Source organism: Spirillospora sp. NPDC048911, assembly GCF_043198015.1.
In the GTDB taxonomy this organism is placed as follows: Bacteria; Actinomycetota; Actinomycetes; order Streptosporangiales; family Streptosporangiaceae; genus Spirillospora.
This window is the reverse complement of record NZ_JBICUD010000004.1, coordinates 775677-832143: the sequence shown is the minus strand read 5'-3', so window position 1 is coordinate 832143 and position 56467 is coordinate 775677. Positions and strand designations below refer to the sequence as shown.

Below are 56467 nucleotides of genomic sequence, written 5' to 3'. Positions count from 1 at the left end.
TTCATTCCGTCGAAGTCCGGCTCGTCGGACAGGACGGGGATCACCCGCAGCCACGGATAGGTGGACTGCAGCAAGTGCAGATCGGCCATGTCGTACAGGTCGCGCTCGGTGCGCGCGCCGACCAGCAGCCGGATGTTGCGGTGCCGCTCGGACATGATGACCTGCTCGGCCAGCGCCTTGAGGGGGGCCAGGCCGGTGCCCCCGGCGATGAGCAGCAGGTCCCGGCCGGACTCGGGGTCGAGCGTCATGGTGCCCAGCGCCGGGCCGAGCAGGATGCCGTCGCCGATCTTGGTGTGGCGGACGAGGGCGCCGCTGACCCAGCCGCCGGGCAGGGCGCGGACGTGCAGGCGCACCATGCCGTCCGAGCGCGGGGCGTTGGCGATCGAATAGGGCCGCCAGACGCGCGGCCACCGCGCGGTCTGCACCGTGAGGTACTGGCCGGCGGTGAACGAGAACGGCTGGCCGGGCCGGACCGTCAGCACGGCCAGGTCGTGGGAGCGCCGGTCATGGTCGTGCACCTCGGCCACCCACCAGGGCGGCGCCTGCGAGGCGTCCTCGCTGGCGGCGGCCAGCATCGTCTCGGCCGCCTCCTGGTAGGCGGCCCGCCACGAGGCCTCCACCTCCGGGGTCCACTCGTCGCTGAACTTGCGCAGCGTCGCGATCAGCGCGGCGCCCACGGCCGGGTAGTGCTCGCGGAGCACCCCGAACTTGCGGTGGTCGCGGCCGAGTTGCGAGAGATAGCCCGCGAGCGTGCCGGGACTGTCCAGGCTCCATACGATCTTGGTGAGCGCGTGGAAGAGCCGGTCGCGCTGCACGTCCATTGCCGGCGGGAACATCGCGCGCAGGCGCGGATTCTCCGCGAATAGCCGCCCGTAGAAATAGGCGGCCGCCTGGTCACCGGACGTCCCGAGTTGAGCGAAATTCTCTTTGACCACACGGGGTTCAAATGACATTTGCCAAGCTCGCCCCCCTGGCTTTGTCTCCGGGCCGTCGCGGTTCCCCGGCGTTTCCAACGCCCGCGAGCAGCCTGGCTTGGAGTGATTCTCCCACCTGAAGTCGCTGGTACTCAACCGATTCAGGCGAAGGCACCCGCTTGGGTGCAAAGAGTAGTCGAGGCGTGATTCTCCGTAATCACCATTGCCTGATCGGGAACAAGCATACTGATCGGTACTCAACAGGCCGGGTTTCGAAGAGTTGATCGTTGTGACGAATAGCCCGTGTGAAACCTGGAATTGGCGCGACACGAATGTGTCCGGCGGTCGACAAAGAAGGTGCACGAAGTGCGGTGGAGAAACCTCCTACCGGGTAGGAGGTTTCCAAATTCGGTACGGGGAGGCGGCGCTCGGGCCGGGGTTCCGGACCGTCCGCCGGAGCCGCCACGAAAGATCGTCCGGGCCTGGGTCCGCGTCCGGCTGCCCGCATCGGCCTGCGTGAATCGGGGGCTTGCGGCAAGCTGGGCCGGGACCGGCCGGGCATCGGACGGTCCGAAAAGCCGTGGCCCAGGCCCGCCGAGGAGGGGAACCCAGGAATGCGAGAGAACGCCGCGCCGCTCATCGGCATCACGACCTACCTCGAACCGGCCCGCTGGGGCGTGTGGGTGCGGGAGGCGGCGCTGCTGCCCGCGTCCTACCTGCGCGCGGTCGAGCGGGCGGGAGGCGTTCCCGTCCTCGTGCCGCCGATGGCGGGTCTGCGCGGCCTGGACGCCCTGGTCGGCGGGCTCGACGGCATCATCCTCGCGGGGGGCGGGGACCTGGACCCGGACCTGTACGGCGCGGAGCGGCACGAGGCGACCGGGCCGCCGCAGCCGCGGCGGGACCGGTTCGAGCTGGCGCTCCTCCGCGCGGCGGTCGACGCCGACCTCCCGTTCCTGGCCATCTGCCGCGGCATGCAGATCCTCAACGTGGCCCGCGGCGGCGCGCTCATCCAGCATCTGCCAGAGGCCGTCGACCACCAGGGGCACGCGCCCGGGCCGGGCGTGGTGGGCAGTCACGCGGTGCGGATCAGCGCGGCCGGCGCGATCGGGAAGATCCTCGGGGACGCGGTGGAGGTGCCGACCTACCACCACCAGGCCGTCAGCCGGCTGGGCAAGGGCCTGGTCGCGGTCGGCTGGGCCGACGACCAGGTCGTCGAGGCGGTCGAGCTGCAGGGGCACCGCTTCGGGCTCGGCGTGCAGTGGCATCCCGAGGAGGGCGACGACCTCCGCCTGTTCGAGGCCCTGGTCGCCGAGGCGGCCGCGTGCCGATCGTCCGGCCGCTGATCGTTGTCCCTCCCGGTGGGTAGGTTCATGCCTATTCGCTCACCGGAGGTCGCCGCATGCCCCTGCACCCGCAGACCGCCAGATTCCTTGAGGACGTCCGCGCCCTGACGGCGCTCGCGGGGCCCGAGCCCACGATCGAGGACATGCGGCGCGAGGTGGGCGCGGCCGTCTTCGCGGCCCGGCGCGATCTGCCGCAGGTGATCGACACGGCCGTTCCGGCGGCGGGCGGGCCCGTGCCCGTGCGCCTCTACCGCCCGGTGCCGCCCGGCGGCCCGCCCCTGCCCGCGGTGATCTACTTCCACGGCGGCGGCTGGGTGATCGGCGATCTGGAGTGCGTCGACGCCGCCTGCCGCGAGCTGGCCGCCCGCGCCCGCTGCGCGGTGATCAGCGTGGACTACCGGCTCGCCCCCGAGCACCCGTTCCCGGCGGCGGTCGAGGACGCGTGGGCGGTGACGGCGGCCGTCGTGCGCGATCCCGGGCCGTACGGCGTCGACGCGCGGGCGGTCGCGGTGGCCGGCGACAGCGCGGGCGGCAACCTGGCCGCCGTGGTCGCCCTGCTCGCCCGTGAACGCGCCCTGCCCCTGGCCCATCAGCTGCTCGTCTATCCCGTCACCGACACCGCCATGGACACCCCCAGCCATGCCGAGTTCGCGACGGGGTACGGCCTCGACGGCCCCGCCCTGGCCCGGTTCATGGAGCTCTACCGTGGCGTGGCCGACCCCGCCGATCCGAGGCTGGCCCCGCTGCGCGCGCCCGACCTCGCCGGGGTCGCCCCCGCCACGGTCATCACCGCCGAATACGACATCCTCCGCGACGAGGGAGAGGCCTACGCGCACCGGATGCGAGCGGCGGGAGTGCCGGTCGAGCTCCGCCGCTTCGACGGGGTCGTGCACGCGTTCTTCCTGCTGCCCGAGATCTTCGACGCCGGGGTCGAGGCGATGGAGTTCGCTGTGCGACGATTGCGCGCGGCGTTCGACGACGCGATCTCCGGGGAGATGGGTGCGGCATGAGTGACGAGCTGGCAGGGGACGACCTGGCACGGTACGCGGCGTACGAGCGGCTGAAGATCGACTGGGCCGCGCCGCGGGTGCTGCGCGTCACCATCAGCGGGCCGGGCAAGCTCAACGCCGTCGACACCGTCGGGCACCGCGAGCTCGCCGAGATCTGGCGCGACGCCGACGCCGACGACCGCGTGCGCGCGGTGGTGGTGCGCGGCGAGGGCACCGCGTTCTGCGCGGGCGGCGACCTGGCCATGATCGAGGAGATGATGACCGACCACGCGGTCCGCACCCGGATCCTGCGCGAGGCCCGCGACATCGTCATGAACATCGTCAACTGCGGCAAGCCGGTCGTCAGCGCGATCCAGGGTCCGGCCGTCGGCGCGGGGCTGGCCGTCGCCCTGCTGGCCGACATCTCGGTCGCCGGGCGCACGGCCAAGCTGCTCGACGGCCACACCCGCATCGGCGTCGCCGCCGGCGACCACGCCGCGATCATCTGGCCGCTGCTGTGCGGCATGGCCAAGGCCAAGTACTACCTGCTGCTGAACGACGTGCTCACCGGCGCGGAGGCCGAGCGCATCGGGCTCGTCAGCCTGAGCGTCGACGACGACGAGGTGCACGAGCGGGCGCTGGAGATCGCCGGACGGCTCGCCGACGGCGCGGCCGAGGCGGTGCGGTTCACCAAGCACGCCCTCAACAACTGGCTGCGCATGGCCGGGCCCACCTTCGACGCCTCGCTGGCGATGGAGTTCCTCGGGTTCACCGGCTCAGACGTTCGCGAGGGCGTCGCCGCCGTCCGCGAGAAGCGTCCCGCCCGGTTCGGCTGACACCAGCCGAACGTCAGTAGGACTTGGGCAGGCCGAGTTCGTGCTGGGCGATGTGGGCGAGCACGAGCTCCTCGGCGACCGGGATGTTCTTGGCGATGCGCGCGTCGCGGAACATGCGTGCCACCGGGTACTCCAGCGAGTAGGCCATGCCGCCGTGCGTCTGGAACGCCCGGTCGGCCGCCTGCCACGCCGCGTCGGCGGCGGTGAGCTTGGCGATGTTGGCCTCCGAGCCGCACGGCCGCCCCCGGTCCCAGAGCCACGCCGCCTTGTAGGTCATGAGGCGGGCCAGCTCGACCTGCGCCTTGATCCGGGCGAGCGGGAAGGCGACGGCCTGGTTGGCGCCGATGGGCGTGCCGAACGGGGCGCGGTCACGCGCGTAGTCGCAGGCCACCTTCAGGACGAGCTCGCCGAAGCCCACACCGCTGGCCGCCGCCAGGATGCGCTCGGGATTGAGGATGTCCCACAGCACCGCGAAACCCTCGTCCACCTGCCCGAGGACGCGCTCGGCGGGGACGCGCACGTCGTCCAGGAACACCATGCTGGACGCGACGGTGTTGGTGCCGAGCTTGGGGATCGGCTGGTAGCTGAGCGTGCCCTGGGCGAGCGCGTCCTTGACGCCGACGAGCAGCACCGTGAACCCGGCCGTGCGGGGCTTGGCCTCGGCCGCCGGGATCGTCCGGGCGACCAGCACCAGGAAGTCGGCGCGCTCCACCCCGGAGATCCAGATCTTCTGGCCGCCGACGAGGAAATGGTCACCGTCGCGGCGGGCCTGCGTGGTGATGTTGATGGCGTTGCTGCCCGCGTCGGGCTCGGTGATGGCGAAGCACGTCTCGATCTCACCGGACACGATCTTCGGCAGGAACTCGCGCCGCTGCTCCTCGGTGCCGTGCCGCATGATGGTCAGCCCGCCGAAGGCCGGGGTCAGCAGGTACATGAACGAGGCCGCGCCGCCCGCGCCGCCGGCCGCCAGGCTCTCCAGCGCGACCGACAGCTCCAGCAGCCCCTGACCGGCGCCGCCGTACTCCTCCGGAATCGCGAGGCTGTGCCAGCCGCCCTGGACGAGCTCCGCCCAGACCTCCTCCGGCCAGCGCTTCTCCGCGTCGCAGCGGTCCCAGTAGGCCTGGTCGTACTTCGCGGCGATCGCCCGCACGCCCTCCTGGACCGCGATCGCGCTCTCGGGCAGGTTGAAGTCCACTCGCGCCTCCTCCGGATGCCGTTCAGCCACACCGTAGCCCACGAGGTAAGCGCTCACTGACATCACACCCCCGCCTCACCCCTTGACGGTCAGGAGCGGGCGGAGTTCGGCGACCGGCTCGGCGACGCCGCCGGCCGCCAGGCCCGCGACGACCGGGCCGATGTCCTTGTAGGCCCAGGGCGCCTCCTGCTTGAGGTCGCGGCGCCACGCGGCCATCACGTCGGACCGCCGCGCCACCACGGGGTCGCGGTGGTCCAGCGGGGTGACCACGCGGAACTCCCGCAGGAACGCGTCCAGATCCGCGCCGGAGGCCCGCGCCGTCGCCCCGCGCGGGACGCGCCGTCCGGCGCCGTGGCAGGCACTGGCAAGCGTCCGCGGGTCGCCGAGGCCGCGGAGCACGAAGCTCGCCGCCCCCATCGAACCCGGAACGATCACCGGCTCGCCCCACATCGCGTACGGGCCGCCCGCGGTCTCGGCGAAACCTCCCGCGGGGGTCGCGCCCTTGCGGTGCACGACGCGGTCACCGTCCCGCCAGAAGAGGTTGTGCGGCGCGTCGTACAGCAGGCGCGAGGACAGGTCGCCGCACTCGGCCGCCAGGCCCGCCCGCATGGTGAGGGCGAGAAAGAACCGGTTGCCCACCGCGAAGTTCGCCGCGTTGCCGAAGGCGTCCAGATAGGGGCGGCGGGCAGGCTCGGACTCTTCGTCGAGAAGGAACGGAAGGATCCCGTTCCTCGGCCGGGGCAGCCCTGCCGGCCAGCCTGCGCGGAGCCGGTCGAGGGCGGTGGCGTTGGCCTGGTGGCCCAGCGACAGCGAGCCGCTGTGCGCCATCAGGACGACCGTCCCGGGGGACAGGCCCCAGGCGTGCGCGGCGGCGGCGTCGTGTACGGCCGATACGTACTGCAATTCCACGAAATGATTGCCTCCGCCGATGCCGCCGATGATGCTGTCGTGGCTCGTCCCGCCCGCACTGCCCACCCAGTCGGCGAACGCCTCGGCGGTCGCCGCCGGGTAGGCGGGCGCGTGCATCCGGTCGAGGGAGTCGTCGGCGTCGTCCGGCTGCAGACCGGGCCACCGCGCGTCGCCCGCGAGGAGCAGGCCGGGCAGGCCGTCGCGGAGGAGGGCCTCGCGCTGGGCGGGAGTGAGCGCGATGCGGCGGCCGCCCTCGAAGAACAGATGCCGGAGGCGGCGTTCGAGCGCGTCCAGCCGGGGGCGGACCCGCTCGGCCCGCAGCGAGGTGACCTCCAGCCGCATGCCGCAGTTGATGTCGTTGCCGACGGCCTGGGGGATGAGCGCGTGCTCGGTCTCCAGGACGGTGCCGATCGGGATCCCGGCGCCCTTGTGGAAGTCGGGCGTCAGCGCGACGCGGGTGATGCGCGCTTCGGGCGCCAGGCGGGCGAGCGTGTCGGCGGTCTCGAGGAGCGAGAGCACCTCGTCGACGGCGGCGGGTTCGAGGGGCACGTCGGGACCGGCGCAGATCTCGACGGGGATGTCCCAGGGGTTGGGGAGATGGAGCCAGGCGTCGTCGACGCGGACGAGCCGGTGGTCTTGGCGAGCGGGCATGACGATGAAGATCCTTCGGGCTGCTGGCGGGCGCGGCGAAGCGCGCGGGAAAAGGGGAAGCGGGCGGGTGGCTCCCCGCCGGGTCCTCGGGTTCAGCAGCCGCGAGGTGAGAGACGAACGTAGCGCGCGCCGGACGCGGCGCGCCACCGATTATCGATCTTCAGGGACGTCCAGATTCTTCAGGGACGTCCAGATAGCGCGTGACCATGCGGGCGATCAGATCGGCCACCCGGTCGGGCGGCTCGGTGGGCAGCACGATGTGGCTCATCGTCAGCCGGACCGCCGCCTCGGCGATCTCGGCGAACGCGTCGCGGTCGAGCTCGGGCCACTCGGCCAGCGCGTGCGCGACGATGCGGGTCCGCGCGGTGAACAGCACGGGCTCGGCCTGGGTGGTGAGGAGGGGGAGCAGCTCGTCGCCGCCGGCGCCGGTCAGCACCACCTTCTTGATCGGGTCGTCGGCGGACAGCTCCAGCGTGAACCGAACCGCGGCGGCGACGGCGGAGTAGAGGTCGTCGCTGTGCTCGGTCAGGATGCGGTCGATGCCGTCCACGTACCGGTCGTTGTCGCGCATGACCACGGCCTGGGCCATGCCCCACTTGTCACCGAACTCGTTGTAGACGGTCTGCCTGCTGACGCCCACGGCGGCGGCGACGTCCTGCATCCGCACGCCCCGGTAGCCGCGCTGGACGAGGAGCTCGGCGGCGGCGTCCAGGAGCGAGTCGCGGAGGGAGGACGGGGCTCCGGTCATCTGGGGCTCTCCCTTCCGGTCGGATCGCCGGTGACCATTATCGTCGGCACATGGTCAATGAGGACTATCTGACACTCAATCGTGCCCTCTGGGACGAGCGTGTACCGATCCATGTCGCCAGTGACTTCTATGACGTGGCGGGGTTCCGTGCCGGGGCGTCCAGCCTGCGGGACTTCGAGCCCGCCGAGATGGGGGACGTGACAGGGCGCAGGCTGGTCCATCTGCAGTGCCACTTCGGGCTCGACACGCTCTCGTGGGCGCGCCGGGGAGCCGTGGTGACGGGGCTGGACTTCTCCCTGCCGGCGGTCGAGGCCGGGCGGGAGCTGGCCGCCGAGGCCGGCCTGCCCGCGAGGTTCGTGGCCGCCGACGTCTACGAGGCGACCGAAGCGCTGGGGGAGAAGTACGACATCGTCTACACCGGGCTCGGCTCGCTGCTCTGGCTGCCTGACATCGAGCGCTGGGCGCGGACCGTGGCCGATCTCCTGGAGCCGGGCGGCTTCCTCTACCTGGTCGAGTTCCACCCGTTCGCGAACACGCTGGACGACGAGGACGGCCGCACCGTCACCTACGACTACTTCGACCGCTCACCCCGGGTCTGGGACGAGCCCGGTACCTACACCGACCCGGAGGCGGACACCGCCAACACCACGTCGGTGGAGTTCGAGCACGGGATCGGCGATGTCGTCAGCGCGCTCGCGTCGGCGGGGCTGCGGGTCGATTTCCTGCACGAGTTCGACTTCACGCTCTTCCAGCGCCACCGGTCGCTGGAGCGGGACGGCTCGGTCTATCGCCTCCCCGCCGGTCTGCCGCGGGTGCCTCTGATGTACTCCTTGAAGGCGGACAAGCCCGGCGCGTCCTGATTCGGGAGGGTCATGAACGGCATCCTGGTGGCCAACCGCGGTGAGATCGCCGTCCGGGTGATGCGCGCGGCGGCCGAGCTGGGCATCAGGACGGTCGCGGTCCATACCCGCGACGACGCCGCGGCCCTGCACACGCGGCGCGCCGGCGAGGTGCGCGAGCTGCCGGGCGAGGGCGCCGCCGGTTACCTGGACGCGGACGCGATCCTCGCCGCGGCCGAGGACAGCGGGGTCTCCGCGATCCATCCGGGTTACGGGTTCCTGAGCGAGAACGCCTCGTTCGCGGCGGGGTGCGCCGACGCCGGGCTCACCTTCGTCGGGCCGCGTCCCGGGCTGCTGGAGCTCTTCGGTGACAAGACCCGGTCGCGGCAGGTGGCCGCGGAGCTCGGCGTGCCGGTGACCCCTGGCACGGGCGGGCCCACTTCTCTGGCGGACGCGCAGGAGTTCGCGGCGGTCCACGGGCCGGTGATGCTGAAGGCACTCGCCGGGGGCGGCGGGCGCGGGATGCGCGTCGCCCGGACCACCGCCGAGGTGCCCGAGGCGTACGAACGATGCAGGTCCGAGGCGTTCGCCGCGTTCGGCAACGGAGATCTCTACGTCGAACGGCACGTCACGCATGCCCGGCACATCGAAGTGCAGATCGTGGGCGACGGCTCCGGCGCCGTCACCCACCTGTGGGAACGCGACTGCAGCGTCCAGCGGCGGCACCAGAAGCTCGTCGAGATCGCCCCCGCCCCCTCCCTGGCCGCGGACCTGCGGGACCGGATCCTCGACGCGGCGGTGCGGATGGCCGCGCACGTGAGGTACGGGAGCCTCGGGACGTTCGAGTTCCTCGTCGCGGACGCGGAGTTCTGGTTCCTGGAGGCCAATCCGCGGCTCCAGGTCGAGCACACCGTCACCGAGGAGATCACCGGCGTCGACCTGGTCAAGACGCAGCTCCGCCTGGCGCGCGGCGCGAGCCTCACCGACCTCGGGCTGGCGCGGCCACCGGCGCACACCGGCTGCGCGGTGCAGGCACGGGTCAACACCGAGACGCTCGACCCCGACGGGACGCCCAGGCCGCAGGCCGGCACGCTCACCGCGTTCGCGCCGCCCACGGGCCCCGGCGTGCGCGTCGACACCCACGGCTACACCGGCTACCGGACGAGCCTGCGGTACGACTCGCTGCTGGCCAAGGTGATCGCACGCGCGGAGGACTTCCCGGCCGCGGTGGCCAGAGTGAACGGCGCGCTCGCCGAATTCGAGATCTCCGGGGTGGCGACGACCGTGCCGCTGCTCCAGGGGATCCTGCGGCACCCGGACTTCGTCGCGGGCACCTTCGACACCGGATTCGTGGCCGAGCGCCTCGCCGACCTGCCGACCATCTCGGAAGCGGCCACCGACGTAGCCGCGACGCCCGGCACGGTCGCGGTGACCGCGCCGCTCCAGGGCACGGTGGTCGGCGTGGACGTGGCCGAGGGCGATCTCGTCCGGGCCGGAGCGCCCGTGGTGATCCTCGAAGCGATGAAGATGGAGCACGTCGTCCGTACCGCCGAGCCGGGCCTCGTCCGGTCGCTCGCCGTCACGCCCGGCCAGACCGTCGCCGACGGCGCCCCGCTGCTCTTCGTCGAGCCCGCCGAGACCGGCGGCGACCACGCCGACGACGAGGCCGAGTTCGGCCTCGACGAGATCCGCGCCGACCTCGCCGAAGTGCGGCGCCGCCACGAGATCGGACTGGACGCGGCCCGGCCCGAGGCCGTCGGGCGGCGGCACGCGCGCGGCCACCGGACCGCCCGCGAGAACATCGCCGACCTCTGCGACCCCGGCACGTTCACCGAGTACGGCGCGCTCGCCATCGCCGCCCAGCGCCAGCGGCGCTCCCTCGACGACCTCATCGAACGCACTCCCGCCGACGGCATGGTCTGCGGAATCGGTGACGTCAACGCGCGCCCGTGCGTGGTCATGTCGTACGACTACACGGTGCTGGCCGGGACGCAGGGATACCAGAACCACCGCAAGACCGACCGGATGCTGGAACTCGCCGAACGCCGCCGCCTGCCGCTCGTCCTGTTCGCCGAGGGCGGCGGAGGACGGCCCGGCGACACCGACACCACCACCGTGTCCGGCCTGGACGTCATGAGCTTCCACGCGATGGGCCGGCTCAGCGGGCACGTCCCCCTCGTCGGCGTCGCCGCGGGGCGCTGCTTCGCCGGGAACGCCGCCCTCCTCGGCTGCTGCGACGTCATCATCGCGACGCGGGACGCCAACATCGGCATGGGCGGCCCCGCGATGATCGAGGGCGGCGGCCTGGGCGTCTTCCGGCCGGAGGAGATCGGCCCGGCGCGGGACCAGGTGCCCAACGGCGTGATCGACATCCTCGTCGAGGACGAGTCCGAGGCCGTCGAGACGGCCAAGCGCTACCTCGCGTACTTCCAGAACCCCTCAGCCCCGTGGGCCTGCGACGACCAGCGGCTCCTCCGCCACCTCATCCCCGAGAACCGCCTGCGCGCCTACGACGTCCGCCGCGCCGTCGAGCACCTGGCCGACACCGGCTCGGTCCTCGAACTCCGGCGCGGCTTCGGCGCCGGCGTCATCACGGCCCTGATCCGCGTCGAGGGCCGTCCCATGGGCCTCATCGCCAACAACCCCGTGCACCTCGGCGGCGCCATCGACCGCGACGCCGCCGACAAGGCCGCCCGTTTCCTCCAGCTCTGCGACGCCCACGGCCTGCCGGTCGTCTCGCTCTGCGACACCCCAGGCTTCATGGTCGGCCCCGACGCCGAGCGCACCGCGACCGTCCGGCACTTCAGCCGCCTCTTCGTCATCGGCGCGAACCTGCGCGTGCCGATCATCACGATCGTGCTGCGCAAGGGCTACGGGCTCGGCGCGCAGGCCATGGCGGGCGGCAGCTTCAAGGCGCCGCTCGCCACCGTCGCCTGGCCGACCGGCGAGATCGGCGGCATGGGCCTGGAAGGCGCGGTCCGCCTCGGCTTCCGCAAGGAGCTCGAAGCCGCCGAAGACCCCCGGGCGCTCTTCGAGCACATGGTCGCCGCCGCCTACGAACACGGCAAGGCCCTCAACGCGGCCTCCGTCTTCGAACTCGACGACGTCATCGACCCCGCCGACACCCGCCACTGGATCACCACGGCCTTCGCGGCCGCCGAACTCCCCACGCCCCCCGCCCGCTGGATCGACACCTGGTGAAAATCAACACCTGGTGAAATCTGGACATCGTCCCACGGCCGTGCCGGCACCTGTGAGCTACCGGTAGGCCTGCCGGACGCGGGGGTCCGAGCGCACCTGGACGGGCGGGCCGTGGGAGATCACCTTCCCCTCGTCCAGGACGTACAGCACGTCGCAGACGCCCATCACGAGCTCCAGATCGTGCTCGACGAGCAACACGGCCAGCCCTCCGGCGGCGAGGTCGCGCAGGAGGCATTCGAGCGAGCGCGCCTCGGGGACCGGCAGACCGGCCCACGGCTCGTCCAGAAGCAGCAAGCGGGGTTCGGTCGCCAGCGCACGCGCCAGCTCCATCAGGCGAGCGACGCCGACGGGGAGGGAATCAGCCCGGCACCCGGCGTAGGAGCCGATCCCGACCCGCTCCAGCAGGGAGTCGGCGACGTCCCCGGCGCCTCGGCGCGCGTCCCGCCGGTCCCGCCATCCCCTCTCCTGGGCGACCGCGTGCTTCCTGGCCGCCACCAGCACGTTCTCCCGGACGGTCAGTGATCCGGAGGCCCGCTGGGACGTGCGGGCCATGCCATGCCGCGCCCGCTCGCGCGGCGTGCTCGAACCGAGGTCGGCGCCGTCGAGATGCACGGTCCCCTCGGCGGGCCGCAGCAGCCCGGTGATGACGTCGAAGAACGTCGTCTTGCCCGCCCCGCCCGGCCCGATGAGGCCCGTGACCGTGCCCGGCGGAGCCTCCAGCCCCGCGCCGTCCACCGCGATCACCTCGCCGAACCGCACGGTCACGCCGGCGACTCGGAGACCCTCGTCCGTCGGCATGGCTCCTGTGCATTCATGTGATCTGGGTCACTGGCGAAGCATCACGATACTGACGGCCCTGCCCCGTTTCAACGGGCACGTCCATCGATGATCTGATCTCGGTTTCTCTCGGCCTTTTCGGGTGAGAAAGGGGACGTTGTACGGCGAAGGGGGACGGCATGGGGGAGCGGAAGGGGCGGGCGCTGGTGCTCGCGCCGATGCGGGGGCCGGGCTGGGAACGGCTCAACGAGCTGACGGACGTGGTCTACGAGCCCGCGGTCGAGCGGCGGCCCTTCCGGCTCCATCCGGCCGGCGACGTGGCGCGCAGGCTCGCCGAGACGGGCGCGACGATCCTGGTGACCGAGGCGGACGAGGTCGCGGGACCGGTGTTCGACCAGCCTCTGGAGGTCATCGCGGTCACCCGGGGTGATCCGGTGAACGTGGACGTCGCGGCGGCGTCCGCGCGGGGGATCCCGGTGCTCCGCACCCCGGGGCGGGACGCGGACGCGGTCGCCGAGCTGTCGGTGGCGCTGCTCTTCGCGGCCGCGCGGGGGGTCGTGGCGGCCGACCGGACGGTGCGGGAGGGGTCGGTCTACGCGGACGGCGTCACCCCGTACCAGCGGCACCGGGCGTGGCAGCTGGCGGGGCGGACGTTCGGCATCGTCGGCCTGGGCGCGGTCGGCAAGGCCGTGTGGTGGCGGATGGACGGGCTGGGCATGCGGGTGATCGCCTGCGATCCGTACGCGGACGGTGCGACGCACAAGCTGCCGGAGCTGCTCAACGTCGCCGACGTGGTGTCGGTGCACGCGGCGCTCACCGAGGAGACCGCCGGGATGATCGGGGCGCGGCAGTTCGAGATCATGAAACCGGGCGCGGTGTTCCTCAACACCGCGGAGGCCGGGTTGCATGACGCCGATGCGCTGGCCGGGGCGCTGTCGTCGGGCCACCTGGCGGGAGCTGGGCTCGACCATGCCGCGCCTGGTTTGGCGGGCCTGCCGAACGTGGTGATGACGCCCCATATCGGCGGGGCCACCTTCGACGCCGAAGCCGGCGGCGCGCAGCTCGTGGCCGACGACATCGAGCGGCTGCGCGCGGGCGAGCCGCCCAGGAACTGCGTCAATCCCGAGGTGTTCCGCGATGTCCGCGCTTGATCACGTTTCGGTTGCACCGGAGTTGGTGATCTTGTCTGACCAATGCGGCATTTCGTAGATTCGCGGCAAACGGGGTACTTCCTTGAACTTTCCCGGCAGGTCAGCGCCGACCCGCCCGCGATCCGGGTCCGGGTTCCGGCGTTCCGGCCCGCCCTTCATCCGGATGGAGACGCCATGTCCGAGGTCAACCGCCGCGACCTGCTGGCCGGAGCCGCGGCCTTCGCGGGCTTCGCCACCGTGGGCCTGCTTCCCGGCACGGCCGCCGCGACGACCCGGCAGCGCCCCGGCGCCGCCCTGCCGCCCTCGCTGAGCACCGGCGACAAGGCCGTCGTCGCCCGCGTCGACGCCCGCCGCGCGCTCAAGCACCTGAAGGTCCTCAGCGACGAGATCGGCTGGCGCGTGGCCGGCACCCGCGGCGAGCACCGCGCCGCCCGCTACGCCGCCGGAGTGCTGCGCGACCTGGGTTACAAGGTCACGCTCCAGCCGTTCGCGGTCCCCGACAAGAACCTCGCCGAGATGCGCGTGGAGGTGAAGGGCCGCCGCGAGCACTGGCAGAGCTGGGCCGTCCTCAACGCCGCCACCGGCCGGGTCAAGGGCGAGATCGTGGACCTCAAGGACGCCACCGAGGTCACCGCCGACCTGACCGGCAAGATCGCGCTGTTCGACCGGGTCACCGGCAAGGAGCTCGACCAGGCCAAGGCGGCCGCCGCCAAGGGCGCCAAGGCCGTCCTGATCCAGAACGTGCGCTCGACCACCTACCCCGAGCGCAAGGCGCAGTCCCTCAACATCGTGTTCGCCGAGTACGTGGCCGTCCCGGTGCTGGTTCTCGCCGAGTACCACGGCACGCAGCTGCGCTCGGGCGCCCGCCGCTTCTCCCTCGAGGTCACCAAGCACACCAACCTGACCTCGTACAACGTCATCGCCGACCGCAAGGCCACCTTCCCCAACCCCGAGGGCAAGACGGTCATCGTCAGCGGCCACTACGACAGCGTGCCCGGCTCGCCCGGCGGCAACGACGACGGCAGCGGCACCGTGCTGTCGATGGAACTGGCCCGGGTGCTCAAGCGCCTGCCCACCCAGCAGAACATCCGGATCTGCCTGTGGGGCGCGGAGGAGCTCGGCCTGGTCGGCGCCCGCTACTACGTGAGCAAGCTCACCCCGGAGCAGCTCAAGCAGATCACCGGCGTCTTCCAGAACGACATGGTCGCCACCAGCCACCCGCCGGCGGGCACCTACTGGCTGCTGTCGGTGGACGGCAACCCCAACACCACCACGACCGCCGTGCTGGAGGCCGCCAAGCGGCTCGGCTACGTCGGCCAGACCAAGGGCCCGGTCGCCCGCGGTTCGAGCGACCACGAGGCCTTCTACGAGAAGGGCGTCGCGGCGGGCAACTTCAGCTGGCGCGGCGGCGAGTCCCCGGCCCAGCTGGAGCCGGTCTACCACACGCCCGAGGACACCGTCCGGGGCAACGTCAGCGTCCAGCGGCTCCAGGTGTCGCTGGAGCTGATCGGCGCCGCCGCGTACGACGTGGCGCGCCGCAAGTGACGCACCGCGAGTGACCTGAGGTTTCGCGCGCACCGGTGGCGGGCGCGCCGCCAGGGCGATTCCTGGCGGCGCGTCCGCCACCGGGCGTGTTCACCCCCATCGAGTACAGTGTCGAGCTTGTGGCACGCCGACCGCGGCCGGACGCGAACCGTCCGGGCGGGTCCGGCGGCCACGGGGATCGCTGGAATCCCCCGGCGGCGCGAGGTGCGCCGCCGTGGTGGCCGAGCGGCACGGGCCCCCGGGACATGACCGGGGTGCGACCCGCGGTGCCGCGGTGGAACGGCCGCCGATCGCCTCGACACCGGGGGAGAGCTTGGGCCCGATTCTGGCCGACGCGCCTGCGAGCGCCGTGTTCCGGTCGCCCGGCGGCGCACCGCCGCCGCGCACCCTGCTGGACGTTCTCGACGCCACGACGCTGCGGCATCCGTACGCGCCCGCGCTCGACGACGGCACCACCGGCCTCGACTACGACGGCCTGAGCGCCGAGGCCGGCCGCCTGGCCAAGGAGCTGGAGCAGGCCGGGATCGGCCGCGGCGACCGCGTCGGCGTGCGCGTGCCCTCGGGCACCGCCGACCTGTACGTGGCGATCCTGGGCGTGCTGACCGCGGGCGCCGCCTACGTTCCCGTCGACGCCGACGACCCGGACGAGCGGGCCGCGCTGGTCTTCGGCGAGGCCGGCGTCTGCGCCGTCATCGGCGAGGGCCGCGCCGTCACCATGCTCGGCACGCCGGGCGGCCGCGCCGGGCGTCCCGGCCCCGACGACGACGCCTGGATCATCTTCACCTCGGGTTCGACCGGCAAGCCCAAGGGCGTCGCCGTCACTCACCGCAGCGCGGCGGCGTTCGTCGACGCCGAGGCCCGCCTCTTCCCGGCCACCGAGTCCGACCGCGTGCTGGCCGGGCTCTCGGTGGCGTTCGACGCCTCCTGCGAGGAGATGTGGCTCGCCTGGCGGCACGGCGCCTGCCTGGTCCCCGCGCCGCGGGCGCTGGTCCGCACCGGCATGGACCTCGGACCCTGGCTGGCCGGACGCGGCATCACCGTCGTGTCGACCGTGCCCACCCTGGCCGCCCTCTGGCCGGTCGAGACCCTGGCCGGCATCCGGCTCCTGATCTTCGGCGGCGAGGCCTGCCCGCCCGAACTCGCCGCGCGGCTGGCCGTTTCCGGCCGCCAGGTCTGGAACACCTACGGCCCCACCGAGGCCACCGTGGTGGCGTGCGCAGCCCCCCTCGGCGGTGAAGGCCCCGTCCGGATCGGCCTGCCGCTCGACGGCTGGGACCTCGCCGTCGTCGACTCCGGCGGCGAGCCGGTCCCCTTCGGCGAGACCGGCGAACTGGTCATCGGCGGCGTCGGTCTGGCCCGCTACCTCGACCCGGCCAAGGACGCCGAGAAGTACGCGCCGCTGCCCGCGCTCGGCTGGGACCGCGCCTACCGCAGCGGCGACCTCGTGCGCGCCGACCCCGAGGGCCTGGTCTTCGTCGGCCGCGCCGACGAGCAGATCAAGCTGGGCGGCCGCCGCATCGAGCTCGGCGAGATCGACGCCGCGCTCCAGGCGCTGCCCGGGGTCAGCGGCGCCGCCGCGGCCGTGCGCGCCACCGGAGCCGGTCACCAGCTCCTCGTCGGCTATCTCGTCCCCGACGACGGCTTCGACGAGGCGGCGGCACGCGAACGGCTGCGCGAGGCGCTGCCCGCGTCGCTGATCCCGCGCCTCGCCCGCGTCGAGACGCTGCCGACCCGTACCTCCGGCAAGGTCGATCGTGACGCGCTGCCGTGGCCGCTGCCCGGCAGCGGCGGCGACGACGCGGCAGGGTCTTCGGCGCCCATGACCGGCGCGGAGGAGTGGCTGGCCGCACGCTGGGCCGAGATCCTCGGTGAGACGCCCGGCGGCCCCGACGCCGACTTCTTCGCCCTCGGCGGCAGCAGCCTGGGCGCGGCGCGACTCGTCTCGGCGCTGCGTCCGCATCACCCGTCGGTGGCCGTCGGCGACATCTACGAGCACCCCACGCTGCGGGCCCTCGCCGGCCATCTCGGCGCGACCGAGGCGCGGGACGCGCCCGAGAGCACCGTCTCCGACCGGGTGGTCACGCCCATGCCGAGGCGGGCCGCGCTGCTCCAGACGCTGCTGATGATCCCGCTGCTCACGCTCGGCACGATGCGCTGGGTGGTCGGCCTCGCCGCGTTCAACAACGTGGCGGGCCTGCCCTGGGCACCGGCCGTGTCCTGGTGGTGGGTGATGGCGGGCGGCCTGCTGTTCGTGACGCCCGCCGGTCGGATGTGCCTGTCGGCCGCGGGGGCGCGCCTGCTCCTGCGCGGCGTCAAGCCCGGCGACCACCCGCGCGGCGGATCGGTGCACCTGCGGCTCTGGACGGCCGAGCAGCTCGCGGCCCGGCTCGGCGCCGCGGAGCTGTCGGGCGCGCCGTGGTTCACGCTGTACGCCCGCGCGCTCGGCGCCCAGATCGGGCCCGACGTCGACCTGCACTCGCCGCCGCCCGTCACCGGGATGCTCAAGGTCGGGCGCAACGCCGCCATCGACCCCGAGGTCGACCTCACCGGTCACTGGCTGGACGGCGACCTGCTCCGGATCGGTGAGATCCGGGTCGGCCCGGGGGCCACGGTCGGCGCCCGCGCCGTCCTGTTCCCCGGCGCCCGGATCGGCAAGAACGCGCGCGTGGCCGCCGGTTCGGCGGTGACCGGGCGGGTCCCCGCCGGGCAGCGCTGGGCCGGCGCGCCCGCCGTGCGCCGGGGCAAGGCCCGCCCCCACGAGGGCGAGCCGCCGGCGCGGCGGCGGCGATGGGCGGCGCTGTACGGCACGTCCGCGCTGCCGCTGAGCATGCTCCCGCTGATCGCGGCGATCCCCGGGCTGGCCGTGCTCGGCGCGTTCGTCCGGGGCACCACGACGCTGGGCGAGGCGCTCACCGCCGCGCTCGCCGGAGTGCCCCTCGCCACCCTCGCGGGCATGGGCACGTTCGCGCTGGCGACGCTGGTATCGGTCCGGCTGCTCTCCCTCGGGCTGGGCGAAGGCGACCATCCGGTGCACAGCCGCCAGGCATGGCAGGCCTGGGCGACCAGCAGGCTGATGGGCATGGCGCGCGTGTGGCTGTTCCCGCTGTACGCCAGCATCCTCACGCCGGCCTGGCTGCGCGCCCTCGGCATGAAGGTCGGCCGGGACGTCGAGCTGTCCACCGTGCTGGCCCTGCCCGCCATGACCACGGTCAACGACGGCGCGTTCCTCGCCGACGACACGATGGTGGCGCCCTACGAGCTGGGCGGCGGCCGCATGCGGATCGCGCGCGCCCGCATCGGCAAGCGCGCGTTCCTCGGCAACTCCGGGATGACCGGGCCCGGCCGCAAGGTGCCCAAGGGCGGGCTCATCGGCGTCCTGTCGGCCGCGCCCAAGAAGGCCAAGGCCGGCGACTCCTACCTGGGCATGCCCCCGGTGAAGCTGCGCCGCACGGTGGGCGCGGGCGACCAGTCGCGCACCTACCGGCCGCCCCGGCGGCTGAAAGCCGCGCGCGCCGCCGTCGAGCTCTGCCGGATCATCCCCGCCATGCTCACGGTCGCCGTCGGCGTGCTGGCCGTGGCGGCCCTGGAATGGCTCGCGGGCACCTACGGGTTCGGTGCCGCCGCCCTGCTCGGTGGCGCCGTGGCCATCGCCGCCGGAGTGCTCGCCGCCACGATCGCGACGGCCGCCAAGTGGGCGATCATCGGCCGGATCCGCGCCGGTGAACGGCCGCTGTGGAGCTCGTTCGTCTGGCGCAACGAGCTGGCCGACAACTTCGTCGAGGTGCTCGCCGCCCCCTGGTTCGCCGAGCCCTGGCTCGGCACCGCGCCCCTCAACCTGTGGCTCCGCTCGCTCGGCGCCCGCATCGGCCGCGGCGTCTGGTGCGGCACGTACTGGCTGCCCGAGGCCGACCTCATCCGGCTCGGCGACGGTGCCACCGTCAACCAGGGCTGCGTCCTGCAGACCCATCTGTTCCACGACCGGATCATGAGCATCGACACGGTCGTGCTGGAGCGGGGTGCGACGCTAGGCTCGAACGGTGTCGTCCTCCCCGCGGCGTGCCTCGGGGCGGACACCACGGTCGGACCCGCGTCCCTGGTGATGCGCGGCGAGCAACTGCCCGCCGGCACCCGGTGGCTCGGCAACCCGATCGCGGCGTGGCCTGGCGCGCGCTGAATGATCTGGCGCGCGCTGAGGAGAGGCGTGCCGGGAGGCGGCACGCCGGCGAGCTCGACCCCGGAGGATTCCGACCGCAGTGAACGCGTCATGATCGAGGATGCTCCGGGCGTCGAGCGGTGCACCTACTTTCCCGGGCACGGCAACGAGGGCTACCAGGTCGGCCACTACGACCTGGAGCTCGACCACCGGGTGGGGCCGAACCGGCTGAACGCCACGGCGCGCCTGTCGGCGGTCGCCACCGCGCCGCTCGTGCGCTTCGACCTCGACCTTGGACCGTTCCGCGTCGGCAAGGTCCTGATCGACGGCAAACCCGGCCATTTCCGGCACCGGCGGGACAAGCTCAACGTCACCCCGCCGCGCGCGCTCGGCAGCGGCCAGCGGTTCACCGTCGAGGTGCGCTACACCGGCAACCCGCGCCCGGTCTCCAGCCCGTGGGGCGGGCTCGGCTGGGAGCAGCTCACCGACGGGTCGCTCGTGGCCGGGCAGCCGATCGGCGCCCCCTCGTGGTTCCCCTGCAACGATCGTGCCGACCACAAGGCGTCCTTCCGGATCTCGGTGACCACCGCGTCCGCCTACCACGTCGTCGCCAATGGCCGCGAGACAGGGCGGACCCGGTCCGGCGCGAGCACCACCTGGGTGTACGAGCAGGACGAGCCGATGGCGCCCTACCTGGCGAGCGTCCAGATCGGGCGCTACCAGACGACCGAGGTGCACGGACGGGTGGCGCAGCGCCTGGCCTATCCGAGCACGGCGGCCGCCCGGGTCCGGCACGACTTCGGCCGCCAGGGCGAGATGATCGCCGCGTTCGAGGAGCGCTTCGGGCCCTACCCGTTCGGCGCGTACACGGTCGTGGTCGCCGACGACGAGCTGGAGATCCCCGTCGAGGCCCAGGGCATGTCGATCTTCGGGACCAACCATGTGGACGGGCGGCGCGGCGCCGAGCGCCTGGTCGCGCACGAGCTGGCCCACCAGTGGTTCGGCAACAGCCTGACCCTGGCGCGCTGGCGCGACATCTGGCTGCACGAGGGCTTCGCCACCTACGCCGAGTGGCTGTGGTCGGAGGACTCCGGCGGCGAACCCGCCGACGAGCACGCGCTGCGCTGGCACCGGCGGCTCGCCGAGCAGCCCCAGGACCTCGTGCTCGCCGACCCCGGCGTCGAGCTGATCTTCGACGACCGCGTCTACAAGCGCGGCGCGCTGACCCTGCACGCGCTGCGGCGGACCATGGGGGACGGGCGGTTCTTCCCCATGCTGCGGGAGTGGACCGCCGAGCACCGGCACGGCACGGTCACCACCGAGGAGTTCACCCGGCTGGCCGAACGCCATGCCGCGCAGACGCCCGAGCCCTTGTTCGAGTCGTGGCTCTACGGCCGCCGGCTGCCCCGGCTGCCCTGAAAAATCAGGAGCTCTGATCCCGGGCCGGCGGTAGGCTTTTCGGTTCGCCCTCACCCGCCCCTCGTCCGGAGGTCTGCTCGCATGCCCGGGACCGAACAAGCCGAGACCACCGAAACGGAGACCCTCGCCGCCGAGCGCGCGCATCTGGCCGAGTCACGGGCCGCGTTGCGCCGGATGCGCGAACATACCGAGTCACTGTCCGCCGACGTCGCCGCCGACTGGGTCTCCAAACAGGTGCTGGAGGCGCAGCTGGAGCTGCGCGTCGCCGCCCTCGCCGACCATCCCGACACTCCGCTGTTCTTCGGCCGGATGGACCACGACGACGCGGGCAGCGACCTGCCCGGCACGATGTACGTGGGGCGGCGGCACATCCACGACGGCGACGAGGGCCGCCCGCTGGTCCTGGACTGGCGGGCGCCGGTGTCGCGGGCGTTCTACCAGGCAGGCCCGGCCGACCCGATGGGCTGGCGGCGGCGGCGCCGGTTCGGCTTCGGCGGCGGCGAGCTGACCGCGTTCGAGGACGAGCCCCTGGACGGCCGCGTACTCGGCCCCTCGACCATTCTGACCGAGGAGATCGAGCGCCCCCGCACCGGGCCGATGCGCGACATCGTCGCCACCATCCAGCCGGAGCAGGACGTGATCGTCCGCGCCGATCTGCCGGCGACCGTGTGCGTGCAGGGCGCCCCCGGCACCGGCAAGACGGCGGTCGGCCTGCACCGGGCCGCGTACCTGCTGTTCACCCACCGGGACCGGCTCGCCCGGTCCGGCGTGCTGATCGTCGGTCCCAACCGCGCGTTCCTCGCCTACATCGCGGCCGTGCTGCCCGCGCTCGGCGAGGTCCAGGTCGACCAGGCCACCATCGACGACCTGCTCGGCGAGCCCACGGCCGCCGAGCCCGCCGCGGTGGCGGCCGTCAAGGGCGACGCCCGGATGGCGGACGTGCTGCGCAAGGCGCTCTGGCGCCACCTGCGCAAGCCGGAGGAGGGCCTGGTCGTCACGCGCGGAGCGAGCCGCTTCCGGCTCGCCGACCACGAGGTCCGCGAGATCGCCGCGGCGCTGCGCGGGACCATGCGGTACGGCAACGGCCGCACCTCGTTCGCCCAGCGGCTCGCCCACCAGATCCTGGTCCGGATGGAGGAGCGCGGCGAGGCGCCCGACGACCGGGTGCAGGATCAGGTCGCCCGTTCCAAGCCGGTGAAGCAGCTCCTGGACCAGGTCTGGCCCAAGGTCACCGCCGAGCAGGTGCTCTTCCGGCTGCTCTCGGACCCGGAAGAGCTGCGGGCCGCCGCCCGGGGCGTGCTCACCGACGAGGAGCAGGCGGCCATCGGGTGGGCCAAGCCCGCTCGTTCCCACCGTTCGGCGAAATGGACGGCGGCCGACCGCGCGCTGCTGGACGAGCTCGGCGATCTGATCGAGCGGACCCCGTCGCTGGGCCACCTCGTGGTGGACGAGGCCCAGGACCTGTCGGAGATGCAGTTGCGCGCGCTGGGCCGCCGCTGTGCCACCGGCTCGGCGACGGTGCTGGGCGACCTCGCGCAGGGCACCACCGCCTGGTCCGCGCGTTCCTGGAAGGACGTGCTGCGGCACCTCGGCCAGGAGGGCGAGGTCACCGAGCTGACGCTCGGCTTCCGCGTCCCCGGCTCGGTGCTGGACTTCGCCGCCAGGCTCCTGCCGCACGTGGCGCCCGACCTGGCCGTGCCGCGCTCGCTGCGCGCCGGAGCGCACGCCCTGACCGTACGGCGCGTTGCGGACCTGCCCGAAGGCGTCGTCGAGGCGGTCAAGGCCGCGCTGGACCGCGAGGGCTCGATCGGCCTGATCGTGCCCGACGCCGCCGTTCCCGCGTACGGGGCGGCACTGACCGGGGCGGGACTGGCGCACGATGTGCTCGGCCCGCAGGCGGTCGCGGCCGGGCGGGTGCTGATCGTTCCGGCGTCCCTGGCCAAGGGCCTGGAGTACGACCACGTGATCGTCGCCGAGCCCGCGGAGATCGTTTCCGCCGAGGAGCGCGGCCTCGCGCGCCTCTACGTGGTGCTCACCCGGGCCGTCACCACGCTCACCGTCATCCACCGCGCCGGGCTGCCCGCCGAGCTCGACGCCTGACCCCGGTTGTTGACGGGCCCCGGCGCGCTTCCTAAGGTGGCCATACCGACCGGTTGGTATGTGGAGGTCCGTTCCGTGAGCACAGCACCACCCGATGCCGACGACCTGCGCGCGCGGGTCGACGACTTCCTCGCCTCGCACGATCCCGCGACCATGGAGCCGCTGGAGTTCCTGCGGGCGCGGTACGACGCGGGCCTCGCCTGGGTGCACTACCCGGCGGGGCACGGCGGCCTGGGCGCGCCGCGCGCCCTGCAGCCCGCCGTGGACGCGCGGTTCGCCGCCGCCAAGGCGCCGCGCAACCAGCCCGAGCGCAACGGGATCGGCCTGGGCATGGCGGCGCCGACGATCCTCGCGTTCGGCACCGAGGAGCAGAAGCGCACGTTCCTGCGGCCGCTGTGGACGGGCGAGGAGGTCTGGTGCCAGCTCTTCAGCGAGCCGGGCGCCGGATCCGACCTCGCCGCGCTCGGCACCCGCGCGGTGCGCGACGGCGACCGGTGGATCGTCAACGGGCAGAAGGTGTGGACCTCCATGGCCCACGAGGCCCGCTGGGCCATCCTCGTCACCCGCACCGACCCGGACGTGCCCAAGCACCGCGGCATGACCTACTTCGTCTGCGACATGACCGCGCCCGGCGTCGAGGTGCGGCCGCTGCGGCAGATCACCGGCGAGGCCGAGTTCAACGAGGTCTTCCTCACCGACGTCGTGATCCCCGACGCGCACCGGCTCGGCGAGGTCGGCCAGGGCTGGCAGGTCTCCACCACCACGCTGATGAACGAGCGGGTCGCCATCGGCGGCGCCGCGACACCGCGCGAGAGCGGCATGATCGGCGTGGTCGCCAAGGCGTGGCGGGACCGGCCCGAGCTGCGCACGGCCGGGCTGCACGACGCGCTGCTGCGCGCGTGGGTCGAGACCGAGGCCGCGCGCCTCACCGGCGAGCGGCTCCGCCAGCAGCTCACCGCCGGCCAGCCCGGCCCTGAGGGCTCGGCGGCCAAGCTCGCGTTCGCCAAGCTCAACCAGGAGGTCTCGGGCCTGGAGCTCGAACTGCTCGGCGAGGACGGGCTGCGCTACGACGACTGGACGATGCGCCGCCCGAACGAGGTGGACTTCACCCGGCGCTCGCCCGGCTACCGCTACCTGCGCGCCAAGGGCAACTCCATCGAGGGCGGCACCTCGGAGATCCTGCGCAACATCATCGCCGAGCGCGTGCTCGGCCTGCCGGGCGAGATCCGGGTCGACAAGGACGTGGCGTGGAAGGACCTCCCCAAGTGAGCGACCTGCTGTACAGCGAGATCGAGAACGACCTGCGCTCGGGCCTGCGCGCGCTCCTCGACGACAAGTGCGCCTGGGCGGACGTGCTCGCCGGGACCGAACGGGACGAGCCGTACGACGCCAAACTCTGGCGCGCGGTGGCCGCGGAGTTCGGCTGCGCCGGGCTGCCGGTCCCCGAGGAGCAGGGCGGCGCGGGCGCGACCTGGCGCGAGACCGCGGTGACGATGGAGGAACTCGGCCGGGCCGTCGCGCCCGTGCCGTTCCTCGGCAGCGCCGTCCTCGCCACGGCCGCCCTCATGGCGGCGGGCGAGGGCGACCTGCTCGCCGAGCTGGCCGCCGGGGAGAAGATCGCCGTCCTCGCCGTGCCGTTCACCACGGCCCCGGGCGTGGCGATGCGCGACGGCGCGCGGGCCGCCGGCGGCACGCTGACCGGCGCCATCACCAGCGTCGCCGACGGTCTCGCCGCCGACGTCCTGCTGGTCCCCGCGCAGGACGGCCTGTACGCGGTGGACGCGGCCGACGTCCGCCGGACGGCCGTGACCTCGCTGGACATGACCCGCAGGCTGTGCGACATCGCGCTGGCCGACGTCCCGGCCCGGCGCGTCGCGGACGGCGAGGTGGCCGCGCGTGCCGTGCGCACGGCGCTGCTCACGGGCGCCGCGCTCCTCGCGTCCGAGCAGCTGGGCCTCGCCGAACGGTGCCTGGAGACCACGGTCGACTACCTGAAGACGCGCTTCCAGTTCGGCCGGCCCGTCGGCTCGTACCAGGGGCTGAAGCACCGGCTCGCCGACCTGTGGACGTCCATCACCCAGGCCCGCGCTGTCGCCCGCTACGCCGCGGACTGCGTCGCGGCCGGCGACCCCGACACCGAGATCGCGGTGGCCGTCGCCCAGGCGCACTGCTCGGCCATCGCCGTCAAGGCGGCGGAGGAGTGCGTCCAGATGCACGGCGGCATCGGGTTCACCTGGGAGCACCCCGCGCACCTGTACATGAAGCGTGCGAAGAGCATCTCGCTCGCGTTCGGCACGCCCGACCGGCACCGCGCGGCGCTGGCCGCGCTGCTGGACCTGCCCCCGGCCTGAACCGGTGATCGTCCCGGACCCGGCCGCCGCGGCGGCCGGGTCCCGTCGCCCCTGGGGCCTTGACTGAACATCAACTATGATCAGTCGAGCCCCTGTAAAGCGACTTGAGGATCGATGCGTGAGCGGAACGGCCACACCGACCGTCAAGGTGCTCATCGCCGAGAACAACCCCGTGATCAGGCTCGGCCTGCGGGCGTCGCTGACCGAACACCCGGCCCTCGTCGTCGTCGGCGGCGACGAGGAGGCCGGCCACGCCCACGCCCTGGTCGCCCAGGTGCGCGAACACCGCCCCCGGGTCGTCCTCCTCGGCGGCCCGCCCCCGCTGGGCGAACGGGTCGCCGCGCTGCACAACGCCGACCTCGGCACCCGGGTCATCGTCCTGTCGACCGGCGTGAACCCGCGGTCGCTGGTCCGGGTGCTGGCGGCGGGAGCGCACGGCTGCCTGCTCTACGGGCACTTCGAACCCGGTGAGCTGGTCGACGTCGTGCGCGCCGTGGCCGAGGGCGAGGCCTGCGTCTCCCCGCCCGTCATGACCGCGCTCGTGCGCGGGCTGCACGACGGAGAGCTGACCGTGTCCGGAGAGCGGGCCCTGCTGCTGACCCCGCGCGAGGCCGAGATCATGGACCTCGTCGCCGCGGGACTGTCCAACCGCCAGATCGCCGAACGCCTGGTCATCGCCGAGAAGACGGTCAAGAACCACATCCACCAGATCTACAAGCGGCTCGGCGTGTACGACCGGGACCACGCGATCTTCCGGTGGAACGAACTCCACGGCACGTGACCCGGTCCTAGGACCGGTCCCGGGCGAGGTCGGGCCCGAGATTCCCTTTACTCGCGCGGCGGGCGCACCGCATCCTCCTGGAGGGAACTTTCCTTCGGCTCGCGGCGGCGACGCGGCAGCCGTTTACTTTCGCGCCCTCATCTCTGGAACGAGGTGAAATGTCCGGTCTGATCGTCGTGCCGGCGTACTTCCCGCCCGCCGCGGAGGCGTGGGCGGAACTCGCCGACACGTCCCCGCATCTGGCCGTCGTCAACGTCGACGGCGGGCCCGGCCCGGCCCGCGCCCCCGACTTCGCGGCCGTCGCCGGCCGGGCCCGCGCGGCGGGCGTCACGCTCGCCGGCTACGTCGACACCGCCTACGGGCGGCGCCCGCCGGGCGAGGTGGCGGCGGAGGTGCGGCGCTACCGGGCCTGGTACGGCGTCCGGCGGGTCTTCCTCGACCGGGCCGCGGCGGGGCGCCGGCAGCTGGGCCACTACGCGCGGACGGTCCGGGCCGTCCGCGCGGAGGGGGCGGAGTACGTGGTGTTCAACCACGGCGTTCACCCCGACCCCGGCTACGCGGCCCTCGCCGACCTGCTCGTCACCTTCGAGGGGCCGTGGAGCGCGTACCGGAGCCTGCGCGCGCCGGAGTGGGTGATGGAGGCCGGCGCCGGGCGCTTCTGCCATCTGGTGTACGCGACGCCGCGCCACGCCCTCTGCGAGGTGCTGTTGCAGGCGCGGAGGTGCAACGCCCAAGCCTGCTATGTGACCGACCGCGACCAGCCCAACCCGTGGGACGACCTGCCCGGCTACTACGGGCTGGAGGTGCAGGCGTTCGGCTGACCCGGACGGACGGCTCAGAGGGCGGGCTGGGGCAGCTTGAGCTGCTGCCGCAGGTCCCGCTGGACCGTGGCGATGTCAGCGCGGGCGTCCACGCTCACCACGAACTCCTTGCGCCGGAAGAGCGCCAGCACCGGGTCGGTCTTCTCGTGGTAGATGCGCAGGCGCTCGGCCAGGGCCTCCTCGGTGTCGTCCTCGCGTGCGACGAGCTCACCGCCGCACACGTCGCAGCGCCCCTCCTCCTTGGGCCGCGTCGAGATCAGGTTGTAGTCCAGCCCGCACCGCGAGCACAGGCGCCGGGCGAGGACGCGGCGGCGGACCTCGCTGTCGGGCAGGTCGAGATGGATGACCGAGTCGATGTCGTAGCTCTCCAGGAAGAACTCCGCCTGCCGTGCGTTGCGGGGGAAACCGTCGATGACGAAGCCGTAGTTCCAGTCGTGCTGCTGCAGCCGGTCCTGGACGACGCCCTCGACGAGGTCGTCGCCGACGAGCTCGCCCGCGGCCATGATGCGCCGCACCTGGGCGCCGAGCTTGGTGTGGTTCTGCACGTGCCAGCGGAAGATGTCGCCGACGCTGATGTGCACCAGGTCGAGGTCCTTGGCCATGAGCAGGGCCTGGGTGCCCTTGCCGCTGCCCTGGACGCCGAAGATCACGTACTTGCGCATGGTTCACACCGTCGCACAAGGACGCCCGCCGTTCACGCCCGGGGGCTCAGCGGTCGCCGGCGCCGTAGCCGGTGCCGGAGTCGGAACCCCACAGCAGCTGGCTCAGCCGGCGGATCCCGAACCGGTCGTGGGGCCGCTCGCCCGCCGAGAGCTGCTCGATGACCGACTGGACGGCGGGCGGCGACACGCAGACGAACGTGGCCCGGGTGCGGCGGGCACAGTGCAGGCGCACCGACGGGCGCAGCAGCCGGGACAGGGCGGGCCGCTCGCCCCGGCCCACGACGAGGATGTCGTCGCCGCGAGTGAGCCGCACCAGGGTGGCGCCGGGCTCCCCGACGACCGACAGCGCGGCCGTCTCGACCCCGGCCGGCGCGCCGTCGGCCACCTCGCCGAGCAGCTGGGCGATCAGCTGCTCGCCCGCGCTCTGCAGCGCCTCGCTCACGCAGCCGAGCTGGCCGGCCGCCGCGACGTGGGCGGGCAGCGGCGCGGCGTGGACGACCAGCAGCGGCAGCCCCCGGATGCGGGCCTCGCCGATCGCCCAGGCGAGCGCGCAGCGTGCGCCCGCCGAGTCGTCGACCCCCACGACAACCCGCGGGCCGCCCTCCGGTCTCACGATCACTGTCCCTCCTGCGGGAGCCTGCCGGGGTTGTGGAATCCAGGGTGCAGGTAACGGGGCCCGGAGGGAAGTGTTTCGGGCGGTCAGTCGGGACCGGACCCGCGCCGCGCCGGATCCGGGGTGATCCGCAGGTAAGCGGCGGTGCCGGTGGGGACGGTGAGGACACAGGTCCGAGCGGCCCGATCCGCGTCCGGCCCGCGCCGGGTTCACCGGCAGGGCCTCTGAGACACTGGCGGCATGTCCCAGCCCGCTGAACCGCCTGCCGAATCCGACCCGGCGTGCGCCGTCGCCCATGGCGACGTCCGGCCCGACACCGGCGACCGCACCCTGGTCGTGGTGTTCGCCTCCCCGGTGGCGGAGTTCCTGCTGCGCTACGCCGCCGACCTGGGCTACCGCTGCGTCCTGCTGGAGCCCGGCAAGGAACGCGCGGGCTCGGTGGCCCTCGATGCCGACGTGGTCACCGAGATCCCACCGAGCCTTGACGCGGGTACCGACGTGGTGGTCACCGACCACCACCGCGAGGAGCTCGGGCCCGTCCTACGCGACGCCCTCGCTCACCAGGTCCGCTGGATCGGCGTGATGGGCAATCCCCGCCACCCCGCTCCGCACGTCCCGGCCCTGACCGGCCTCGGGGTGCCCGCCGCGGACATCGCCCGGGTGCACCGGCCCATCGGCCTCAACATCGGCTCCCGCACCCCCGCGGAGATCGCGGTGGCCACCCTCGCCGGGCTCCTCGCCGACCGCAACGGGCGTCCCGGCGGCTTCGGCTTCTGAGCCCGGCCGGACGTGCCGCAGGGTGACGAACGCCAGGGCCGCCAGCCCGACGAAGAGGACGGCGCTGAGCGCGGCCAGCGTGGTCAGGCCCGTGGTGAACGCGTCGTGGGCGGCCGCGATGAGCTGCGCCCCCTGCCCCGCGGGCAGGGTTCCGGCCGCCGCGGCGGCGCCGGTGATGCCCTCGGTGGCCGTCCGGACCGCCTCGTCCGGCAGCCCCGCGGGCAGCGCGCCGGTCAGCTGGTCGCGGTAGACGGCCGTGCCGAGGCTGCCCAGCGTGGCCACGCCCAGCGCGATGCCCAGCTCCGCGCTGGTCTCCGACAGCGCCGAGGCCGAGCCGGCCTTGGCGGGCGCGACGACGCCGAGGATCAGGTCGGTGCCGAGGGCCGCCGCCACGCCGACGCCGAGCAGGGAGACGGTCAGGCCGGTCACCAGGACGGCCACGCCGCCGTTCGCGTCGACGCCGGTCAGCACCGCGTACCCGAGCGCCGTCAGCAGCAGGCCGCCGGCGATGAGCGAGCCGGGCCGGAACCGCTGCGCCAGCGCCGGGGCCGCCTGCGAGCCCACCACCATCGCCAGCGACGACGGCAGCAGCCACAGCCCCGCCTCCATGGGGGAGAGCCCGGCCACGACCTGGAGGTGCAGCGCGAAGAACAGGTAGCTGCCGCCCTGGATCAGGCCGAACAGCAGCCAGATCACCAGCGCCGAGCTGAACGTGCGGTTGGTGAACAGGCGCAGGTCCAGGAGCGGGTCGGGCAGGCGCCGCTGGCGCCGGGCGAACAGCACGCCGAACGCGGCACCGGCGGCCACCGCGAGCACCGGCACCGGCTCCCAGCCGCTCTTGGCGATCTCCTTGAGTCCGTACACGACGGGCAGGATGGCGGCCAGCGACAGCGCCACGCTGAGCGGGTCGAGCCGGCCGGGCCGCTCGGCGCGGTACTCCGGCAGCAGGAACGGGCCGGTCGCGAGCAGCAGCACCATCACCGGGACGCCGAGCAGGAACGCCCCGCCCCACCAGACGTGCTCCAGCAGCGCGCCGCCGATCACCGGGCCGAGCGCGACGCCGCCCATGAAGGCGCTCATCCAGACCGCGATCGCGCGGCCCCGCTGCCGCGCGTCGGTGAACATCGTGGAGATCAGCGCCAGTGTCGAGGGCATGAGGGTGGACCCGGCGACGCCGAGCACCGCCCGGGTGGCGATCAGCATCTCGGGACTGGTGGAGTACGCGGCGGCGACGGAGGCCACGCTGAAGGCGGTGGCGCCGATCAGCAGCAGCCGGCGCCGGCCGATCCGGTCGCCCAGGGTGCCCATCGTCACCAGGAGCCCGGCGATCATGAAGCCGTAGACGTCCATGATCCAGAGTTGCTGGGTGGCGCTCGCCCCCAGATCCTCGCTCAAGTGGGGGAGCGCGAGGTAGAGCACGCTCATGTCCAGGGAGAGCAACAGGGTCGGCAGCGTCAGCACCGCCAGTCCGATCCACTCCCGCCGTCCGGCTCGCCGGATCTCTGTCTCCATCGTCCACTCCGTCTTCAGCAGGGGTCCTCAGTGCGTTCGAAGGTAGGGACCGGAGGGCGGTCGAGAAATCATCGGTCAGCCGAAGAATTTCGTAAAATGCCTGGTCAGAGCCGTATTGAGGAAGGTGATACGGTTTCGCTCACGTTCTGTCAGTGGTGTCGCATACCGTCGGATCGACGACATCGACCTTCGTGCCGCGCGTGAGGACCACGATCATGGCCAACATCACCGTCGACCAGGACTTCCAGAGCCAAGCCGACAACTACCGGCGCGAGCTGCTGGCGCACTGCTACCGCATGCTCGGCTCGATCCACGACGCTGAGGACCTCGTCCAGGAGACCTACATCCGGGCGTGGAAGGCGCAGGACAGCTTCGAGGGCCGGTCGTCCCTGCGCACCTGGCTCTACCGGATCGCCACCAACGTCTGCCTGACCGCGATCGACCAGCGCGGCCGGCGGCCCATGCCCTCCGGGCTCGGCGCGCCGAGCGACGACCCCGAGCGGCCCGTCGTCGCCCTCGACGACGTTCCGTGGCTGGAGCCCGCGCCCGACGGCGTGTTCGGCTCGGACGCGGCCGACCCGGCCTCGATCGCCATCTCCCGCGAGAGCACCCGGCTGGCGTTCATCGCCGCGCTCCAGCACCTGCCCGCCAAGCAGCGCGTCGTGCTCATCCTGCGCGACGTGCTCAAGTGGAAGGCCGCCGAGGTGGCCGAGCTGCTCGAGACGTCCACGGCGGCTATCAACAGCGCGCTCCAGCGGGCCCGCGCCCAGCTGGAGCAGGTCGCCCCGACGCAGGAGGCGCTGGCCGAGCCGACCGACCCCGAGCAGCGCGAGCTGCTCGAACGCTACGCCGCCGCCTTCGAGAAGGCCGACATCGACGGCCTGGTCAAGCTCTTCAAGGAGGACGCGGCCTGGGAGATGCCGCCGTTCCCCGAGTGGTTCGTCGGCCCCGAGGCGATCGGCAGGCTCATCAAGGCGCAGTGCCGCCCCGGGCCGGGCGACATCATCATGGTGCCGACGTCCGCCAACGGCCAGCCCGGGTTCGGCATGTACAAGCGCGACGACGACGGCGTGCACCGCGCGTTCCAGCTGCAGGTGCTCAGCATCAACGCCGAGGGCGCCGTCTCGCACGTCGGGGTCTTCTTCGACCTGTCGCTGTTCACGCTGTTCGGCCTGCCGCAGGTGCACGGGGCCGACCCGGCGGAGGAGGCCGCTACTTCAGCGCCTGCTGGATGAAGAAGATGATCAGGGAGGCGACGATGCCGGTCACGTACTGCAGGATCGCCCAGGTACGGACCGGCAGCGTGCGCTGCGCCCGGAGCGTCCGGTAGGCCTCCGCCGCCTCCTTGAGTCCCTTGTCCAGCAGCAGCCGCTCCGGTGGCGCGGCCACCGGCGTCATCAGCGTGCCGAGGGCCTCCGCCTGGTAGGCGCGCACCACCCGCGACAGCATCACGAACGGCAGCACGGCCGCGTACAGCGCGAGCAGCACGGCCCCGATCGGGAACCCGTAGACGAACAGCCGCAACGACAGGGGCGCGTTCTGGGCCGTGGTGGCCACCGCCGCGAGTTCGAGGGTGATGACGCCGAAACCCAGGCCGGCCGCGATCAGCGCGAAGCACGCGCAGAGCCGCACGATGCCGGGAGTGTGGGCGGGGTCCATCCAGGTGAGCCGCAGGTTCCGGCATCGCCGTAGCCTGTGCGGCGCCAGGGCGGCGATCGTGACCCAGTACAGCACGCCCCCGCCGAGAAAACCGGTCCACATCGCCGGCAGGTAGGCCAGCACGTAGGCCGGCGTGTTCCCGCCCGGACGGCTCAGGTCGATGTAGGCGCCGACCGTCCCGGCCGTCATGCCGGCGAGCCCGCAGACGACCTGCCTGGTGACTCCCAGCGTGCCCGCCAGCCAGCGCCGCAGGTCGTGCCGGTCCGGTGAGACGCACAGCATCTCCGCCACGGCGGGCGCGCTGCGTTCGCCATACCGCCATCCCGCCCAGGCCATCGCGAGCATCAGCGCGCTGGTGAGGGAGAGCAGCCCGCCGTAGAGGTGACCCCGCACCGAATGGAACGTCGCGTCCGGGACGAAGAAGCGCGCCGCGAGGTTGACCGCGTAGGGCCATGAGGCGGTGAGGGCCAGCAGGGCCATCGCCCGCGCCGCGGTCCACCGTGGTCCGCCGCGCACGGGAACCGGCCGGGCGAGCCGGAGCAGCAGGACGCGATCGTAGCCCTGCCGCATGACCGTGCAGAGATCGTGTGCGAAGAGGGAGGGCCGCTCCGGCGGGCACGTCGCCAGATCGGCCTCGACGAGGGTGCGCCCGGGCTCGCCGGCCGTACCGCCGGCCGTACCGCCGTCCACCTCGTCGCCGGGCTCGGGTGCCGTCTCGCGCTCGGCCTCGGACAGGCCCATGGGCTCACCTCTGGGGAGATCTGCGTCATCTCATGGTGAGACGCGCGGCAGGGAGCGTCCATGGGGCCACGGGGGCGGGTTTCCGGTGAGCGGAAACCTCGGTCGCCCACCGGCCGCGACCGCTGCGAAGGTGAAGGCTGGAGGGCGGAGAATGGACAAGGTCGTGGCCTCGGCGGCCGAGGCGGTCGCCGACATCGCCGATGGGGCGTCGCTGGCGGTGGGGGGCTTCGGCCTCTGCGGCGTGCCGGCGGTACTGATCCGCGCGCTGCACGAGCAGGGCGCCGGCAACCTGCGGGTGGTGTCCAACAACTGCGGGCTGGACGGCCGGGGGCTCGGGCAGCTGCTCGCGGCCGGCCGCATCGCCCGCGCGATGGGCTCGTACGTGGGCGACAACAAGGAGTTCGCCCGCCAGTACCTGGCGGGCGAGATCGAGGTCGAGCTGATGCCGCAGGGCACGCTCGCGGAACGGCTGCGGGCGGGCGGCGCCGGGATCCCCGCGTTCTACACCCCGGCGGGCGTCGGCACGCTCGTCGCGGAGGGCGGGCTGCCCTGGCGGTACGCGGCGGACGGCGGTGTCGCGATCGCCTCGCCCGCCAAGGAGGTACGCGAGTTCGGCGGCCGGTCGTACGTGCTCGAAGAGGCCATCACCACCGACTTCGCGCTGGTCCGCGCGGCGAAAGGCGACCGGCACGGCAACCTCGTGTTCGACAAGGCCGCCCGCAATTTCAACCCGCTGTGCGCCACCGCCGGCCGCGTCACCCTGGCCGAGGTCGAGGAACTGGTCGAGCCCGGCGAGCTGGATCCGGACGCCGTGCACCTGCCGGGCGTTTTCGTCCAGCGCGTCGTGGCACTGACTCCCGAACAGGCCGCCGACAAACCGATCGAGAAGAGAACGGTGCGCTCCTGATGCCCTGGTCCAGGAACGAGATCGCCGCGCGGGCCGCCGCGGAACTGCCCGACGGGTCGTACGTCAATCTCGGCATCGGGCTGCCGACGCTGATTCCCGGCTTCATCCCCGCGGGGCGGCAGGTCGTGCTGCACGCGGAGAACGGGGTGCTCGGCGTCGGGCCCTATCCGGCCGAGGACGAGGTCGACCCCGATCTCATCAACGCGGGCAAGGAGACCGTGACCCTGCTGCCCGGGGCCGCGGCGTTCGACTCGTCGCTGTCGTTCGGCATGATCCGCGGCGGCCACATCGACATCGCCGTGCTCGGCGCCATGCAGGTCTCGGCGCGGGGCGACCTCGCCAACTGGTCCGTGCCGGGCAAGATGATCAAGGGGATGGGCGGTGCGATGGACCTCGTCCACGGCGCCCGGAAGGTCATCGTGGTGATGGAGCACACCACCCGGGACGGCGCCGCCAAGATCGTGGACGAGTGCTCGCTGCCGCTGACCGGCGCCCGCTGCGTCGACCGGATCATCACCGACCTGGGCGTGCTCGACGTGACCGGCGACGGCCTCGTCCTGGCCGAGACCGCGCCCGGCGTGACGGCCGAGGAGATCCGCGCCCGCACCGAACCCTCACTTGTGGAGCCGGCATGACACACCCCCCGTACCTGCACCCCGACTACACGAGCACCGTGCTGCGCGCGCCCGTCCACGAGCTCGTCATGCCCAAGCTCGGGCCGGACAGCGTCGAGCTGACCGCGCCCGTGTTCGGCGACGCCGAGCTGGACGCCCTGGACGCCGACCTGACCAGGCAGGCCCCGGGTGAGCCGCTCGGTGAGCGGATCATCGTGACCGGCCGGGTCCTGGACTCCCGGGGCCGCGCGGTGCCCGGCGCGCTGGTCGAGGTCTGGCAGGCCAACTCCGCCGGCCGGTACGCCCACGAGCGCGACGAGCACCCGGCGCCGCTCGACCCCAACTTCGTCGGCGCGGGCCGCTGCCTCACCGACGCGGACGGCCGCTACCGGTTCGTCAGCATCAAGCCGGGCGCCTATCCCTGGCGCAACCACCACAACGCCTGGCGGCCGGCCCACATCCACTTCTCGGTGTTCGGCACGGCGTTCACCCAGCGCCTCGTCACCCAGATGTACTTCCCTGGCGATCCGCTGTTCCCCTACGACCCGATCCTCCAGTCGGTCCCGGACCAGCGGTCCCGCGACCTCCTGGTCGCCCGCTTCGACATGGACACCACCGAGCCGGAATGGGCCCTCGGCTACCAGTGGGACATCGTGCTCGGCGACACCCCGACGGAGGAGTCATGACGCGCGCATCGACGCCCGCGGCGACCCCCTCGCAGACCGTGGGGCCCTTCTTCAGCCACGCGCTGCCCTACGACGGCGGGCCGGAGATCGTCCCGGCGGCGCGGCGCGACGCGATCCGGGTGCGCGGCCGGGTGCTCGACGGCGCCGGCGCGCCCGTCCCGGACGCGCTGCTGGAGATCTGGCAGGCGGACGAGACCGGCGCGATCGCGCGGCGGCCGGGCGGGCTGCGGCGCGCCGCCGGCGGCTTCTCCGGCTTCGGGCGGTGCCCCACCGGCGCCGACGGGGGCTACGGGTTCACCACGGTCAAGCCGGGGCCGGTCGGCGCGGGCGCCCCGTACCTGTCCGTCCTGGTCTTCGCGCGGGGCCTGCTCAAGCCCGTGTTCACCCGGCTCTACTTCCCCGAGGACGAGCACGAGGGCGACCCCCTCCTGGCCGAGGTCCCGGCGGCCCGGCGTGACACCCTGATCGCGGAACGGGAGGGCGAGGGGACCTACCGTTTCGACATCCATCTGCAGGGCGAACGGGAGACGGTCTTCCTTGGATTCTGAGCAGGCGCAGCCGGACGCCGGGCTGCTGTCCCCGGTCCGCGCGGGGACGGCGGCCGAGGCGGCGACCGGTGACCGCGCCTGGCTGCGGGCCCTGCTCGACGCCGAGGTGGCGCTGGCGCGCGCCCAGGCGCGGCTGGGCGTCGTGCCCGCCGACGCCGCCGCGGCCATCGAACGTGCCGCGCGGGCCGACGAGATCGACCTCGTCGACCTGGCCCGGCGGGCGCGGGGAGCGGGCAACCCGGTCGTGCCGCTGGTCGCCGGCCTCCGGCGGCTGGCGGGCCCGGCGGGCGAGCACGTCCACCACGGTGCCACCAGCCAGGACATCGTCGACACCGCCGCGATGCTCGTCGCCGCCCGGACCCGGGCGGTCCTGCTCGACGACCTCGACCGCGTCCTGGCCCTGCTGGCCGCGCTCGCCCAACGGCACCGCGACACCCCGATGGCGGGCCGCACCCTCGGACGGCAGGCGCTCCCCACGACCTTCGGGCTCAAGGCGGCGGGCTGGCTCACGGGCGTCCTGGAATCCCGTGACCGGCTCGCGGACGTACGGCTGCCCGTCCAGCTCGGCGGGGCGGCGGGCACGCTGAACGCCTTCGGAGACCGCGCCGTGGAGCTGCTCGCCGCGTACGCGCGGGAGGCGGGGCTCGCCGAGCCGATCCTGCCGTGGCACACGCGGCGCACTCCGGTGGCCGAGCTGGCGGCCGCGCTCGCCCTCACCTCCGGCGCCCTGGGCAAGATCGCCACCGATGTGGTGCTGCTCGCGCAGAGCGAGATCGACGAGGTCGCCGAGCCCGCCGCCCCCGGCCGCGGAGGTTCCTCGGCGATGCCGCACAAGCGCAACCCCGCGCTCGCCACCCTGATCCGCTCCGCCGCCTTGCAGGTGCCCGCGTACACCCAGGTCGTGCTCGCCGCTCAGGCCGCGCCGCTGGAACGGCCGGCGGGGGAGTGGCACGCCGAGTGGCAGCCCTTGCGCGAGTGCCTCCGGCTGACCGGCGGCGCCGCCGCGACCACGGCCGAGATGCTCGACGGGCTGGAGGTCTTTCCCGGCCGGATGCGGGACAACCTGGACGATCTCCTGACCGTCCTCCAGCCCCCACCCGCCGCCGATCAATCGACGAGCTTCGCTCGACGCCCACCTGCCGACCCCGGTCCCGGGGCCGCACCGGAGCTCGTCGACCGTGCCCTCGCCGCGTACAGGGAAAGGACGCGATGACGATCCCGCATCACCGCCTCGACGGCCCGGAAGACGCTCCGGTCGTGGTGCTCGGCCCGTCCCTCGGCACCAGCACGGAGCTCTGGGATCCGCAGATGCCCGAGCTCGCCGCGCGCTGGCGGGTGCTGCGGTACGACCTGCCAGGCCACGGCGGATCGGCACCGCCCGCCGATGCCGTCACCGTCGAAGACCTCGCGGACGGGGTCACGGAGCTGCTCGACCTGCTGGAGATCGATCGGGTCGCCTACGCCGGGGTCTCGCTCGGCGGAGCGGTCGGCCTGGCCTTGGCCCTCCGCGCGCCCGAACGAGTCGCGAGCCTGATCCTGTGCTGCACGTCGCCCCGCTTCGGCCCGCCGGAGGGATGGCACGAACGGGCGGAGCGCGTACGCCGGGAGGGCACCGGGCCGCTCGCCGAGACCGCCGCCGAACGCTGGTTCACGCCGGGCTTCGACGGAGCCGCTCCCTACGTCGGGATGCTCCGAACCACCGACGCGGAAGGCTACGCGGAGTGCTGCGAGGCGCTCGCCCGCTTCGACGCGTCGCAACGGCTCGCCGGGGTCGCCGCGCCGACGCTGGTGATCGCGGGGGCGCAGGACGCGCCCACCCCGCCCGCCGGCCACGCCGAGGTCCTCGCCACCGGGATCCCCGGCGCCGGGCTGGTCGTGATCGACGGGGCGGGTCACCTCGCCAACGCCGAACGTCCCGGGCCCGTCACCCGCGCCATCACCGCCCACCTGGACCGTTCGTGGAAGGGACTCCCCGCATGAACGACGAGGAGCGGCACGCCGAGGGCATGCGGACGCGGCGCGCGGTGCTCGGCGACGCCCACGTGGACGGGGCGGTGGCCCGCACGACCGAATTCACCGCGGACTTCCAAGACATGATCACCCGCTACGCGTGGGGCGAGATCTGGACGCGGCCCGGCCTCGACCGCCGCGCCCGCAGCTGCGTCACCCTCACCGCCCTGGTGGCGAGGGGCCACCTGGAGGAGCTCGCCATGCACGTCCGTGCGGCGCTCCGCAACGGCCTGACCCGGGACGAGGTCAAGGAGGTCCTGCTCCAGACCGCCGTCTATTGTGGGGTCCCCGCCGCCAACGCGGCGTTCGCGGTGGCCCAGCGGGTCCTGGACGAGGAGGAGCCGAGCACGGGATGAGCACCGGCCCGAGGAGCGTCGCGGCCAAGATCATGGCGATCCTGGACGCCTTCGCGGCCGGGGACGTCCGCCTCAACCTGAGCGAGATCTGCCGCCGCGCCGGGCTGCCCCTGGCCACCGGCCATCGCCTGGTGGGCGAGCTGGTCGCGGGCGGGTTCCTCGAACGGGTCCCCGACGGCACGTACCGGATCGGCACCCGGCTCTGGCGCATCGGCACCCAGGCGCCCGCGGTCACGGGCCTGCGCGAGCTGGCCCTGCCGCACATGGAGGACCTGTACGAGGCCACCCACGACAACGTCCAGCTCGCGGTCCTGCGGGACGGCAAGGCCCTGTTCGTCGAGCGGCTGCGCGGGACCCGGTCCGTGCCCGTCGTGACGCAGGTCGGCGCCACCCTGCCCCTCCACGCCACCGGGGTGGGCAAGGTGCTCCTCGCGTACGCGCCGGACGCGGTGCTGGACGGCGTCCTCGCCGGCGGCCTGACCAGGCACGCGGCCCGCACGATCACCGATCCGCAGGAGCTGCGCGGCTGCCTGGCCCAGATCCGCCGCGACGGCTACGCCGTCACCCGGGACGAGATGACTCTCGGGGCCGCCTCCGTGGCCGCTCCGGTCCGCGACGGCGACGGCGCCGTCGTGGCGGCCCTCTCGCTGGTGGCACGGACGCGCAGCGCCGACGTCAGGCGGTTGCTCCCCCCTCTCACGACCGCCGCGCGCGCCTTGTCGCGCGACCTGGCCGCGCACTGGCGCGGAGGACCCGGCGAACGCCCGGACACTGTTTCCGGTGAGCGGAAACCCGGCCCTTGACGCAGCGGGAACGCGCGCCAGGATCGCAGGGAAGGATGAGGAGGCACCTATGCGCACCCAGGTCGCGATCGTGGGAGGCGGTCCCGCGGGACTGCTGCTCTCGCAACTGCTGCACCGCCAGGGCATCGATTCGGTGGTCCTGGAGAGCCGTGACCGGGCGTACGTGGAGCAACGGCAGCGCGCGGGGATGCTGGAGCAGGGAACGACCGACGTGCTGCGCGACAGCGGCGTGGGGGAGCGGCTCGACCGCGAGGGGCTCGTCCACCACGGGCTGGAGCTGCGGTTCGGCGGCGCGGGCCACCGTGTGGCGCTGACCGAGCTGACCGGCCGCACGGTGACCATCTACGCCCAGACCGAGATCGTCAAGGACCTGGTCGCGCGCCGCCTCGCCGACGGGGGCGACGTGCGGTTCGAGGCCGAGGTGCTCGCCGTCGACCCGGCCGCGCCGAGCGTGACCTACCGGCACGAAGGCGCCGTGCACACCCTGGAGTGCGACTACGTCGCCGGATGCGACGGTTTTCACGGCGTGAGCCGTGCCGCGGTGCCGGGCCTGCGGACGTTCTCGCGCGACTACCCGTTCGCCTGGCTCGGCGTGCTCGCCGACGTGCCGCCGTCCACCGAGGAGCTGATCTACGCCCACCACGAGCGCGGCTTCGCCCTGCACAGCCTCCGCTCTCCCGAGGTCAGCCGCCTCTACCTCCAGGTGGCGCCGGACGAGGACCTGGCCGCGTGGCCCGATGACCGCGTCTGGACGGAGTTGGCGGCACGGTTCGCCACGGGCGACGGCTGGCGGCTCCGCGAGGGCCCGATCACCGACAAGGCGATCACGCCGATGCGCAGCTTCGTCGCCGAGCCGATGCGGCACGACCGGCTCTTCCTGGCGGGCGACGCCGCGCACATCGTGCCGCCCACCGGCGCCAAGGGCCTCAACCTCGCCGTCTCCGACGTCACCGTCCTGGCCGACGCGCTGGCCAAGCGGTACGCCGGCGGATCCGAGTCGCTCCTGGACGCCTACTCCGCGACCTGCCTGCGGCGTGTGTGGAGGGCCGAGCACTTCTCGTACTGGATGACCACGCTCCTGCACACCGACCCGGCCGCGGACGACTTCGCGCGGCGCCTGCAGCGTTCCCACCTGGACTACGTCGCCTCATCCAGGGCCGCCGCGACCTCGCTCGCCGAGAACTACGTGGGGCTGCCCCTGCCGGGAACCGGAGGTTGGCGGGCGCACTATGATTCAGATCACGCAAACTGACAGCATCTGAAACTTTGCGGATCGCGCAAGTTTCGCCTACCGTGGTGATATGACCGTTGAGATGGGCCTGCGCGAACGCAAGAAGGCCGCGACCCGGGAGGCGCTGCGGCTGGCCGCGGCGCGCCTGGCCGTCGAGCACGGCGTCGACGGGGTCACGGTGGAGGGGATCGCGGCCGCGGCGGGGGTGTCGGCCCGGACCTTCCACAACTACTTCCCCGGCAAGGAAGAGGCGATCGTCGCGACCGTGACCGACGGCGCGCGAGCCGTGATCGACGCGCTGCGGGACCATCCCGCGGACGAACCGATCTGGGACGCCCTGCGCACCGTGATCGTCGGCGTCATGCTGCCGCCCGAGACCCGGGACGAGACGATCGCGCTGCTCCAGGTGATCAAGGCCAACCCCGCGCTCATCGGCCAGCAGCTGTGCCACATCGGGGAGATGCAGCGCGAGATCGCCGAGATCGTCGCGGCCCGCACCGGGACCGACCCGGACCGCGACCTGTATCCCCACCTGCTGGCCGGCGCCGCGGGCACCGCCATGCGCGCGGCCGTCGACCTGTGGGCCGACGGCATGACCGGCGCCGACCTCCCCGACCTGATCGACGAGGCCTTCGCGCAGCTGCGTGCCGGCCTGCCACCGCCTCGGTAGCCGAACCCCCACCCCACCCCGCGCCTGACGGCCAGCCCGCCGATAGGCGATGCCCGTATGCCCTCTTTGGGCTGCCCTCGTGACCGTTCCGGGCCGCCGCAAGCCGCCCGCGATGATGGGAATTGTTCTCTTGGCCACCTTCCTCTACCGGTTCGGCCGGTTCTCCTACCGGCGGCGCAAGCTCGTCGCCGCGCTCTGGGTGGGGCTGCTCGTCCTCTTCGGTGTCGGCGCCGCGACCCTGTCCGGCCCGACCTCCAACAACTTCTCCATCCCGGGTACCGAGTCCCAGAAGGCGATCGACCTGCTGGAGGAGCGGATGCCGCAGGCGTCCGCCGACGGCGCGACCGCCCGCGTGGTGTTCGCCGCCCCGGACGGCGGAACGGTCACCGGCGCGGCGGGCAAGAAGGCCGTGGAGCAGGTCGTCGGCAAGCTCAAGGCCCTGCCCGACGTCGCGAACGTCGTCGACCCCTACCAGGCCAAGTCCGTCTCGCCGGACGGCCGGATCGCCTATACGCAGGTGACCTACAAGGTCCCGTCCATCGACCTCGACGAGGGCGACCGCGCGGCGCTGGAGGCCGCCGGTGAGCCCGGCGAGGCCGCCGGCCTGACGGTGGAGATGGGCGGCGACGCGACCGAGGGCATGCCCGAGCAGAGCGCGACCGAGGTCATCGGAGTGGCGGTCGCCGCCGTGGTCCTGGTCATCACGTTCGGCTCGCTGGTCGCCGCCGGGCTGCCGCTGCTCAACGCCATCCTCGGCGTCGGCATCGCGATGGCGGGCATCACCGCCGCGACCGGCCTGATCGAGATGAGCTCCACCACGTCCACGCTGGCGCTCATGCTGGGCCTGGCCGTCGCCATCGACTACGCGCTGTTCATCGTCTCCCGCTACCGGCACGAACTGGAGGAGGGACGCGACGGCGAGGAGGCCGCGGGCCGCGCCGTCGGCACCGCCGGGTCGGCGGTCGTCTTCGCGGGCCTCACGGTCGTCATCGCGCTCGCCGGCCTCAGCGTCGTCGGCATCCCGCTGCTCACCGAGATGGGCCTGGCCGCCGCGTTCGCCGTCGTCGTCGCCGTTCTGATCGCGCTGAGCCTGCTACCCGCACTGCTCGGATTCGCTGGGCGCAAAATACTCGGCGCAGCCGACCGGGGGGCAGTGGGGGGTCGTCCCCCCACATGGAACAAGGTGCTCGGCGGATGGCTTCCCGGCCTGCGCGGCGGGCGCGCTCGGCCGGGCGGCAAGGCCCCGCTCGGCGAACGCTGGGCCCGCTTCATCGTCCGGCGCCCGCTGCCGGTGCTGCTGCTGGCCGTGGTCGGGATGGGCGTGCTCGCCGCGCCCGCCCTCGACCTGCGCCTCGGCCTGCCGGGCGACGAGGCCAAGAGCAGCGAGACCAGCCAGCGCAAGGCGTACGACATGATCGCGGAGGGCTTTGGTCCCGGCGTCAACGGCCCGCTCATGGTGGTCGTCGACGCCGGGAAGGGCGGTGACGCCAAGCCCGCGGCGCAGCGGTTCGCCGGGCAGGCGAAGCGGCTCGGCGACGTCGCCTCCGTCACCCCGCCGGTCGTGAACCAGGCCGGTGACACCGCGGTGCTGACCGTCGTGCCCAAGAGCGGGCCGAGCACCAAGGCCACCGAGGACCTGGTCTCCGAGCTGCGCGACCAGAGCGCCGGCCTGCATGCGGCCACCGGCTCCGACGTCGAGGTGACCGGCCAGACGGCCATGAACATCGACATCTCGGCCAAGCTCGGCGACGCGCTCCTGCCCTACCTCGCGGTCGTCGTGGGGCTGGCGTTCATCCTGCTGATGCTGGTCTTCCGGTCCGTCCTGGTGCCGCTCAAGGCGACGCTCGGCTTCCTGCTGACGGTCGCCGCGACGTTCGGCGCGGTGGTCGCGGTCTTCCAGTGGGGCTGGCTGGCCTCGCTGCTGGGCGTGGCGGAGACCGGCCCGATCATGAGCATGATGCCGATCTTCCTGATCGGCGTGGTGTTCGGGCTCGCGATGGACTACCAGGTCTTCCTCGTCACGCGGATGCGGGAGGAGTTCGTGCACGGCGCCGAGCCCGGCGAGGCGATCGTCACCGGCTTCCGGCACGGCGCCCGGGTGGTGACCGCGGCCGCCGTCATCATGATGGCCGTCTTCGCCGGCTTCGTCTTCTCCGGCGAGTCGATGATCAAGATGATGGGCTTCGCGCTCGCGGCGGGCGTGGCGTTCGACGCGTTCGTCATCCGCATGACGATCGTCCCCGCCGTGATGGCGCTGCTCGGCCGCTCCGCCTGGTGGCTGCCGCGCTGGCTCGACCGGCTCCTGCCGAACGTCGACGTCGAGGGCGAGAAGCTCCGCGAGCACCTCGGCGCCGACCAGGAGCACGCCGTCCAGAACGACCGCGAGCTGGAGATCGCCCGTACCTGATCGAAGCCCGGCCGCCGTCCCGCAAGCCGGGCGGCGGCCGGACCCGGTCGCGGATCGCCCACCCCCGAAGGACCGCGATGAACCTCCTCCAGACTCCCCGGAAGGCCGGGCCGCCGATGGCGCGGCCGGACGCCGCCCGGCCCAAGCCCCTCCGGGAGCTGCTGCTCATCGCCGTGCTGTTCGGGGCGTACAAGCTCGGCCGCCTGCTGGCGACGGGAAGGGTGACGGAGGCGTTCGGCAACGCGCACGACGTCTGGGCCCTGGAACGCGATCTGCGGCTTCCCAGCGAGCTCGGCGTGCAGCACGCGCTCCTGCACAACGACCTGCTCGTGCACGCCGCCAACTCCTACTACGCCTACGTGCACTTCCCGGCCACCGCGGCGTTCCTCCTCTGGATCTACCTGCGGCGGCCCGCGCACTACCGCTGGATCCGCTGGGTGCTCGTCGCGCTGACGGCGGCCGGCCTCGCCCTCCACCTGCTCGTGCCGCTCGCGCCGCCGCGCATGCTCACCGGCACCGGCCTGATCGACACCGGGGCGCTCTTCGGGCCCGCGGTGTACGGGGCGCCGCAGACCGACACCGTCGCCAACCAGTACGCGGCGATGCCGTCCCTGCACATCGGCTGGGCCCTCATCGTCGCGACCGGCCTCATCGTGAGCACCCGGGGCCGGTGGCGATGGCTGTGGATCGCCCACCCCGCCGTCACGGTCGCGGTGGTGGTCGCCACCGCCAACCACTACTGGCTGGACGGCATCGTCGTGGGCGCGCTGCTCGCCGTGGTGCTGCTGGTGCTCAGGCCGCCCGGACCGGTAAGCGTTTCCACTCACCGGTCCGAGGCGGTAAGGGCTGTGCGATGCTGAACGGGTGACTGCGCTCGGGCCCGCCGACGCGATCGCCGCCGCGTCCGCGCACTATCTCAAGGGTGAGCCGATCGACATGTCGGCGCTCGCCGCGGAGCTCGGGGTCGGCCGCGCCACGCTCTACCGGTGGGTGGGCAGCCGCGAGCAGCTCCTCGGCACGGTCCTCGCCGAGATGACCGAGCTGACCTACCGCACCGCGGTGAACGGCGTCCAGGGCAGCGGCCCGGACCGCATGCTCACCGTCCTCGACCGGTTCATGCGCGCGGTCGTCGGCGCCGTGCCGCTGAAGGCGTTCACCGAGCGCGAGCCGCGGCTGTTCGTGCGCCTGGCCACCATGCAGGGGCCCATCGAGGAGCGCGCCATCGCGCTGCTGACCGCCGAGCTGGAGGAGCAGATCGAGGCGGGACGGCTGCTGGTGCCGCTGCCCACCCGCACCCTCGCGCAGGCGATCGTGCGGATCTGCGACTCGTTCATGTACGCCCACTACCTGGGCGGCAGCCGGCCCGAGATCGAGACGGCGCTCGACGTGATCGAGCTGCTGCTGCGATCCTGTTCAGCGGCCACAACCGGCATAGGTGACCAAAGCGGCACAAGATGGGAATGAACACTTCGTGACGAGCGACATCCCCCGCCGCGCCGTGACCCGCACCGCCAAGCTGGCGAGCCTGCCCCTGGGCTTCGCCGGGCGCACCGCGGTCGGCCTGGGCAAGCGGACGATCGGCCGCCCCGCCGAGGCGGTGGCCCTGGAGGTCCAGCAGCGCACCGCCGAGCAGCTGTTCAAGGTCCTGGGGGAGCTCAAGGGCGGCGCGATGAAGGTCGGCCAGCTCTTGTCGATCTTCGAGGCCGGGCTGCCCGAGGAGATCGCCGGGCCCTTCCGCGCGAGCCTGACCAAGCTTCAGGAGGCGGCGCCGCCGATGCCCGCCGGGACGGCGCACAAGGTGATGGCCGAGGGGCTCGGCGCGGACTGGCGCGACCTGTTCGCCGAGTTCGGCGACCGGCCCGCCGCCGCGGCCTCGATCGGCCAGGTGCACAAGGCGGTCTGGCATGACGGCCGCGCCGTCGCCGTCAAGGTGCAGTACCCGGGCGCCGGCAAGGCGCTCATGAGCGACTTCAACCAGATCGCCAGGCTGAGCAGGCTCATCACCCCGCTGTTCCCGGGGATCGAGGTCAAGCCGGTCGTCGCCGACCTCAAGCGGCGCCTGGAGAAGGAGCTCGACTACGTCGACGAGGCCCGCGCCCAGGCCGCCTTCCATGAGGCCTTCGCCGGCGACCCCGACTACCTGATCCCGGCGGTCGTCGCCCAGTCGGGCAACGTCCTGGTCACCGAGTGGATCGACGGAACGCCGCTGTCCCAGGTGATCTCCGGCGGGACGCGGGAGCGGCGTGACCGCGCCGGCCTTCTGCTCTTCCGGTTCATGCACGCGGGGCCGGCGCGTTGCGGCCTCATCCACATCGACCCGCATCCGGGCAACTTCCGCCTGATGGACGACGGCCGGCTGGGCGTCATGGACTTCGGCGGCGCCGCCCGGGTCACCCCCGAGCTGCACTGGACGATCGGACGGCTGCTGCGCATCAGCACGCTGGGCAGTGGCGAGGAGATGGTGGCGGCCGCCCGCGAGGAGGGCTTCCTCGCGCCGGACGCCCGGGTCGATCCCGAGCTGGTCGCGCGGATCGTCACGCCGCAGGCCGCGCCGTTCATGGCGGAGCGGTTCCGGTTCAGCCGCGAATGGATGCGCCAGGAGACCACCCGCGGGCTGGGCCTGGCCACCGACATGCGTCCGGGCAGCATCGCCCGCCAGGTCAAGCTCCCGCCGCAGTACCTGGCCGTCAGCCGCGCCCTGGCCGGGTGCGGCGGCGTGCTGTGCCAGCTGGAGGCCGAGGGGCCCTTCCGCGCCGAGGCGGAGCGCTGGGTGCCGGGCTTCGCCGAGCCCGACGACGCCGAGGCGACCGCCTAGCCGAGCGCCTTGGCCTCTTCTTCCTCGATCTGACGGTTCCATTCGGCCTTCGACGAACGCCAGGCCTCGTCATCACGTCCAAGCCGCCAGTAGCCGGAGATCGAGAGCTGGTCGAGCGGGATGCGCCGGTCGACCCGCAGATACCTGCGAAGCTCCTTGACGAAGCCCGCCTCCCCGTGGACGAACGCGTGCACGCCGCCCTCGGGGAAGCCAAGCTCGCGCACCGCCCGGACGAGCGCGTCGCCGACCCGCCCGCCGTCGCGGTGGAGCCAGACGATCTCGGCGCTCGCGGGGGCGTCGAGCTTCTGCTCCTCCTCGGGCCCCTCCACCTCGATGAAGACCCGGGCGACGGCGCCCTCGGGGAGGCTTTCAAGGGAGGCGCCGATGGCGGGCAGGGCGCTCTCGTCACCCACCAGGAGATGCCAGCCGGCGTCGCGGCTGGGCGCGTAGCCGCCGCCCGGGCCGAGGAACCTGATCTCATCACCGGGCTCGGCGTTCGCCGCCCACGGACCGGCCAGCCCCTCGTCGCCGTGGTAGACGAAGTCCAGGGTCAGCTCGACCGCCTCGGGGTCCCACGCGCGCACGGTGTAAGTGCGGGTGACCGGCCACTGCTCGCGGGGCAGCTCGGCGCGGATCGCCTGGATGTCGAAAGGCTCCGGATAGTCGGCGCCCGGAGGCGCGAAGAGCAGCTTCACATAGTGATCGGTGAACTCGCCCGCGGCGAACCCGGCGAGCGCGTCGCCGCCGATCACCACCCGGATCATGTGCGGGGTGAGTTGTTCCTTGCGCAGCACCCGGCCCGTGTTGACCTTCGGCGTCTTCCGTCCTGGCTCCGTCGCCATCCGAACCTCCGGGTCATAGACCTACTTAGGTAAGCCTAAGCTATACGCCGGAGTCAACTCGCGTCGGCCCCCGTCCGATCGCGGCCACGGAACCGGACCTTGAGGGGGATGCCGCGGGCCAGGCCCTGCGGCATGAAGAGCATGGCGAGGACGAGCAGGAGCCCGTAGACGGCGTACGACAGCACCGAGGGCGCCGAGGCGGGCATGCCCTCCATGGTGCCGATGTCGTTGAGCAACTGGAGCAGCAGGGTGATGACCGTGGCGCCGAGAAGGGCGCCCCAGACCGTGCCGGCGCCGCCGATCACGACCATGACGACGTACTCGAAGGAGAGCAGCACGGGGAACGATCCAGGCGCCACGTAGCCGATGAAGAAGGCGTAGACACCGCCCGCGAGCCCCGCGAAACCGGCCGACAGGCTGAACACCGCCAGCTTGTACCCCGCCACCGGCACGCCCGACGACTCGGCCGCCACCTCGCTGGTGGCCAGCGCCCGCAGGCCGCGTCCGGGCCGGGAGTGCACGACGTTCCTCGCGATCAGCGCCACCACGCCGAGCGCGCCCAGCGCCAGGTAGGCGTACGAGACGTCGTCGGCGAACTCGTAGCCGGCGACCTCGAGGCGCGGCACGCCCTGCAGCCCGATGTCGCCGCCCGCCCACTCCTGCCGTCCGGCCAGGCTCAGCAGGATCAGCTGGACGGCGAGGGTGGCGAACGCCAGATGGTGACCGCGCAGCCGCAGCAGCGGGACGCCGATCAGCGCCGCGGCCGCCGCCGCGATCACCGGGGCGGCGAGCAGCGCGAGCCAGGTGGGTTGACCGTGAACGGACAGCAGCGCCGCGCTGTAACCGCCGATCATGTAGAACGACGCCTGGCCGAGCGAGACCTGCCCGCCGTACCCCATGAGCAGGGACAGGCCGGTGACGACGATGGCCGCCAGCAGGAGCAGCACGTACACCGACACCTGCGATTCGGGGAGCAGCAACGGCATGGCGGCCGCCACGCCCGCGACGAGCACCGTGGCCAGGGCACGGGGGGAGCGGGTCACCGTCACCGGGCGGCCTCCTCTTGGAGCGCGGACCTGCGCGAGGCCTGCCAGATCATGATCGTCAGCATCAGCGCGAGGGCCACCACGGTCTGGTAGGAGGCGTCAAAGTAGCCGGCTACCAGCGCCTCGGCGACGCCCAGCATGAGCGCGCCGGCCAGGGCCGGCCCGGGCCTGTTCAGGCCGCCCAGGATCGCCGCCGCGAACCCGTTGGTGATCAGCAGGACGTCGCTGTTGAACGAGATGGGCAGCATCGGCGTCAGCAGGACCCCCGCCGTGCCGCCGAGCACGCCGCCGAGCACGAAGGCCGCCAGTCCCATGCGGGTGACGTTCATGCCGACCGCGCGCGCCGCGTAGGGGTTGGACGCGGCGGCGCTCAGCGCCTTGCCGAGGTACGTCCTGGCGAAGAACAGGCCGAGCGCGGTGAAGACCACGGCGGTCGCGGCGATGACGAGCAGATGCTGCTTCTGGACGTACGCGCCGGCGATCCGGACCGTGCCGCCGAGGCCCGGGTGCGAGCGCGGCCCGTCGCCCCACACCATGATCTCGACGGCGTACGCGACGAAGCCCAGCCCGAGCGTGACGATCAGCGCGGCCTGCGGGCCGGTGCCGGGTTTTCCGATGGCGATCAGGCCGGTGAGCAGCCCGACGGCGCCGGCCACGGCCACCGCCGCCACCTCGGCCACGCCGTGCGGCAGGCCGGCAGACAGCAGCGAGCCGGCGGTGAGCCCCGCGACGACGGCGAACATGCCCTGGGCGAAGTTCACGGTGCCGGTGACCCGGTGGACCGTCACCAGGCCGCTGGCGAGCAGCGCGAAACCGCAGCCCACCGCCAGCCCCGAGACCAGGTACTGCAGGAGGTCGCTCACGGAGTCGCCCCCAGGTAGGCCGCGACGACGTCACTGCTCCGCGCCAGCTCGGCGCAGGGGCCCTCGGCCCGGATCCGCCCGGCCTCCAGCACGTAGGCGCGGGTGCAGAGGTCGAACGCCAGCCGGGCGTTCTGCTCGATGAGGACGACCGCCAGGCCGTGCTCGGCGTTGAGCCGGCGCAGGTGCCCGGCGAGCGTCGTGGTCACCAGCGGGGCCAGGCCGAGCGACAGCTCGTCCACGATGAGCACGGCCGGATCGCCCATCAGCGCCCGGCCGAACGCGACCATCTGCTGCTGGCCGCCCGACAGCGAGCCCGCTTTCTGGCGGCGCAGGCGCGCCAGCTCCGGAAGGACCTCGTAGACGCGGGACGTGTCGCGCGCCGAGGCGCCCGCGCGGCGCCGCCGCCAGGCCCCCAGCGCCAGGTTGTCCTCGACGCTCAGCTCGGGGAACATCTGCCGGCCCTCGGGGACGAGCGCCGCGCCCCTGGCCAGGCGCACGGTGCCCGCCGCCGGGCGGACCAGCCCCATGATCGCGTTGACGAGGGAGGTCTTGCCCGCGCCGTTGGGCCCGACGAGGGCGACCATCTCGCCCGCCGCGACGTTCAGGCTGACGCGGTCGAGGGCGGTGGCGTTGCCGTACCGCACGACGAGGCCCTTCACCTCCAGCACCCGGCCGTTCATCCGGCGGCCTCCCGTCCGGTGGCGCCGGTCGTCTCCCGCCCCAGGTAGGCGGCGACCACCCGCTCGTCGGCGCGGACCTGCGCCGGGGTCCCCTCGGCGATGAGGGCGCCGAGGTCGAGCACGCTGACGCGGTCGGCGAGGCGGGAGACGAACGTGACGTCGTGCTCGATGAGCATCATCGTCAGCCCGTCTTCGCGCAGGCTCTCGATCAGCTGGGCGAGCGCCTCCCGCTCGGTGGCGCGCAACCCGGAGGCCGGCTCGTCCAGCAGCAGCAGGTGCGGCCGGGCGCACAGCGCGCGGGCCAGCTGAAGCGAGCGCTGCTGCCCGAGGGGCAGCGCGTCGGCCGGGCGGCCCGCCCAGTCCCGCAGGCCGACCCGGTCGAGCGCCGCCAGGGCGTCGGCCCTGATCGCGGCCTCCTCGCGCCGGTGCCGGGGCAGCCGGAGCGCCGCCGCCAGGAAGCCGTGCCGGGTGCGGGCGTGCGCGCCGACCATGACGTTCTCCAGTGCCGTCATCCCGTGGAACAGCCGGGCGGCCTGGAAGACGATCGCGATGCCGAGCCGGGCCCGCGCGTGCGCGCTGAGCCGGTCGATGCGCCGCTCCTCCCCGTTCGGGCGGTAGCGGATCGTGCCGCGGTCGGCGGCGAGATGGCCGCTGATCAGGTTGAAGAGCGTGGACTTGCCCGCTCCGTTGGGGCCGATGATCCCCCGCGTCTCGCCCTCGTCGACGGTGAGCCCGACGTCGCGCACCGCGTAGACGCCGCCGAAGGAACGGGCGACCGCGTCGACGGTGAGCATGGGGCTCATCCCGCGTCCGCGGCGGTCTTGGCGAGCTGCGCGCGGGACCAGGGCGTCGGGACGAGCTTGCCGCTCTTGACCTGGTTCATGGAGATGTCGGTGGCGCGCAGGCCCGAGTGGTCCGTCGCCGAATAGGTGTACTTGCCGCAGGGCGTGACGAGGGTCAGGCTCTCCAGCGCGTCACGGATCTTGTCGCGGTCGGTGCCGCCCTTCTCGATGGCGGCCGCCAGCAGCTTGACGCCCGTGTAGCCGTCCATGGCGAACTGGGGCGGGGCGTAGCCGTACTTCGCCCGGAACGGCCCCGACATCTCCCCGATCGCCTGCTTGAGCTTGCCGGCCGGCAGGGCGTCCTCGACGACGCCGATGGCGCTCTGCACGTACACGCCCTCGCTCGCGTCGCCGACCGGCTCCAGCCACAGCTTGCTGGCCTGCGAGCCGGTCATGAAGAGGGGGACGCCCAGGTTGGCGCCGGCGTACTGCTTGGCGAGCGTCACGCCCGGCGCGCCGCTCGCCCAGGCGACCAGAGCCTGCGCGCCCGAGCCGCGGACGTGGGTGAACACCGGGCTGAAGTCGCTGGCGGTCGTCTCGTACGGCTCGGCCTTGACGATCTGCACGCCGTACTGGCCCGCCAGCCGCTGCATCCCGGCGAAGCCCGCCTTGGAGTAGGCGCTCTTGGTGTCGTAGGCCACGCCCACCTTGGAGATCTGGTGGGCCTTGAAGTACTGCAGCATGGCCTCGGCGTACCGCGACGAGATCGCCGGCACCACGAAGGTGTACTTGCGCACCGGGTTCACCTGCTCGTCGGCCGGGGCGAGCGAGATGTAGGGGATCTTCTCGCGCTCGGCGAGCGGCTCGACCGCCAGCCCGACGTTGGAGAACGTGGATCCGATGACGGCGGCCACCTTCTGGGACTTCAGCTTGTTGAAGTGGAGCACGCCCTGGTCGGGGGCGGTCCGGTCGTCGAGGGTGGTGACCTCGAGCTTGCGGCCCTTGATGCCGCCGGCGCCGTTGATCTGCTCGACCGCCAGGTCGACCGTCTTCTTGGCCTCGCCGCCGAGCGGGGCGTAGTTGCCGCTGAGCGACTCGATGAAGCCGATCTTGATCGCCGAGCCGCCGTCGCCGTCGTCGCCGGAGCCGCACGCCGGCAGCGCGAGGACGAGCGCGGCCGTGCAGGCGAGGGGGGTGAGGTGGGGGACGAGTCTGCGCACAGGAGACCTCCTGGGATGGCGCGTCGTCGCGCGGCCTCCCCGCTCGCGCCGGGAGGTAGTGCGAAGATAGGCGCGAACGTTGCAGCCGTCAATAGTCTGCACAACATCACTCCGGGCCCTCACAATTCGAGCGTCAGCCGGGGGCCGAGCGACCGCGACACGCAGATCATCATCAGGTCGCCCGCGCGCCGTTCCGCCTCGGTGAGCACCGAGTCGCGGTGGTCCGGAACGCCGTCGAGCACGGCCGTCTCGCAGGTGCCGCAGGTGCCCTCCTGGCAGGAGGACAGCACGGTGACACCGGCCGATTCGACGGTCTCCAGGATGGAGCGGTCAGGGGGGACCTGAAGGGTGAGGCCGCTGAGGGTGAGCTCGACCTCGAAGGCCTCCCGTGACGCGGCTTCGGCTTCGGGCTTCGGCGCGAACCGTTCGACCCTGAGAGAGCCGGACGGCCAGGCGGCGCACCGCCGTTCCACCTCGGCCAGCAGCGCCTCGGGGCCGCAGCAGTAGATCAGGGTGTCCTCGCGCGGCTCGCCGAGCAGGCCGTCGAGGTCGAGGAGACCGGTCTCGTCCTGCGGGCACGTCTCGACCCTGTCGCCGTGCCGCTCCAGCTCGGCCAGGAACGCCATCGAGGAGCGTCGCCGGCCGCCGTAGACGAGCCGCCAGTCGGCGCCCGCCGCCTCCGCCGCCGCGACCATGGGCAGGATCGGCGTCACGCCGATCCCGCCCGCGATGAACAGGCAGCGGGCACGCGACGGGCCGAACTCGAAGTGGTTGCGCGGCCCGCGCACGGTCAGCCGGTCGCCCTCGGCGAGCCGGTCGTGGACGTGGGCCGATCCGCCCCGGCCGCCCTCCTCCCACAGCACCGCCACCCGCCAGGCGTACCGGTCGGCCGGATCACCGCACAGGGAGTACTGCCTGACCAGGCCGTCGCGGAGCACCAGCTCGACGTGCGCGCCGGGCTCCCACGAGGGCAGCGCGCCACCGTCCGCGGCCCGGAGCGTCAGGCCCGCCACCCCGTCGGCGAGGGCCTCCTTGCGGGCCACGACGACCATGGTCTCCGGCTCCGGGCTCACCGCGTGTCCGATCCGTGGTCGGGGTGGGAGAGCAGCCACCGCCAGATGCTCGCCGGATCCTCCGACCGGTGTTCTGCCCCGCAGTGGCAGACGCCGACCAGCACGTCGGAGCCGGGTTCCCAGATCACCCGCAGCCGGCCGGGGGCGGTCGCGGGGCGGCTCATGCGCCCGTCAGCCGGCGCAGCAGCCTGCGGGCGGCCAGCCCGCCGGTGTCGATGTTGATGCTGAGCTCCTGGAACCCCTCGGGCTCGGTGGCGATGACCTTCTCCAGGGTGTTCAGGGCGGTGACGTCCTGGAGGACGACGGTGCGGTTGCTCTCGGCGAGGAACGCGGACACCGACTCGTCGTCCAGGGCGAAGTCGCGGGCGACCATCCAGAAGTCGTGCGTGCTGGTATCGGTCTCCGGCGTGATCGCGTACACGATCTCGGCGTGGCAGGCGGCCGGGTCGTCGGCGTCGGGCCCGGGCTCCACCCCGGTGGGCGCGATGCGGCTGTGCAGCAGGTAGAGGCACGGCGGGTGGTACTCGATGTCCTGCCACCGGTCGATGCGTCCCTTGATCCCGGTCGAGTCCGCGTAGAACGAGGGGCACTCCACGTCCTTCATCCGGCGGCTGACGTAGACCACCCCCGCCTCGTCGTCGACCTCCGTGGTGATGGGCGTCTGCGCCACCTCGGGCGTCCCGATGTAGCCGGCGTGCAGGTACGTCTCGTGGGAGAGGTCGAGCAGGTTGTCGATGAGCAGCTCGTACCGCGCGTCGAGCGGCTCCATCCCGCGCACCGTGACCCAGCCGTCCATCGCCAGCCACGGCGCGCGCGGGACGGCCGCGGGATCGGCCCGGCCGGGATCGCCGATCCACACCCAGACCAGCGAGTCCTGCTCGACGACGGGGTAGGCGGGCACCCGCGCGGTGCGCGGGATGCGGGTCTGGCCCGGGACGGCGACGCACGCGCCGTCGGGGGCGTAGGTGAAGCCGTGATAGCCGCAGACGATCAGGTCGCCGTCGCGGATGCTCTCCGACAGGGGGAAGCGGCGGTGGACACAGCGGTCCGCCAGGGCCACCGGGACCCCGGCGCCGGTCCGGTAGAAGACGATCGGCTCACCGCAGATGGTGCGGGCCAGCAGGCCCTTGCCGACTTCCTCGCCATAGGCGGCGACGTACCACTGGTCGGTTGGAAATCCCATGCGCCGACCTTCACCCGGCCCGCGCGCGCCTCGCCACGCGAGTTCCATCTGATGGAAAGGCTTGTGTGGCCGCGTTCACATTTCGGTGCTGCCGCGCACGGCGGAACTCGGTGTCCGGGCAGCCTTCGGCGAGCCCAGCGACCGCGAGATGCCACGGGCGGCGGCGCGGACCGCGGGCACCAGGACCCGCCAGTCGTAGCCGTCGGAGGGGACGACGACCGAGACCGCCGCCAGGGCCGTGTCGGCGGGGCCGAACACGGGCGCGGCGACCGAGAGCGCGATCGTCTCCACCTGCCCGTCGCTGATCGCGACGCCCGTGCGGCGCACCTCGGCCAGCGCCCGGCGCAGCTCGGCGCCGGACACGATGGTGTTGGCGGTGTACCGGTGCAGCGGGCCGCCGATCGCGCGCTCCTGCACCTCGGTCTCCGCGTGGGCGAGCAGGGCCAGGCCGACCCCGGTCGCGTGGGCGGGCCATCGCCCGCCCACGCGGGTGAAGACGTGGACCGCGTTGCGGCCCGCGATCCTCTCGACGTAGACGACCTCCATCCCGTCCAGCACGGCCAGCTGGACGTTCTGGTGCGTCGCCTCGTACAGGTCCTCCAGGAACGGCATCGCCGCCTCGCGCAGGCCGAGCCCGCGCGGGGCCAGCGCCCCGACCTCCCACAGGCGCAGCCCGATGCGGTACACGCCGGTCTCGTCCCGTTCCACGGCGCCCCACTGGGTCAGCTCGCCGAGCAGCCGGTGCACGGTCGGGGCGGGCAGGCCCGTGGAGTGGCTGATGGCGGACAGGGTCAGCGCGGGGCGCTCCGGCGAGAACGCCTCCAGGATGCTGAGCACGCGCGAGGTGACGGAACCACGGGACACCGCTACTCCAGCGGGTCGAAGCGGTGGGAGGCCCAGATCCGGCGGGAGAGGGCCTGCGGGTCGCGCACGTCCTTGGTGAAGCTGTCGAAGACGTGGGTCACGGCGGCGGCCGGCGTGTAGGCGGGCCATCCCGGGTCGCCGGTCGTGGCGAACGCGGTCCACGCGGCCCGGAACTGCGCGGAGAGCTCGGCCGCCTCCGCCGGGATCGGCTTGCCGAGGACGAGTGCCGCGACGCCCTTGTCGAGATTGCCGAACGTGAGGGGGACGTCGAGGGCGTGGCAGGCGCGCAACATCCCGTTCAGGGCAGGGGAGGGCCAGGCCAGCTCGTAGGCGAAGGTCGTTCCGCCCGCCGCGGCGTGGGCGTCGGCGAGGTGCGCGCTCGGCATCCGGAAGAGCCAGTCCGACAGCACCAGGCTGTAGAGGTCCTCGGGCGAGGTGCCGCCGTGCGCGGCCCGGTAGGCGGCGGCGCCGTCCGGCGGCACGAGATGCTCCATGATCGCGGCGACGTCGTCCTCCCCGAGGGTGCCGAACCGTCCCGCGAGCGCCAGGAACAGCCGGAACTCGTCCCGGTTGTAGCCCACGACGAGCTCCAGGCCGCGCCCGGCGCCGTCCGCGAGGGCCCGCCACGGCGTCGTGGGCAGCACCTCGCCGTCCACGACGGGGGAGTAGGGCGTGGGCGTGCTGGCGATCGGCCCCCACGTCGGATGGTCGCCCTGGAGCTTGGCCGTCATCGTCTCCGCCGCCTTGACGAGCACCTCGGGGGAGACCTCCGCGAGATCCGCGAGGACGGGGGTGCGCCCGGCCTCCGCCGTGATCGCGGTGCTGAGCCGGCGCGCGAACTCCGGCGCGAAGAACGTGCCGGGCACGCTCTGCGCGATCGCCCTGCGGAACAGCCCGCGCGCCGCCGGCATCGCCAGCAGGGCGGCGATCGACCCCGCCCCGGCCGACTCGCCGAAGACCGTGACCTGCCCGGGGTCGCCGCCGAACGCGGCGATGTCGTCCTGGACCCAGCGCAACGCGGCGACCTGGTCGAGCAGGCCCCGGTTGGCGGGCGCGCCCTCGACCGAGCCGAAACCCTCCATCCCGACGCGGTAGTTGAAGGTCACCACGACGACGCCGTCGGCCGCGAGCTTGGCGCCGTCGTACTCGGGCTGGGACGAGCTGCCGATGATGTAGGCGCCGCCGTGCACCCAGACCATGACCGGCAGCCCGGAGCCGCCGAGGTCGGGCGTCCAGACGTTCACCGTCAGGCAGCCCGGCCCCTCGGCGGGAGTCCACCCGGGGAACCCGGGCACCAGGCTCGCCTGCGGCGCGCGCGGGCCGAACTTGACGGCCTTGCGCGTGCCGTCCCACGGAGCGGCCGGAACCGGCGCCGCCAGCCGGTTCCGGCCGAACGGTTCCGCCGCGTAGGGAATGCCCTTGAAGACGGAGATCCCGTCATGGGCCCGGCCCCGGATCCGTCCCGTGGTGATCTTCGCCTCTGCTCGCGTCACGCTGCTCAGTACAACACGGCTTGAGCGGCACAGGTCAGGGGAGGGCGGGCCTGCTCCGGCGCGTCCGGGCCACCTCGGCGGCCACGGCGCGGAAGGCGGTCTCGGCCTCCTCCTCCGCCAGGACGGTCGCGAGGGTCGACTTCACGATGACCACGCCGTACTTCGGCGAGACGTGGATGACCTGCCCGCCGAGCCCGTTCGCGCTGAACGCGCCGTCGTCGTCGAGCCACCAGTGCAGCCCGTAGCCCCGGTTGACCGCGAACGAGGGCCGCGTCGACTCCTCGACCCAGGAACGCGGGACGACCTGCCGCCCGTGGGCGATCCCGCCGCGCGCGGGGCGGCGAGCAGGGTGGTGCCGATCAGGGTGGCGGTCAGGGCGGCACCGGCGGCGCGGATACGGGTCTGCACGGGAGCCTCCGCGGGGGTGGGTGATCACGGGGGACACCCCGAGGGTGCGCGCTCGATGCGTGCGGGTAAATATGCGGATCTTCCTGTGTGTCGTTTATGCCGATACGTTCGGTGCACGCGCCGTGCCGTGCGGATCTCCGTGTCAGGGAGGAACGATGTCCGTGCTCGCCGAACTGCTCAACGCCCTCACCGACGGATCGGTGGAGGTGGTCGACCTGACCGCGCCGCTCTCGGAGTCGACACCGATCCTGCGGCTGCCCGAGCCCTTCTCCAACACCG

At 73.1% G+C, this 56467-nt stretch carries 51 protein-coding genes and 1 pseudogene (2 of these 52 only partly in view); 31 read left to right on the top strand and 21 right to left on the bottom strand.

Annotated elements, in window-relative coordinates; genetic code table 11:
* Positions 1 to 935 carry the 5' portion of a globin domain-containing protein gene (locus tag ACGFNU_RS22515; protein WP_392596394.1) on the bottom strand. Its footprint begins 190 nt before the window's first position, so only the first 935 of its 1125 coding nucleotides appear in the window; it begins with the start codon at positions 933 to 935; the stop codon falls past the left edge of the window.
* Between the two features lie 593 nt (positions 936 to 1528).
* On the opposite strand from ACGFNU_RS22515, the gene ACGFNU_RS22510 reads away from it, so the two are divergent.
* The 3 genes from ACGFNU_RS22510 to ACGFNU_RS22500 are packed head-to-tail and all read left to right on the top strand — an operon-like array spanning position 1529 to position 4082.
* Entirely contained in the window at positions 1529 to 2257 is a 729-nt protein-coding gene (locus ACGFNU_RS22510) for a gamma-glutamyl-gamma-aminobutyrate hydrolase family protein (RefSeq protein ID WP_392596392.1), read from the top strand.
* Between the two features lie 56 nt (positions 2258 to 2313).
* Entirely contained in the window at positions 2314 to 3267 is a 954-nt protein-coding gene (locus ACGFNU_RS22505; protein ID WP_392596390.1) for an alpha/beta hydrolase, read from the top strand.
* Positions 3264 to 4082, top strand: a complete 819-nt coding sequence (locus ACGFNU_RS22500; RefSeq protein WP_392596388.1) for an enoyl-CoA hydratase/isomerase family protein — start codon at positions 3264 to 3266, stop codon at positions 4080 to 4082. Before ACGFNU_RS22505 ends, ACGFNU_RS22500 begins: the two co-directional genes overlap by 4 nt.
* A 13-nt stretch (positions 4083 to 4095) precedes the next feature.
* Here ACGFNU_RS22500 and ACGFNU_RS22495 read toward each other — a convergent pair whose 3' ends face one another.
* From ACGFNU_RS22495 to ACGFNU_RS22485, 3 genes are all read right to left on the bottom strand, one after another.
* Entirely contained in the window at positions 4096 to 5277 is a 1182-nt protein-coding gene (locus ACGFNU_RS22495; RefSeq protein WP_392596386.1) for an acyl-CoA dehydrogenase family protein, read from the bottom strand.
* A 75-nt stretch (positions 5278 to 5352) separates the two neighbouring features.
* On the bottom strand, positions 5353 to 6837 hold the full coding sequence (locus ACGFNU_RS22490) for an RtcB family protein (protein WP_392596384.1): 1485 nt from the start codon (positions 6835 to 6837) through the stop codon (positions 5353 to 5355).
* A 160-nt stretch (positions 6838 to 6997) separates the two neighbouring features.
* On the bottom strand, positions 6998 to 7585 hold the full coding sequence (locus ACGFNU_RS22485) for a TetR family transcriptional regulator (RefSeq protein ID WP_392596382.1): 588 nt from the start codon (positions 7583 to 7585) through the stop codon (positions 6998 to 7000).
* Between the two features lie 50 nt (positions 7586 to 7635).
* On the opposite strand from ACGFNU_RS22485, the gene ACGFNU_RS22480 reads away from it, so the two are divergent.
* A complete protein-coding gene (locus tag ACGFNU_RS22480; protein WP_392596380.1) occupies positions 7636 to 8445 on the top strand; it encodes a class I SAM-dependent methyltransferase in 810 nt (269 codons plus the stop codon).
* A gap of 12 nt (positions 8446 to 8457) precedes the next feature.
* Entirely contained in the window at positions 8458 to 11625 is a 3168-nt protein-coding gene (locus ACGFNU_RS22475) for a carboxyl transferase domain-containing protein (protein WP_392596379.1), read from the top strand.
* Between the two features lie 57 nt (positions 11626 to 11682).
* Here the strand turns inward: ACGFNU_RS22475 and ACGFNU_RS22470 are convergent, their stop codons facing one another.
* Complete coding sequence (locus ACGFNU_RS22470) at positions 11683 to 12423, bottom strand: ABC transporter ATP-binding protein (RefSeq protein WP_392596377.1); 741 nt, start codon at positions 12421 to 12423, stop codon at positions 11683 to 11685.
* 158 nt (positions 12424 to 12581) lie between these two features.
* Here ACGFNU_RS22470 and ACGFNU_RS22465 point away from each other — a divergent pair, with 158 nt between their 5' ends.
* From ACGFNU_RS22465 to ACGFNU_RS22425, 9 genes are all read left to right on the top strand, one after another.
* Entirely contained in the window at positions 12582 to 13553 is a 972-nt protein-coding gene (locus ACGFNU_RS22465; RefSeq protein ID WP_392596375.1) for an NAD(P)-dependent oxidoreductase, read from the top strand.
* Between the two features lie 174 nt (positions 13554 to 13727).
* On the top strand, positions 13728 to 15098 hold the full coding sequence (locus ACGFNU_RS22460; protein ID WP_392596373.1) for a M28 family peptidase: 1371 nt from the start codon (positions 13728 to 13730) through the stop codon (positions 15096 to 15098).
* A gap of 313 nt (positions 15099 to 15411) precedes the next feature.
* The gene (locus ACGFNU_RS22455; RefSeq protein WP_392596372.1) at positions 15412 to 19272 is read left to right on the top strand and encodes a Pls/PosA family non-ribosomal peptide synthetase; all 3861 of its coding nucleotides are present in this window, start codon (positions 15412 to 15414) and stop codon (positions 19270 to 19272) included.
* A 90-nt stretch (positions 19273 to 19362) separates the two neighbouring features.
* Positions 19363 to 20670: a M1 family metallopeptidase gene (locus ACGFNU_RS22450; RefSeq protein ID WP_392596370.1), complete on the top strand. Its 1308-nt coding sequence runs from the start codon at positions 19363 to 19365 to the stop codon at positions 20668 to 20670.
* Between the two features lie 81 nt (positions 20671 to 20751).
* On the top strand, positions 20752 to 22770 hold the full coding sequence (locus ACGFNU_RS22445) for a HelD family protein (RefSeq protein WP_392596368.1): 2019 nt from the start codon (positions 20752 to 20754) through the stop codon (positions 22768 to 22770).
* A gap of 75 nt (positions 22771 to 22845) precedes the next feature.
* The gene (locus ACGFNU_RS22440) at positions 22846 to 24039 is read left to right on the top strand and encodes an acyl-CoA dehydrogenase family protein (RefSeq protein WP_392596366.1); all 1194 of its coding nucleotides are present in this window, start codon (positions 22846 to 22848) and stop codon (positions 24037 to 24039) included.
* Complete coding sequence (locus ACGFNU_RS22435) at positions 24036 to 25121, top strand: acyl-CoA dehydrogenase family protein (RefSeq protein WP_392596364.1); 1086 nt, start codon at positions 24036 to 24038, stop codon at positions 25119 to 25121. The genes ACGFNU_RS22440 and ACGFNU_RS22435 overlap by 4 nt, the downstream gene beginning before the upstream one ends.
* A gap of 118 nt (positions 25122 to 25239) precedes the next feature.
* Positions 25240 to 25902, top strand: coding sequence for a LuxR C-terminal-related transcriptional regulator (locus ACGFNU_RS22430; protein WP_392596362.1), 663 nt, complete (start codon positions 25240 to 25242; stop codon positions 25900 to 25902).
* 158 nt (positions 25903 to 26060) lie between these two features.
* On the top strand, positions 26061 to 26723 hold the full coding sequence (locus tag ACGFNU_RS22425; RefSeq protein ID WP_392596360.1) for a spherulation-specific family 4 protein: 663 nt from the start codon (positions 26061 to 26063) through the stop codon (positions 26721 to 26723).
* A 14-nt stretch (positions 26724 to 26737) separates the two neighbouring features.
* Here ACGFNU_RS22425 and ACGFNU_RS22420 read toward each other — a convergent pair whose 3' ends face one another.
* Positions 26738 to 27385 (bottom strand): adenylate kinase family protein, encoded by a 648-nt coding sequence (locus ACGFNU_RS22420; protein WP_392596358.1) that lies wholly within the window; start codon positions 27383 to 27385, stop codon positions 26738 to 26740.
* Between the two features lie 46 nt (positions 27386 to 27431).
* On the bottom strand, positions 27432 to 28004 hold the full coding sequence (locus ACGFNU_RS22415; RefSeq protein ID WP_392596356.1) for a universal stress protein: 573 nt from the start codon (positions 28002 to 28004) through the stop codon (positions 27432 to 27434).
* Positions 28005 to 28238: 234 nt separating this feature from the next.
* Between ACGFNU_RS22415 and ACGFNU_RS22410 the strand changes: the two genes are divergently transcribed.
* Positions 28239 to 28775 (top strand): XdhC family protein, encoded by a 537-nt coding sequence (locus ACGFNU_RS22410; RefSeq protein WP_392596355.1) that lies wholly within the window; start codon positions 28239 to 28241, stop codon positions 28773 to 28775.
* A gap of 15 nt (positions 28776 to 28790) precedes the next feature.
* Here the strand turns inward: ACGFNU_RS22410 and ACGFNU_RS22405 are convergent.
* Positions 28791 to 30287: pseudogene (locus ACGFNU_RS22405) on the bottom strand (MFS transporter); the annotation flags it as partial.
* 215 nt (positions 30288 to 30502) lie between these two features.
* Here ACGFNU_RS22405 and ACGFNU_RS22400 point away from each other — a divergent pair.
* Positions 30503 to 31522 (top strand): sigma-70 family RNA polymerase sigma factor, encoded by a 1020-nt coding sequence (locus tag ACGFNU_RS22400; RefSeq protein WP_392596512.1) that lies wholly within the window; start codon positions 30503 to 30505, stop codon positions 31520 to 31522.
* Here ACGFNU_RS22400 and ACGFNU_RS22395 read toward each other — a convergent pair.
* A complete protein-coding gene (locus ACGFNU_RS22395) occupies positions 31500 to 32687 on the bottom strand; it encodes a hypothetical protein (protein WP_392596353.1) in 1188 nt (395 codons plus the stop codon). The two genes, ACGFNU_RS22400 and ACGFNU_RS22395, sit on opposite strands and share 23 nt — an antisense overlap.
* A gap of 151 nt (positions 32688 to 32838) precedes the next feature.
* Here ACGFNU_RS22395 and ACGFNU_RS22390 point away from each other — a divergent pair, with 151 nt between their 5' ends.
* From ACGFNU_RS22390 to ACGFNU_RS22325, 14 genes are all read left to right on the top strand, one after another.
* Positions 32839 to 33594 (top strand): CoA transferase subunit A, encoded by a 756-nt coding sequence (locus ACGFNU_RS22390; protein WP_392596351.1) that lies wholly within the window; start codon positions 32839 to 32841, stop codon positions 33592 to 33594.
* Complete coding sequence (locus ACGFNU_RS22385; protein WP_392596349.1) at positions 33594 to 34229, top strand: CoA transferase subunit B; 636 nt, start codon at positions 33594 to 33596, stop codon at positions 34227 to 34229. The genes ACGFNU_RS22390 and ACGFNU_RS22385 overlap by 1 nt, the downstream gene beginning before the upstream one ends.
* Positions 34226 to 34894: a protocatechuate 3,4-dioxygenase subunit beta gene (pcaH, locus tag ACGFNU_RS22380; protein ID WP_392596348.1), complete on the top strand. Its 669-nt coding sequence runs from the start codon at positions 34226 to 34228 to the stop codon at positions 34892 to 34894. Before ACGFNU_RS22385 ends, pcaH begins: the two co-directional genes overlap by 4 nt.
* Positions 34891 to 35442 (top strand): protocatechuate 3,4-dioxygenase subunit alpha, encoded by a 552-nt coding sequence (gene pcaG / locus ACGFNU_RS22375; RefSeq protein WP_392596346.1) that lies wholly within the window; start codon positions 34891 to 34893, stop codon positions 35440 to 35442. The genes pcaH and pcaG overlap by 4 nt, the downstream gene beginning before the upstream one ends.
* Positions 35432 to 36655 (top strand): 3-carboxy-cis,cis-muconate cycloisomerase, encoded by a 1224-nt coding sequence (gene pcaB / locus ACGFNU_RS22370; RefSeq protein WP_392596344.1) that lies wholly within the window; start codon positions 35432 to 35434, stop codon positions 36653 to 36655. The genes pcaG and pcaB overlap by 11 nt, the downstream gene beginning before the upstream one ends.
* Positions 36652 to 37422, top strand: a complete 771-nt coding sequence (gene pcaD, locus ACGFNU_RS22365; protein WP_392596342.1) for a 3-oxoadipate enol-lactonase — start codon at positions 36652 to 36654, stop codon at positions 37420 to 37422. The genes pcaB and pcaD overlap by 4 nt, the downstream gene beginning before the upstream one ends.
* Complete coding sequence (pcaC, locus tag ACGFNU_RS22360) at positions 37419 to 37808, top strand: 4-carboxymuconolactone decarboxylase (RefSeq protein ID WP_392596340.1); 390 nt, start codon at positions 37419 to 37421, stop codon at positions 37806 to 37808. Before pcaD ends, pcaC begins: the two co-directional genes overlap by 4 nt.
* The gene (locus tag ACGFNU_RS22355; protein WP_392596338.1) at positions 37805 to 38611 is read left to right on the top strand and encodes an IclR family transcriptional regulator; all 807 of its coding nucleotides are present in this window, start codon (positions 37805 to 37807) and stop codon (positions 38609 to 38611) included. Before pcaC ends, ACGFNU_RS22355 begins: the two co-directional genes overlap by 4 nt.
* 49 nt (positions 38612 to 38660) lie before the next feature.
* Positions 38661 to 39863 (top strand): 4-hydroxybenzoate 3-monooxygenase, encoded by a 1203-nt coding sequence (locus ACGFNU_RS22350; RefSeq protein ID WP_392596336.1) that lies wholly within the window; start codon positions 38661 to 38663, stop codon positions 39861 to 39863.
* A gap of 49 nt (positions 39864 to 39912) precedes the next feature.
* The gene (locus ACGFNU_RS22345) at positions 39913 to 40512 is read left to right on the top strand and encodes a TetR family transcriptional regulator (RefSeq protein ID WP_392596335.1); all 600 of its coding nucleotides are present in this window, start codon (positions 39913 to 39915) and stop codon (positions 40510 to 40512) included.
* A 79-nt stretch (positions 40513 to 40591) separates the two neighbouring features.
* Positions 40592 to 42919 (top strand): MMPL family transporter, encoded by a 2328-nt coding sequence (locus ACGFNU_RS22340; protein ID WP_392596333.1) that lies wholly within the window; start codon positions 40592 to 40594, stop codon positions 42917 to 42919.
* A gap of 77 nt (positions 42920 to 42996) precedes the next feature.
* Positions 42997 to 43779, top strand: coding sequence for a phosphatase PAP2 family protein (locus tag ACGFNU_RS22335; RefSeq protein WP_392596331.1), 783 nt, complete (start codon positions 42997 to 42999; stop codon positions 43777 to 43779).
* Between the two features lie 4 nt (positions 43780 to 43783).
* Positions 43784 to 44383, top strand: a complete 600-nt coding sequence (locus tag ACGFNU_RS22330; RefSeq protein WP_392596329.1) for a QsdR family transcriptional regulator — start codon at positions 43784 to 43786, stop codon at positions 44381 to 44383.
* Positions 44384 to 44390: 7 nt separating this feature from the next.
* Positions 44391 to 45734 (top strand): ABC1 kinase family protein, encoded by a 1344-nt coding sequence (locus ACGFNU_RS22325; protein WP_392596327.1) that lies wholly within the window; start codon positions 44391 to 44393, stop codon positions 45732 to 45734.
* On the opposite strand, the gene ACGFNU_RS22320 is transcribed toward ACGFNU_RS22325, so the two are convergent.
* The 12 genes from ACGFNU_RS22320 to ACGFNU_RS22265 form a co-directional block, all read right to left on the bottom strand.
* The gene (locus tag ACGFNU_RS22320) at positions 45731 to 46576 is read right to left on the bottom strand and encodes a siderophore-interacting protein (protein ID WP_392596325.1); all 846 of its coding nucleotides are present in this window, start codon (positions 46574 to 46576) and stop codon (positions 45731 to 45733) included. The two genes, ACGFNU_RS22325 and ACGFNU_RS22320, sit on opposite strands and share 4 nt — an antisense overlap.
* 53 nt (positions 46577 to 46629) lie before the next feature.
* On the bottom strand, positions 46630 to 47625 hold the full coding sequence (locus ACGFNU_RS22315; RefSeq protein WP_392596324.1) for a branched-chain amino acid ABC transporter permease: 996 nt from the start codon (positions 47623 to 47625) through the stop codon (positions 46630 to 46632).
* Entirely contained in the window at positions 47622 to 48485 is an 864-nt protein-coding gene (locus ACGFNU_RS22310) for a branched-chain amino acid ABC transporter permease (RefSeq protein WP_392596323.1), read from the bottom strand. Before ACGFNU_RS22310 ends, ACGFNU_RS22315 begins: the two co-directional genes overlap by 4 nt.
* Positions 48482 to 49165 (bottom strand): ABC transporter ATP-binding protein, encoded by a 684-nt coding sequence (locus tag ACGFNU_RS22305; RefSeq protein WP_392596321.1) that lies wholly within the window; start codon positions 49163 to 49165, stop codon positions 48482 to 48484. The genes ACGFNU_RS22310 and ACGFNU_RS22305 overlap by 4 nt, the downstream gene beginning before the upstream one ends.
* Entirely contained in the window at positions 49162 to 49968 is an 807-nt protein-coding gene (locus ACGFNU_RS22300; protein ID WP_392596319.1) for an ABC transporter ATP-binding protein, read from the bottom strand. The genes ACGFNU_RS22305 and ACGFNU_RS22300 overlap by 4 nt, the downstream gene beginning before the upstream one ends.
* Positions 49965 to 51167 carry an ABC transporter substrate-binding protein gene (locus ACGFNU_RS22295; RefSeq protein WP_392596318.1) on the bottom strand — a complete coding sequence of 401 codons (1203 nt, stop codon included), beginning with the start codon at positions 51165 to 51167 and terminating at the stop codon, positions 49965 to 49967. Before ACGFNU_RS22295 ends, ACGFNU_RS22300 begins: the two co-directional genes overlap by 4 nt.
* 119 nt (positions 51168 to 51286) lie before the next feature.
* Positions 51287 to 52240 carry a PDR/VanB family oxidoreductase gene (locus tag ACGFNU_RS22290; RefSeq protein WP_392596316.1) on the bottom strand — a complete coding sequence of 318 codons (954 nt, stop codon included), beginning with the start codon at positions 52238 to 52240 and terminating at the stop codon, positions 51287 to 51289.
* Positions 52237 to 52404: a hypothetical protein gene (locus ACGFNU_RS22285; RefSeq protein ID WP_392596314.1), complete on the bottom strand. Its 168-nt coding sequence runs from the start codon at positions 52402 to 52404 to the stop codon at positions 52237 to 52239. The genes ACGFNU_RS22290 and ACGFNU_RS22285 overlap by 4 nt, the downstream gene beginning before the upstream one ends.
* Positions 52401 to 53423: a Rieske 2Fe-2S domain-containing protein gene (locus ACGFNU_RS22280; RefSeq protein ID WP_392596312.1), complete on the bottom strand. Its 1023-nt coding sequence runs from the start codon at positions 53421 to 53423 to the stop codon at positions 52401 to 52403. The genes ACGFNU_RS22285 and ACGFNU_RS22280 overlap by 4 nt, the downstream gene beginning before the upstream one ends.
* A gap of 75 nt (positions 53424 to 53498) precedes the next feature.
* Positions 53499 to 54287 carry an IclR family transcriptional regulator gene (locus ACGFNU_RS22275; protein WP_392596310.1) on the bottom strand — a complete coding sequence of 263 codons (789 nt, stop codon included), beginning with the start codon at positions 54285 to 54287 and terminating at the stop codon, positions 53499 to 53501.
* A gap of 2 nt (positions 54288 to 54289) precedes the next feature.
* On the bottom strand, positions 54290 to 55780 hold the full coding sequence (locus ACGFNU_RS22270; protein ID WP_392596308.1) for a carboxylesterase/lipase family protein: 1491 nt from the start codon (positions 55778 to 55780) through the stop codon (positions 54290 to 54292).
* 34 nt (positions 55781 to 55814) lie between these two features.
* Positions 55815 to 56216, bottom strand: coding sequence for a hypothetical protein (locus tag ACGFNU_RS22265; protein WP_392596307.1), 402 nt, complete (start codon positions 56214 to 56216; stop codon positions 55815 to 55817).
* A 127-nt stretch (positions 56217 to 56343) separates the two neighbouring features.
* Between ACGFNU_RS22265 and ACGFNU_RS22260 the strand changes: the two genes are divergently transcribed.
* Positions 56344 to 56467, top strand: the start of a protein-coding gene (locus ACGFNU_RS22260; RefSeq protein WP_392596305.1) for a cyclase family protein. It continues 650 nt past the right edge of the window; only the first 124 of its 774 coding nucleotides appear in the window; it begins with the start codon at positions 56344 to 56346; its stop codon lies beyond the right edge, outside the window.

Excerpts from the sequence above, each read along its gene's own strand:
- ACGFNU_RS22445 (WP_392596368.1), top strand. The coding sequence starts at position 20,752 with ATGCCCGGGACCGAACAAGCCGAGACCACCGAAACGGAGACCCTCGCC.
- ACGFNU_RS22355 (WP_392596338.1), top strand. The coding sequence starts at position 37,805 with ATGAGCACCGGCCCGAGGAGCGTCGCGGCCAAGATCATGGCGATCCTG.
- ACGFNU_RS22335 (WP_392596331.1), top strand. The coding sequence starts at position 42,997 with ATGAACCTCCTCCAGACTCCCCGGAAGGCCGGGCCGCCGATGGCGCGG.
- ACGFNU_RS22345 (WP_392596335.1), top strand. The coding sequence starts at position 39,913 with ATGACCGTTGAGATGGGCCTGCGCGAACGCAAGAAGGCCGCGACCCGG.
- ACGFNU_RS22400 (WP_392596512.1), top strand. The coding sequence starts at position 30,503 with ATGGCCAACATCACCGTCGACCAGGACTTCCAGAGCCAAGCCGACAAC.
- ACGFNU_RS22490 (WP_392596384.1), bottom strand. The coding sequence starts at position 6,837 with ATGCCCGCTCGCCAAGACCACCGGCTCGTCCGCGTCGACGACGCCTGG.
- pcaC (WP_392596340.1), top strand. The coding sequence starts at position 37,419 with ATGAACGACGAGGAGCGGCACGCCGAGGGCATGCGGACGCGGCGCGCG.
- ACGFNU_RS22280 (WP_392596312.1), bottom strand. The coding sequence starts at position 53,423 with ATGGGATTTCCAACCGACCAGTGGTACGTCGCCGCCTATGGCGAGGAA.
- ACGFNU_RS22450 (WP_392596370.1), top strand. The coding sequence starts at position 19,363 with ATGATCGAGGATGCTCCGGGCGTCGAGCGGTGCACCTACTTTCCCGGG.
- ACGFNU_RS22305 (WP_392596321.1), bottom strand. The coding sequence starts at position 49,165 with ATGAACGGCCGGGTGCTGGAGGTGAAGGGCCTCGTCGTGCGGTACGGC.
- ACGFNU_RS22465 (WP_392596375.1), top strand. The coding sequence starts at position 12,582 with ATGGGGGAGCGGAAGGGGCGGGCGCTGGTGCTCGCGCCGATGCGGGGG.
- pcaD (WP_392596342.1), top strand. The coding sequence starts at position 36,652 with ATGACGATCCCGCATCACCGCCTCGACGGCCCGGAAGACGCTCCGGTC.
- ACGFNU_RS22480 (WP_392596380.1), top strand. The coding sequence starts at position 7,636 with ATGGTCAATGAGGACTATCTGACACTCAATCGTGCCCTCTGGGACGAG.
- ACGFNU_RS22320 (WP_392596325.1), bottom strand. The coding sequence starts at position 46,576 with ATGGCGACGGAGCCAGGACGGAAGACGCCGAAGGTCAACACGGGCCGG.
- ACGFNU_RS22505 (WP_392596390.1), top strand. The coding sequence starts at position 2,314 with ATGCCCCTGCACCCGCAGACCGCCAGATTCCTTGAGGACGTCCGCGCC.
- ACGFNU_RS22460 (WP_392596373.1), top strand. The coding sequence starts at position 13,728 with ATGTCCGAGGTCAACCGCCGCGACCTGCTGGCCGGAGCCGCGGCCTTC.
- ACGFNU_RS22385 (WP_392596349.1), top strand. The coding sequence starts at position 33,594 with ATGCCCTGGTCCAGGAACGAGATCGCCGCGCGGGCCGCCGCGGAACTG.
- ACGFNU_RS22390 (WP_392596351.1), top strand. The coding sequence starts at position 32,839 with ATGGACAAGGTCGTGGCCTCGGCGGCCGAGGCGGTCGCCGACATCGCC.
- ACGFNU_RS22395 (WP_392596353.1), bottom strand. The coding sequence starts at position 32,687 with ATGGGCCTGTCCGAGGCCGAGCGCGAGACGGCACCCGAGCCCGGCGAC.
- ACGFNU_RS22420 (WP_392596358.1), bottom strand. The coding sequence starts at position 27,385 with ATGCGCAAGTACGTGATCTTCGGCGTCCAGGGCAGCGGCAAGGGCACC.
- ACGFNU_RS22410 (WP_392596355.1), top strand. The coding sequence starts at position 28,239 with ATGTCCCAGCCCGCTGAACCGCCTGCCGAATCCGACCCGGCGTGCGCC.
- ACGFNU_RS22475 (WP_392596379.1), top strand. The coding sequence starts at position 8,458 with ATGAACGGCATCCTGGTGGCCAACCGCGGTGAGATCGCCGTCCGGGTG.
- ACGFNU_RS22470 (WP_392596377.1), bottom strand. The coding sequence starts at position 12,423 with ATGCCGACGGACGAGGGTCTCCGAGTCGCCGGCGTGACCGTGCGGTTC.
- ACGFNU_RS22300 (WP_392596319.1), bottom strand. The coding sequence starts at position 49,968 with ATGAGCCCCATGCTCACCGTCGACGCGGTCGCCCGTTCCTTCGGCGGC.
- pcaG (WP_392596346.1), top strand. The coding sequence starts at position 34,891 with ATGACGCGCGCATCGACGCCCGCGGCGACCCCCTCGCAGACCGTGGGG.
- ACGFNU_RS22500 (WP_392596388.1), top strand. The coding sequence starts at position 3,264 with ATGAGTGACGAGCTGGCAGGGGACGACCTGGCACGGTACGCGGCGTAC.
- ACGFNU_RS22485 (WP_392596382.1), bottom strand. The coding sequence starts at position 7,585 with ATGACCGGAGCCCCGTCCTCCCTCCGCGACTCGCTCCTGGACGCCGCC.
- ACGFNU_RS22425 (WP_392596360.1), top strand. The coding sequence starts at position 26,061 with ATGTCCGGTCTGATCGTCGTGCCGGCGTACTTCCCGCCCGCCGCGGAG.
- ACGFNU_RS22350 (WP_392596336.1), top strand. The coding sequence starts at position 38,661 with ATGCGCACCCAGGTCGCGATCGTGGGAGGCGGTCCCGCGGGACTGCTG.
- pcaH (WP_392596348.1), top strand. The coding sequence starts at position 34,226 with ATGACACACCCCCCGTACCTGCACCCCGACTACACGAGCACCGTGCTG.
- ACGFNU_RS22285 (WP_392596314.1), bottom strand. The coding sequence starts at position 52,404 with ATGAGCCGCCCCGCGACCGCCCCCGGCCGGCTGCGGGTGATCTGGGAA.
- ACGFNU_RS22510 (WP_392596392.1), top strand. The coding sequence starts at position 1,529 with ATGCGAGAGAACGCCGCGCCGCTCATCGGCATCACGACCTACCTCGAA.